This window comes from Caloramator sp. CAR-1 (assembly GCF_030546345.1).
In the GTDB taxonomy this organism is placed as follows: Bacteria; Bacillota; Clostridia; order Clostridiales; family Caloramatoraceae; genus Caloramator; species Caloramator australicus.
The window spans coordinates 1-57671 of the sequence record NZ_JAUONW010000046.1 but is presented as its reverse complement, the minus strand read 5'-3'; the positions used below and the strand labels follow the sequence as shown (position 1 = coordinate 57671).

General features: G+C 34.2%; 43 protein-coding genes (1 of these 43 running past the window's edge). 19 read left to right on the top strand and 24 right to left on the bottom strand.

The annotated features are described in order from the left end of the window. The 5 genes from Q3V94_RS12930 to Q3V94_RS12910 form a co-directional block, all read left to right on the top strand. Nucleotides 1-280 carry the 3' end of a phosphate butyryltransferase gene (locus Q3V94_RS12930; protein WP_008907624.1) on the top strand. The gene continues 623 nt to the left of window position 1, outside the view, so 280 of the gene's 903 nt are visible here — the last part of the coding sequence; the start codon falls outside the window, past its left edge; the stop codon is at nucleotides 278-280. Nucleotides 281-296: 16 nt separating this feature from the next. Next, nucleotides 297-2066, top strand: coding sequence for an indolepyruvate ferredoxin oxidoreductase subunit alpha (gene iorA / locus Q3V94_RS12925; RefSeq protein WP_303528330.1), 1770 nt, complete (start codon nucleotides 297-299; stop codon nucleotides 2064-2066). Beyond that, complete coding sequence (locus Q3V94_RS12920) at nucleotides 2059-2625, top strand: indolepyruvate oxidoreductase subunit beta (protein WP_303528328.1); 567 nt, start codon at nucleotides 2059-2061, stop codon at nucleotides 2623-2625. Before iorA ends, Q3V94_RS12920 begins: the two co-directional genes overlap by 8 nt. Before the next feature lie 145 nt (nucleotides 2626-2770). Then, nucleotides 2771-3424, top strand: coding sequence for an MgtC/SapB family protein (locus Q3V94_RS12915; RefSeq protein ID WP_303528326.1), 654 nt, complete (start codon nucleotides 2771-2773; stop codon nucleotides 3422-3424). Nucleotides 3425-3449: 25 nt separating this feature from the next. Continuing rightward, a complete protein-coding gene (locus tag Q3V94_RS12910; RefSeq protein ID WP_303528323.1) occupies nucleotides 3450-4274 on the top strand; it encodes a hypothetical protein in 825 nt (274 codons plus the stop codon). 16 nt (nucleotides 4275-4290) lie between these two features. On the opposite strand, the gene Q3V94_RS12905 is transcribed toward Q3V94_RS12910, so the two are convergent. Then, nucleotides 4291-5757, bottom strand: a complete 1467-nt coding sequence (locus Q3V94_RS12905) for an aminotransferase class I/II-fold pyridoxal phosphate-dependent enzyme (protein ID WP_303528320.1) — start codon at nucleotides 5755-5757, stop codon at nucleotides 4291-4293. A gap of 215 nt (nucleotides 5758-5972) precedes the next feature. Between Q3V94_RS12905 and Q3V94_RS12900 the strand changes: the two genes are divergently transcribed. The 12 genes from Q3V94_RS12900 to Q3V94_RS12845 all read left to right on the top strand — a co-directional run bounded on the left by Q3V94_RS12900 (nucleotide 5973) and on the right by Q3V94_RS12845 (nucleotide 20320). After that, on the top strand, nucleotides 5973-6578 hold the full coding sequence (locus tag Q3V94_RS12900) for a 50S ribosomal protein L25 (protein ID WP_008907618.1): 606 nt from the start codon (nucleotides 5973-5975) through the stop codon (nucleotides 6576-6578). A gap of 129 nt (nucleotides 6579-6707) precedes the next feature. After that, nucleotides 6708-8195: a TIGR02677 family protein gene (locus Q3V94_RS12895; RefSeq protein WP_008907617.1), complete on the top strand. Its 1488-nt coding sequence runs from the start codon at nucleotides 6708-6710 to the stop codon at nucleotides 8193-8195. A 26-nt stretch (nucleotides 8196-8221) separates the two neighbouring features. Continuing rightward, the gene (locus Q3V94_RS12890; protein ID WP_008907616.1) at nucleotides 8222-9382 is read left to right on the top strand and encodes a TIGR02678 family protein; all 1161 of its coding nucleotides are present in this window, start codon (nucleotides 8222-8224) and stop codon (nucleotides 9380-9382) included. Next, the gene (locus Q3V94_RS12885) at nucleotides 9369-13442 is read left to right on the top strand and encodes a TIGR02680 family protein (RefSeq protein ID WP_303528311.1); all 4074 of its coding nucleotides are present in this window, start codon (nucleotides 9369-9371) and stop codon (nucleotides 13440-13442) included. Before Q3V94_RS12890 ends, Q3V94_RS12885 begins: the two co-directional genes overlap by 14 nt. 9 nt (nucleotides 13443-13451) lie before the next feature. Continuing rightward, nucleotides 13452-14732, top strand: coding sequence for a TIGR02679 family protein (locus Q3V94_RS12880; RefSeq protein ID WP_303528308.1), 1281 nt, complete (start codon nucleotides 13452-13454; stop codon nucleotides 14730-14732). Between the two features lie 63 nt (nucleotides 14733-14795). After that, a complete protein-coding gene (locus Q3V94_RS12875; protein WP_303528307.1) occupies nucleotides 14796-15860 on the top strand; it encodes a lipopolysaccharide assembly protein LapB in 1065 nt (354 codons plus the stop codon). A gap of 179 nt (nucleotides 15861-16039) precedes the next feature. After that, nucleotides 16040-16726, top strand: a complete 687-nt coding sequence (locus Q3V94_RS12870; RefSeq protein ID WP_303528305.1) for a YveK family protein — start codon at nucleotides 16040-16042, stop codon at nucleotides 16724-16726. A gap of 12 nt (nucleotides 16727-16738) precedes the next feature. Beyond that, nucleotides 16739-17509 carry a tyrosine-protein phosphatase gene (locus tag Q3V94_RS12865; protein ID WP_303528303.1) on the top strand — a complete coding sequence of 257 codons (771 nt, stop codon included), beginning with the start codon at nucleotides 16739-16741 and terminating at the stop codon, nucleotides 17507-17509. A gap of 4 nt (nucleotides 17510-17513) precedes the next feature. After that, entirely contained in the window at nucleotides 17514-18404 is an 891-nt protein-coding gene (gene galU / locus Q3V94_RS12860) for a UTP--glucose-1-phosphate uridylyltransferase GalU (RefSeq protein WP_303528300.1), read from the top strand. Next, a complete protein-coding gene (locus Q3V94_RS12855) occupies nucleotides 18404-19123 on the top strand; it encodes a CpsD/CapB family tyrosine-protein kinase (RefSeq protein WP_303528298.1) in 720 nt (239 codons plus the stop codon). The genes galU and Q3V94_RS12855 overlap by 1 nt, the downstream gene beginning before the upstream one ends. 5 nt (nucleotides 19124-19128) lie before the next feature. Further along, nucleotides 19129-20052 carry an NAD-dependent epimerase/dehydratase family protein gene (locus tag Q3V94_RS12850; RefSeq protein ID WP_303528297.1) on the top strand — a complete coding sequence of 308 codons (924 nt, stop codon included), beginning with the start codon at nucleotides 19129-19131 and terminating at the stop codon, nucleotides 20050-20052. A gap of 127 nt (nucleotides 20053-20179) precedes the next feature. Beyond that, nucleotides 20180-20320: a hypothetical protein gene (locus Q3V94_RS12845; RefSeq protein WP_303528295.1), complete on the top strand. Its 141-nt coding sequence runs from the start codon at nucleotides 20180-20182 to the stop codon at nucleotides 20318-20320. 11 nt (nucleotides 20321-20331) lie between these two features. Here the strand turns inward: Q3V94_RS12845 and Q3V94_RS12840 are convergent, their stop codons facing one another. The 7 genes from Q3V94_RS12840 to nuoE form a co-directional block, all read right to left on the bottom strand. Further along, the gene (locus tag Q3V94_RS12840; RefSeq protein WP_303528294.1) at nucleotides 20332-21720 is read right to left on the bottom strand and encodes an ISLre2 family transposase; all 1389 of its coding nucleotides are present in this window, start codon (nucleotides 21718-21720) and stop codon (nucleotides 20332-20334) included. A 103-nt stretch (nucleotides 21721-21823) separates the two neighbouring features. Next, a complete protein-coding gene (locus Q3V94_RS12835) occupies nucleotides 21824-22222 on the bottom strand; it encodes a sigma factor-like helix-turn-helix DNA-binding protein (RefSeq protein ID WP_303528293.1) in 399 nt (132 codons plus the stop codon). 132 nt (nucleotides 22223-22354) lie between these two features. Next, entirely contained in the window at nucleotides 22355-22699 is a 345-nt protein-coding gene (locus tag Q3V94_RS12830) for a transposase (protein ID WP_303528292.1), read from the bottom strand. Nucleotides 22700-22778: 79 nt separating this feature from the next. Continuing rightward, nucleotides 22779-24518, bottom strand: coding sequence for an NADH-dependent [FeFe] hydrogenase, group A6 (locus Q3V94_RS12825; RefSeq protein ID WP_303528291.1), 1740 nt, complete (start codon nucleotides 24516-24518; stop codon nucleotides 22779-22781). 68 nt (nucleotides 24519-24586) lie between these two features. Then, nucleotides 24587-26377, bottom strand: coding sequence for an NADH-quinone oxidoreductase subunit NuoF (nuoF, locus tag Q3V94_RS12820; RefSeq protein WP_303528289.1), 1791 nt, complete (start codon nucleotides 26375-26377; stop codon nucleotides 24587-24589). A gap of 10 nt (nucleotides 26378-26387) precedes the next feature. Continuing rightward, complete coding sequence (locus Q3V94_RS12815) at nucleotides 26388-26753, bottom strand: ferredoxin (RefSeq protein ID WP_008909763.1); 366 nt, start codon at nucleotides 26751-26753, stop codon at nucleotides 26388-26390. 12 nt (nucleotides 26754-26765) lie between these two features. Continuing rightward, a complete protein-coding gene (gene nuoE, locus Q3V94_RS12810; protein ID WP_008909762.1) occupies nucleotides 26766-27245 on the bottom strand; it encodes an NADH-quinone oxidoreductase subunit NuoE in 480 nt (159 codons plus the stop codon). Nucleotides 27246-27392: 147 nt separating this feature from the next. On the opposite strand from nuoE, the gene Q3V94_RS12805 reads away from it, so the two are divergent. After that, on the top strand, nucleotides 27393-28271 hold the full coding sequence (locus tag Q3V94_RS12805; protein ID WP_303528281.1) for a transposase: 879 nt from the start codon (nucleotides 27393-27395) through the stop codon (nucleotides 28269-28271). Between the two features lie 321 nt (nucleotides 28272-28592). On the opposite strand, the gene Q3V94_RS12800 is transcribed toward Q3V94_RS12805, so the two are convergent. The 3 genes from Q3V94_RS12800 to Q3V94_RS12790 form a co-directional block, all read right to left on the bottom strand. After that, nucleotides 28593-29780, bottom strand: a complete 1188-nt coding sequence (locus Q3V94_RS12800; protein WP_303528278.1) for a hypothetical protein — start codon at nucleotides 29778-29780, stop codon at nucleotides 28593-28595. Nucleotides 29781-29932: 152 nt separating this feature from the next. After that, nucleotides 29933-30373, bottom strand: coding sequence for a type II secretion system protein (locus Q3V94_RS12795; RefSeq protein WP_008909759.1), 441 nt, complete (start codon nucleotides 30371-30373; stop codon nucleotides 29933-29935). 222 nt (nucleotides 30374-30595) lie between these two features. After that, nucleotides 30596-34309, bottom strand: coding sequence for a DUF5050 domain-containing protein (locus Q3V94_RS12790; RefSeq protein ID WP_008909758.1), 3714 nt, complete (start codon nucleotides 34307-34309; stop codon nucleotides 30596-30598). Between the two features lie 96 nt (nucleotides 34310-34405). Here Q3V94_RS12790 and Q3V94_RS12785 point away from each other — a divergent pair, with 96 nt between their 5' ends. Beyond that, on the top strand, nucleotides 34406-35026 hold the full coding sequence (locus tag Q3V94_RS12785; protein ID WP_008909757.1) for an Ig-like domain-containing protein: 621 nt from the start codon (nucleotides 34406-34408) through the stop codon (nucleotides 35024-35026). 20 nt (nucleotides 35027-35046) lie between these two features. Here Q3V94_RS12785 and Q3V94_RS12780 read toward each other — a convergent pair whose 3' ends face one another. From Q3V94_RS12780 to Q3V94_RS12720, 13 genes are all read right to left on the bottom strand, one after another. Then, entirely contained in the window at nucleotides 35047-36363 is a 1317-nt protein-coding gene (locus Q3V94_RS12780) for a D-glucuronyl C5-epimerase family protein (protein WP_008909756.1), read from the bottom strand. Nucleotides 36364-36508: 145 nt separating this feature from the next. Beyond that, nucleotides 36509-40852 (bottom strand): CehA/McbA family metallohydrolase, encoded by a 4344-nt coding sequence (locus Q3V94_RS12775; RefSeq protein WP_008909755.1) that lies wholly within the window; start codon nucleotides 40850-40852, stop codon nucleotides 36509-36511. 125 nt (nucleotides 40853-40977) lie between these two features. Then, the gene (locus Q3V94_RS12770; protein WP_008909754.1) at nucleotides 40978-42915 is read right to left on the bottom strand and encodes an Ig-like domain-containing protein; all 1938 of its coding nucleotides are present in this window, start codon (nucleotides 42913-42915) and stop codon (nucleotides 40978-40980) included. Between the two features lie 50 nt (nucleotides 42916-42965). Next, nucleotides 42966-48482 (bottom strand): S8 family serine peptidase, encoded by a 5517-nt coding sequence (locus Q3V94_RS12765; RefSeq protein ID WP_303528274.1) that lies wholly within the window; start codon nucleotides 48480-48482, stop codon nucleotides 42966-42968. Between the two features lie 299 nt (nucleotides 48483-48781). Next, nucleotides 48782-49330, bottom strand: a complete 549-nt coding sequence (locus Q3V94_RS12760; protein WP_303528272.1) for a sigma-70 family RNA polymerase sigma factor — start codon at nucleotides 49328-49330, stop codon at nucleotides 48782-48784. Between the two features lie 309 nt (nucleotides 49331-49639). Continuing rightward, nucleotides 49640-52525: a hypothetical protein gene (locus Q3V94_RS12755; protein WP_303528271.1), complete on the bottom strand. Its 2886-nt coding sequence runs from the start codon at nucleotides 52523-52525 to the stop codon at nucleotides 49640-49642. Between the two features lie 456 nt (nucleotides 52526-52981). Then, entirely contained in the window at nucleotides 52982-53170 is a 189-nt protein-coding gene (locus Q3V94_RS12750) for a ferredoxin (protein ID WP_008909750.1), read from the bottom strand. Nucleotides 53171-53236: 66 nt separating this feature from the next. Continuing rightward, nucleotides 53237-53986, bottom strand: coding sequence for a hypothetical protein (locus Q3V94_RS12745; protein ID WP_008909749.1), 750 nt, complete (start codon nucleotides 53984-53986; stop codon nucleotides 53237-53239). A 22-nt stretch (nucleotides 53987-54008) separates the two neighbouring features. Beyond that, nucleotides 54009-54770 carry a prolipoprotein diacylglyceryl transferase gene (gene lgt / locus Q3V94_RS12740; RefSeq protein WP_303528269.1) on the bottom strand — a complete coding sequence of 254 codons (762 nt, stop codon included), beginning with the start codon at nucleotides 54768-54770 and terminating at the stop codon, nucleotides 54009-54011. Between the two features lie 11 nt (nucleotides 54771-54781). Then, nucleotides 54782-55180 carry a hypothetical protein gene (locus tag Q3V94_RS12735; protein ID WP_303528268.1) on the bottom strand — a complete coding sequence of 133 codons (399 nt, stop codon included), beginning with the start codon at nucleotides 55178-55180 and terminating at the stop codon, nucleotides 54782-54784. Nucleotides 55181-55351: 171 nt separating this feature from the next. Beyond that, nucleotides 55352-56335 (bottom strand): hypothetical protein, encoded by a 984-nt coding sequence (locus Q3V94_RS12730; RefSeq protein WP_303528266.1) that lies wholly within the window; start codon nucleotides 56333-56335, stop codon nucleotides 55352-55354. Nucleotides 56336-56423: 88 nt separating this feature from the next. Next, nucleotides 56424-57269 carry a 16S rRNA (adenine(1518)-N(6)/adenine(1519)-N(6))-dimethyltransferase RsmA gene (gene rsmA / locus Q3V94_RS12725; RefSeq protein WP_008909744.1) on the bottom strand — a complete coding sequence of 282 codons (846 nt, stop codon included), beginning with the start codon at nucleotides 57267-57269 and terminating at the stop codon, nucleotides 56424-56426. 124 nt (nucleotides 57270-57393) lie between these two features. After that, a partial coding sequence (locus Q3V94_RS12720; protein ID WP_303528264.1) for an RNA-guided endonuclease TnpB family protein occupies nucleotides 57394-57671 on the bottom strand: 278 nt, incomplete at its 5' end.

Below are 57671 nucleotides of genomic sequence, written 5' to 3'. Positions count from 1 at the left end.
TATAATCGATGGCCCACTTGCCTTAGATAACGCAATATCAAAGGAAGCAGCACAGCATAAGGGGATAAAAAGTCCGGTTGCAGGAGAGGCAGATATACTTTTAGTTCCAAATATCGAGGCAGGAAATATGCTCGGAAAGAGTTTGACATATTTTGCAAGGGCAAAGTCAGCAGGAATAATAGTTGGTGCAAAGTGCCCAATTGTTTTAGTATCAAGAGCTGATACCCATGAATCAAAGTTATATTCAATAGCACTTGGAAGCTTAATCGCCAATTCATAATCAAGGGGGAGTTAAGATGAAAAAAATAATGACGGGCAACGAAGCCATTGCAAGGGGCGCCTATGAAGCAGGCTGCACCGTTGCTGCGGCATATCCAGGAACGCCCAGCACAGAAATTTTAGAAAACATTGCACAGTATGAAGAAATCTACGCAGAATGGGCACCAAACGAAAAGGTAGCTGTTGAAGTTGCAGCAGGTGCATCAATTGCAGGTGCAAGAGCATTATCTGCAATGAAACATGTTGGACTTAACGTTGCAGCAGACCCTCTTTTTACAATGGCTTATGAAGGGGTTAATGGCGGCTTTGTAATAGTTACAGCAGACGATCCAGGCATGCACAGCTCACAAAACGAACAGGACAACAGACTCTATGCACAGCACGCTAAGGTTGCCATGATCGAACCTTCCGACAGCCAAGAATGTAAAGACTTTATTAAGGCAGCCTTTGAAATTAGCGAACAGTTTGATACGCTTGTTTTATTTAGAATCACAACAAGAATCGCCCATTCAAAATCCATAGTAGAGCTTTCCGAAAGACAGGAAGTTGGAGTTAAGGAATATAAAAAGGATGTCAAAAAATACGTTATGATTCCAGCCCATGCAAGGGTAAAGCATGTTGAGGTTGAAGAAAGATTAAAAAGGCTTCAAGAATATTCAAATACTACTCCATTAAATAGGATTGAGTGGGGAGACACTAAGATTGGAATCATAACAAGCGGTGTATCATACCAATATGCAAAGGAAGTGTTTGGAGATAATGCATCATACCTAAAACTTGGATTTACATTCCCACTTCCAGATAAATTAATAAAAGAATTTGCAAGCAAAGTAGACAAGCTCTATATTATTGAAGAAAACGAGCCATACATTGAAACCTTTGTTAAGGCTTTAGGAATAAACTGCATAGGAAAAGAATTGATTCCAATTTGTGGTGAGCTAAATCCAGATATAATAAGAAGGGCACTTTTAGGTGAAAAGGAAAGGGAAACTTATTCAGTTGATGTAAAAGTGCCAAATAGACCTCCAGTTCTTTGTCCAGGCTGCCCACATAGAGGAATATTCTATGCTATGAGTAAATATAAAGATATTATAGCTACAGGTGATATAGGCTGCTATACATTGGGAATGATGCCACCATTAAACGTTACTGATACGGTTATAGATATGGGGGCAGGAATTTCAGCAGCAATTGGTTTTGAAAAGGCTGCCATGATGGCAAAGAGGAAAAATAAAATATTCGGTATAGTTGGAGATTCAACCTTCTTCCATTCAGGAATTACAGGGCTTATTGATGCAGTTTACAACAACAGCCCGATAGTTGCAGTGATCCTTGACAATAGCATAACTGCCATGACAGGACACCAAGAAAATCCAGGAACAGGAAAGACACTTAAGGGAGATATATCGCCGGTTATAGATATAAAGGGAATAGTTAAGGCATGCGGAGTTAAGGAAGAAAATATAAGGGTTGTTGATCCATATAAACTTGATGAAACAGAAAAGGCTGTAAAGGATGCATATAATGCAACTGAGCCATTTGTAATAATAACAAAACAGCCATGTGCTCTATTAAAGGATGTATTGAAAAAGAGGGCAGGAAGATATGTTAAAGTAAATCAAGATAAATGTAGAAAGTGTAAGTTATGCTTAAAGGTTGGCTGCCCAGCAGTTGCATTCAAGAATGGAAATATAGTAATAGATAAGGATATGTGCAACGGCTGCACAGTATGTCTACAAGTTTGTCCATTTAATGCGATAGAAAAGGTTGGTGAATGGAATGACTAAGAGCTTATTGTTTGTTGGAGTTGGTGGACAAGGGATTATACTTGCATCAAAAATTTTAACAGAGGGGCTTGTAAAGTTTGGATTTGATGTTAAAATGAGCGAAGTTCATGGTATGGCCCAAAGAGGAGGAAGCGTAACAACTCAAGTTAGATTTGGAGAAAAGGTGTATTCACCCTTAATTGGAGAAGGCGAAGCAGATGTTATTGTTGCCTTTGAAAAGGTTGAAGCTGCAAGATGGATAAAATACCTAAAAAAGGGTGGAACTTTAGTTGTTAACGATTATGAAATATATCCACAATCTGTATTAGTTGGACAAGAGGTTTATCCAGACGATGTTATCCAAAAGCTAAAGGAAAATGTAGAAAACGTAGTTGTATTTAACGCAGCTGAAGTTGCTGAAAAACTTGGAAATATAAAGGCACAAAACATCGTTCTACTCGGTGCCCTAATAAAGGCATTAGGAGTTGAAAACCTTGATTGGGAAAGCGTAATAAAAGAAAATCTTCCTGAAAAAATGCATGACATAAATATCAAAGCAATAAAAGAAGGCATGAAATAATATATGGGGACGGTTCTTAATTTTTTAAAATTTAAAAAAATTAAGAACCGTCCCCTATTTTATTCTTCTTGGACAAGTTGTATAATTACTATATAACTGCATAAATTAAAAGTAAATATTAATGAACCGTCCCTGAGGTGATTAAATGTATTTAGAAACTTTTTTAAGGCTTTTACTAGCCCTTATACTCGGTGGAATAGTTGGCTATGAAAGGGAGCATAAAAACAGGCCAGCTGGACTTAGAACTCATATTTTGGTTTGCATTGGGGCTGCTCTTGTCCAAATAATCTCTTTTAACTATATTCGTCAAAAGGGCTTAGCTTCGATTGATCCTTTTCGTCTTGGTGCCCAGGTAATAAGCGGCATAGGCTTTTTAGGTGCAGGAACCATACTTAAAGAGGGGGTAAACGTTAAAGGGCTAACCACTGCAGCAAGCCTTTGGACTGTTGCTTGCATTGGCCTTGCTATAGGTGCAGGGCTTTACTTTGAATCGCTTTTTGCAACCCTTTTTGTATTTTTATCCCTCAGGGGACTAAAGATAGTAGAACAAAAGATTTCAAAGGAGGCAAAATATTTTAACCTACAGCTTGTAACAGAAAATATCCCAGGAGTTATAGGGAATATTGGCAAGGAGCTTGAAAAATTAAGCGTTAACATAATTGGAATTGAAATATCAGGAGGAGAAGATGAAGAAGCGATAATCTTTTTAAACCTTAAAGCTCCTAATTATATTAACGCTAATCAAATAATAGAGATGCTAACAAAAATAAAAAGCGTAAAAGAAATAAAATTAATATAACTAACGAACCGTCCCGGAGGTGCTTATGAGAGTATATACTAATGAACTTGGAAGATACAAAGCTATAGCAGAAAAGTATAAAAAATCCAAAGAGGATGTAAAATTATCACTGCCTATCGAATTTGAAGGAGAATTGTATAGGGTTTTAGAATTCTTTAAATCCTCATTTTTTGAAAAAAGTCCAACAGGCATATTGGTCCTTACAAATGATGGTTTTAAGGTTAGCGATAAAAGGGTCCAAAGGGAAGTTGTAAAGCTTTCCTATTATTTGGATATCCTTTTAGATGATGACAGCATCGAAAGGCTCAAAAAGGCTATAACGCCTGAAAAAGAAATCAAAAAAGAAACGATAAATTACAACGATGCTATTGATGTGTTAACTTTGCTAAATTCTGAAAACATAAAGGGAATCGATACAGTGATTAATGTTCTAAAAAAACTACCAGAAAGCAAAATAGAAAACAACAGGGCCCTTGAGGAATATATAAAAATTACAAAAAAATATGAGGATGTAGATTTTGCTGTTAATTCAGAGATGATAGAGGAGCTTTTAGAATGCTATAGGGACATGCTCCTTGTGAACTTTAGAAGAGTTAAGGAAATAAACAAAGGAAGGGCATATTACGATTCACTAAAGGATTTATCCAGTAAAAACAAAAAGAAAATTTCAAATAAGTTTAATGGAATGTCACAAAGATATACAAGGCTTGAAGTGATTTTGGACAAGCTTAAAAATATATTAATAATTTACGACAGAATACTTGATATGAACGAAGAAAGATACATTGAATTTTTAAAGACTCAAGATAACGTAAATATAAACAATAAATTAAAGCTTATAAGAGAATAAGGCTGCTCGTGCAGCCTTATTCCATATCTACAACCTTTATAAAGTTAACATCTGGATCCTCAGTTCCTTGAACATAAAGATTCGCATCCTTAAGAGCCTGAACATAGTCAACAATCTCTTGAGTTATTATTTCACCTGGACAAACAATTGGAATTCCAGGAGGATAAGCAAGCAAGAACTCCCCTGAAACCTTTCCAATGCTGTCATGAAGTGGTAGCGACCATTTCTTTGCATTAAAGGCTTGCCTTGGGGTTAAAACCTGCTTTGGAATTGCAGGAATATCTAAAACTTCACCCTTAACTTCCCTTGTTCCATAGTATCTATCGCTGATATCCTTAAGAGCATCAATAAACTTATCCATCTTTTCCTTTGTATCTCCAAAGGATCCGACAGCAAGGATATTGTAAAGGTCGCTAAGTTCCATTTGAATATGATATTCATCTGCTAAAATCTGGTCAACTTCATATCCAGTAAGTCCAAGGCCCCTTACAGTAACAGTTATCTTCGTAGGATCAAGGGCATATACACCTGGCTGACCTAATATTTCCTTTCCAAAGCAATAAAGGCCAGGAATTTGGTTTATCTTTTCCCTTGTATACTCAGCAAGTTCAATGGCTCTGTCTAAAAGCTCCTTACCCTTTGTTGCAATCTGCATTCTAGCAACGTCTAAGGATGCCATAAGAGGATAAGATGGACTAGTTGTTTGCAAAAGATTCATAACCTGTTGAACTCTATTTATATCAACCCTTCCAGCTCTAACCTGCAAAAATGAACTTTGAGTCATTGAACCGATTATTTTATGGGTGCTTTGGGCACATATATCTGCACCAGCTTGCATACTTGAAATAGGTAATTTATCATTAAATCCTAAATGGGGTCCATGGGCTTCATCGACAATCAAAATTTTGTCATAAGAATGGACAATCTCAGCAATTCTTTTAATATCAGTAGCAACTCCATAGTAAGTAGGATTGATTATCAAAACAGCTTTGGCATCAGGATTTTCCTTTATTGTCCTTTCAACAGTTTCAGGAGTAACGCCATGGGCGATTCCTATGTTTTTATCGATCTCTGGCTGCATATAAACAGGAACAGCACCGCTAAGGATTATACCAGCTGTAACTGACTTGTGAACATTTCTTGGGATTATAATCTTATCGCCTTCTTTAACAACGCTCATTATCATTGCTTGAATAGCGCCGGATGTTCCATGGATTGAAATAAACGCCATGTCAGAGCCGTATGCATCCGCTGCAAGCTGCATAGCCTTTTTTATAGGACCTGTTGGATGGTGCAGGCTGTCAACAAGCTTAAAAACAGTAACATCGATTGAAAGTATGTTTGAACCAACAAAGTCCTTGAACTTGTTGTCCATTCCGTCTCCCCTTTTGTGCCCGGGAACATGGAAGGGAACAGTATCTCTATTATGGTATTCCATTAAAGCATCAAAAATAGGAGTCTGTGTTTGATCCATCTTATACAATGTGATATGCACCCTCTTTCATAAAAAATTTAAACGAATTATATTATAGTTCAATGTTTTATAGAATGCAATTGTTTTATATTAAGTTTGCGTTAAATTTTAAAATTTATGATAGGGACGGTTCATTATTTATAAAACTAAAGAACCGTCCCCAAGAATAAAACATCAAAAAATGGAAATACTCCTTAAAGGATAAAACTTTAAGGAGGGATAGGATGATTTTACATGCGCATCTTAGGGAACATAATACAAAGGGTGATACCCATAAATTAAGAAGAACAGGTCATGTTCCTGCTAACCTTTACGGAAGGGATATAAACAATATGTTGGTTGAGTTTGGTGAGCTTGAGGTCTGTAGCGTCCTTAGAAAAGTAGGCGAACACGGCATTGTAGATGTTGATGTTGATGGTAAAAACTATAAAGCCATGATAAAGGAAGTCCAAAAGGATCCAGTAAGCCAAAAAGTTCTACATATAGACCTTTACAAAGTAAACGAAAAGGAAAAAGTTCATGCAAGGGTTCCGATAGTTATAAAGGGAGAAGAATACTTAAGAAACATGAACGCTGTTATTCAAAAGGTTCAAGACGAAGTTGAAGTGGAGTGCAGCGTAGATAAAGTTCCTAAATATCTTTCTGTAGATATAACCAATCTTAACAAGGATAAAATCACAGTTGCTGACCTTGAGGTTTCTGAGGAGATTTCCATAATTGCACCGCCTAACATGCTCCTTGCAACCCTTGTAAAAGCAGGCGAGACTGTAAGGGAAGCTGAAGAAGTTGAAAAGGAAATAGTAGTTCATGCTGATGGCAGCATCGAATAGCTGCCTGCTTAAAAAGGGACGGTTCATTAAAATTATCACTTTTTAACCAGCAAAATTTATAAAACTAATGAACCGTCCCTAAACTTGTGATAAAATTTAAAGGGAAACCTTCAAATAGGCGGTGATACTTTGGAAATCAATGCTAAACTTCAAAAACAGATAGATGAAGTAAGATATTTAACGGCAGAAAATGCCTCGCGATATAGGGTTATTATGCGTTTTTTCTACCTTCAATATGAAAGAATGAAGTATTGGCTATACAAGGAGGATGTATTTGAAGAGCTCAAAAAACATAGCCAATTTGAGGATTACACGATGGAGCAGCTAAAGCAGGACCTTGACAACCTTGTTCAATGGAAAAATTTAATTCCTGTTCAAGATACCTCAAAAGTTTCATCGGTTGAAGAGTTTAAAAACAAACAATTTAGATACCAAATTTCTGATTATTCCATTGAAATCGAAAGAATGATTATCAAGCTTGAAACCTTGCATGTTGAGACAGCCTCCCTTGAACCGTCACTACTTGAAAGAATAAAAGAAGCCTTTATAAAAATCCCGCAAATAATAAATTCCGATGAAAAAGTGGCTAACCAGTGGTGGAAGGACTTAAACAGCGACTTTGAGAGGCTTAATAAAAACTACAAAGATTATCTTGGCTCCTTTTATAGTCTAAAGGCTGAGGAGATGATGAAGACAAGCGCCTTTCTACTATACAAGGATAAATTCATAGAATACCTTAGAAACTTCATAAAGGAGCTTCAACAGCACATAATTTCAATTGAAGGCATACTAAAACAAATAAATGAACATACGGAAAATGCTTTGCTTTTAAAGATTTTTTTACATGAAAAGTCAATACCCAAAATAAACAACGAGGCAACAGAAGAGGAAATAAAGGAAAACATCGAATCAAAATGGAGAAACATTAAAAATTGGTTTTTGCCTTCAAATGCCAAAGAAAGTGAAGCCACAAGGCTTCTTGACATCACCAATGAAATAATACGAAAAATAACCCGATATGCGGCACAAATTTCAGAGAGCCGAAACAGTGCAGCAAACCGCAAAGAGGAATACAAAAAACTTGCCCAGCTATTTACAACCTGCAAGGATATTAACGAAGCCCACAAACTTTCGGCCCTTTGCTTTGGCATATTTAACCCTTACCATATAAAAACAAATGCCCCAAGAAGCACCGAAAGTATAAACTCAAGCCCCTATGATGAAATACCAAGCCTTTACATTATAAAGCCTAAGATTAGAAACTACAAAGAAAAGTCCGAAAGAAGCCCAATAAAAAGCAACCTTGAAAAAAAGGAGATTACTCTACAAAATATACTAAAATCAAGACAGCAGGAACAGGAATTAATACAAAACTACATAAAAAACGGGATTATTGACTTTTCAAACCTTCCTAAAATTCCACAAAGTATTAGAATATCCCTTTTAAGGTGGCTATCAAAGGGGCTGAATTCTCCCGATTTTACATCAAAAACTGAGACTGGAATAAAATACAAAATAGTCCCACCAGACCTACCAAACCAAAAATGCACAATAGTTTGCGATGATGGTGAATTTACAATGCCAGCCTTTAAAATAATTTTTAGGGACGGTTCATAAGAAACGTCCCCAAAGGAGAGTTAAGGATGAAGGAACTTGAGTTACTTCTCGATAATTTTTGGATAATAAAAGATGAAGATAAGGAGCTTTTTTATCAAATTAAAGATGCCATTCCTGAATTTAAAAACTTTTTAGCTGAAAAACTTGGATACCATATCATCCAAAATACACAGCTTATTAAACTTGAAAAAATTCCAGGGAAGGCAGAAGCCTGGATGGGAATACAGGAGTTTGATAGTCCTATGGAATATGCTTTTTTATGCCTTCTTTTAATGTTTTTAGAGGACAAGGGCAAAGAGGAGCAGTTTGTTTTATCAAGTATAACAGAGTTTATCGAGGCAAATTATCCAGGTGAAAAGATAGATTGGACCCTATTTAGACATAGAAAAAGCCTTGTTAAAGTGTTGCGTTTTGCAACAAAAATGGGGATGCTTAAGGTGGACGATGGTGATGAATCAAAATTTACAAACGATGCATCAACCGAAGTTCTATACGAAAATACAGGCCTTTCAAGATATTTTACAAGGAGCTTTTCAATGAATATATTAAACTACACTTCATATAAGGACTTTGAAAAGGAAGAGGAATTAGATATAGATAAAGACAAAGGCGTCATAAGGCGCCAAAGAGCCTATAGAAAACTTTTAATGTCGCCTGTCGTCTATAAAGAAGGGGATTTTGATCCTGATTTTGACTACATCAAAAAGCAAAGAAGCTCAATAGAGAACGACCTTGAAAAATATTTAGGCCTAGAGCTTCATGTTCACAAAAATTGTGCAATGGTTGTGCTACCCCAAAACAAAACATATAAAAGCATATTTCCAGATGGGACAACCCTTAATGATATAATACTTCAAATGAATTATATGATAACCAATATGGTTAAAACAGGAAAGCTAAAGCCGGACAACGATGATATAATAACCATTTCAAAGCCTTTTTTTGAAACGATGGTCAAAGAACTAAAGGCCTTAAACTCAGCAGGCTGGAGCAAAGAGTATAGGGAAATGGATTTTGAAAAATTGTATAACGAAATAATACACTTTATGGAGATGCTTAACATGATAAAAGTAAGCGAAAAGGAAATAAAAATTTTACCTCTGTGCGGTAAGGTTGTAGGACGTTATCCCGATGATTTTTATTCAAAGGAAATGGAAAGGGAGGTGGCTTTAGATGAAGCAAAATAGATGGATAATAGAAAGGGCAGGCCTTATAAACTTCTGGTATTACGATGAAGAGGAATTTAATTTTTCTGACGGAAGGCTACTTTTAAGAGGGGCAAACGGCTCTGGAAAATCCGTAACAATGCAAAGCTTTATCCCCCTTTTGCTTGACGGGAACAAGAGCCCCGAAAGGCTTGATCCCTTTGGCTCAAAGGCAAGAAGGATTGAAAACTATCTTTTAGGAGATGAGGGGTCAGAACTCGAAGAAAGGACTTCGTATCTTTATATGGAATTTAAAAAGAAGGAGAGCGGAAATTATATTACAATAGGAATGGGTTTTAAAGCCCAAAGGGGAAAACCCATCCAATCATGGGGCTTTGCCATAACCGATGGAAGAAGGATAGGCCATAATTTTTTCCTTTATAAAGACATCGGAGATAAGGTCCCACTTAGCAAAAAAGAGCTGGAAAATAGAATAGGAGGCGGTGGAAGGGTAGTAGAAGCGCAAAAGGATTACATGAAAATGGTCAACGATCTATTATTCGGCTACGAAGACATCGACGACTACGACGAACTTATAAAACTCTTAGTTCAGCTTCGTTCACCCAAGCTTTCAAAGGAGTTTAGACCTACAGTTATATACGAAATACTTGAAAATTCTCTTCAGCCCCTATCAGACGACGATTTAAGGCCTATGTCGGAGGCCATTGAAAATATGGATAACATAAAAATAAGGCTGGATGAGCTTAAGGAAAGCAAAAAAGCTGCAGAGAAGATAAAGGATGTTTACGATAAATACAACCGCTTTATGCTTCTTGATAAGGCTAAAAATCTAATCAACATATACAATGAATATCAGAAACTTCTAAAAAATAAACAAGAGCTTGAAGGGTCAAAGGAAAACTCAAAAAAAGAATTTGAAACGGCTTCTAAAAATATTGAGGAACTTAAAATAAAACAAGCCTTCTATGAAAACAAAAAAAGGCAGCTTGAGGTCCATGACAGCCTCAAAATTAAAGAAAAAATAAAAGAAGTTGAGGACTTTATAGAAAGCCTTAAAAAACAAAAGCATGAGAAGATTTCCCAAGAAGAAACCAAAAGACAAAGGGAAAGACAGCTACAATTTGAGTTAAACAAATTAAAGGATAATAAGGAAATTCTATTAAAAAAGGTAGAGGATATAATCCTTCAAATGGACGATTTATACCCTGAATTTGACTTTGATGAGCAGGCATTTTTAAAGGATGAGCTAAAAAACAATATAGAAGTAGAATACAATTTTAGCTTTGTTAAGGAAAAATTATCGAAACACATAAAAAACTTAGAGGAGGCAAAAGAAGGAATAGAGGAACTTGAAAGGATAAATAAACTTTATGATGAAGCTCTAAAGGTATTAGAAAGGGCAAAACAGGAAAAAGATTATAAGGAAAAGAAGCTAAATGAAGCAAAGCTTTTATTGGAGGAAATTAAAGAGGAACTTATAGAAAAAATCTACAAATGGCATAAAGAAAACAACGAACTAAGATTATCCGATGAATCATTAATAAAAATTTCACAGGTTATAAATAATTTTAACAAAGACAGCAGCTTTGATGAAGTTATTGTTCTTTTAAGGGAGGAGTTTAATAAAATAGAAACCATTTTAAACAGCCAAATCTTAAAGTTAAAATTCAAAAAAGAAAATTTAGAAGGAAACATTAAAGAGCTTAACGATAAAATCGGCGAGTGGAAAAACAAAAAAGATCCTGAACCTGAAAGAAAAGAGGCGGTTATAAAAAACAGAGAAAGGTTAAAGAAGGAAAACATACCCTTTATCCCATTTTATAAAGCTGTAGATTTTGTCGACGGCCTTTCGGGGGAAGTAAAATCTTTTATAGAATCTGCCCTTTGCGATATGGGAATCCTTGATGCTCTTATAGTTCCAAGACAATACAAAGAAAAGATTTTTGAAATGGACAAATACATGGCAGATAAATATATTTTCCCATCACCGGCATATCTTATGCATGATTTAACTCAATTTTTAAAGGTTGACAAGATCGATGTTGATGGTATTAAAGAGGAGGATATTGTAAACAGCCTTAAAAGCATAATGATAGATGAAGGAAGTGCAACTTACCTTAACGAAAAGGGAGAATATTCTATTGGAATTTTAAAAGGGAAAACTAACATGACTGAAGGTGTTAAATTCATCGGCGCTTCAGCAAGAAAAAGATATAGAGAAATAATAATCAAGGATCTTGAAGAACAAAAAAGCCAACTTGAAAGGGAAATCCAAACAATAAAAGAAGAATTAGAAATGATATATCAAAAATTAGAAACATTAAAAAAAGAGCTAAATTCCTGCCCAAGGCCAGATGACTTAAAAATAGCCATAAACACTGTTACAGCCGCAGAATTTGAACTTGAAAGGGCAATAGAGGATATTTCAATAAAAGAAAAGGAAGAAATCAAAATATTTGAAAGGCTCAAGGAAATCAAGCAAAGGGTATATGAACTTACCAATAAAATAAACCTAAAGGCTGATCTTGATACATTCAAAAGCGCCTTAGAAGCTTCAAGGGAATATAGAGAACTTTTATATGAACTTGAAAATTCCCATAGAAAATTTCTCCAAAACATAGAAAACTTAAAGGCAGCAGAAGAAAATCTAAAACTCATCCAAGAGGACATTGAAATAATAATTTACGATCTTAACAGCATAAAGATAAAACTAAAGGAGCAGGAGCTCCTATTAGACTCCTTAAAGGAACAGCTAAAAATCTCAAATTATGAAGAAATAAAAAACGAAATAGAGGACTGCATTAAAAACCTTAGGGAAATCCCTTCCCTTATAGAAAAAGAAGTTGAAAAAAGAGCAAAGGAAGAGGAAAGATACACTAAAGCTATAAAGGAATTAGAAGAGATTGATAATAAAATAAAAAGAAAAGAGATATTGTTTAACCTTCATCAAGATGCCTTTAAAGAAGAATATGCATTAGGCTTTATAGAAACTCCAAAGGATGAAGATGCAATAAAACTTGCCCAAAGGATTATAAAAGAAATAAAGCAAGAGGATAAACAAAGGGAGGACTATATAAACAGCCTTTACTCCAAATTTAACGAGAACAGCCCCTACCTTAGGGAGTATATTTTAAAGATGGATACTATTTTTGAAAAAAATATCGATACAGAAGATGAAGATATAAAAGAAGCCCTGTCTAAAACAAAGCGCCTTGCAATTAGAGGAAAGGTAAGGGGAAGGGAAGTTGACCTTTATGACCTTTTAGAATTTATAGAAGAAGGGATAAATGAAAACGAAAGCCTTTTAAGGGAAAGCGATAGACAGCTCTTTGAGGATATATTGGTAAACAACATAAGCAAAAAAATAAGGTCTAAGATATATCATGCACAGGAATGGGTTAAAAAGATGAATAAACTAATGGAGTCGATGGATACCTCCAGTGGTCTTTCCTTTAGCTTAAGATGGAGCAGCAAAAAAGCCGAGGGAGAAAATCAGCTTGACACCAACGAGCTTGTTGAACTTTTGAGGCAGGAAGGCAGCATAATGAAAATCGAAGATTTAAATAAACTTTCCCAACATTTTAGAGCAAAAATAAACGATGCAAGAAGGATCCAAGAAGAACTCGGTAAAGCAAAATCCTTCCACAGCATAATAAAGGAAATTTTAGATTATAGGAAATGGTTTGAGTTTAAACTTTATTATAAACGCTCAGGACAAAATCCAAAGGAGCTAACAAACAATGCCTTTTACCAATTTAGCGGTGGAGAAAAGGCTATGGCGATGTATGTCCCATTATTTTCAGCCGTCTATGCAAGATATGAGGGGGCAAGGATGGACTGCCCAAGGATAATATCCCTTGATGAGGCCTTTGCTGGCGTCGATGAAAGAAATATTAGGGATATGTTTAGGCTCTTAACGGAACTTGAACTTGACTTTATTGTAAACTCACAGATACTTTGGGGAGATTATGATACAGTTCCTTCCCTTTCTATATGCGAACTTATAAGACAAGATAATGCAGACTTTGTTACCGTCATAAGATACCATTGGAACGGTAAAGTTAAGGAACTTGTTTGTTAGGGGGATTTTATGGAAAGGATAAAGCAGGAATGCTTAAAATATTTTAAGTCAAATAAAGGCTATAAAAGAATGTTTGAAAAAATAAGGGAAAAATATAGAATGCTTGGCTACTTAGGTGGCTCTATAAAACTTGATAATCTAACCCCTGAAGAGCAGGACGCTCTTTCAGGGTTTTTTAAAAGGGATTTTTACAGTAAAAAAAGCGTGACGATAAAAATAGAAAACTTTTTAAAAGCATTAGAAAACACAAGATTTAGCGGCGTTGATTTTGAAGGGGTTTTAATGGAGTATTTCGGTGAAAAAATAATTTCCAAAAAAGAGGAGCAAAATAGGCTTGAGAAGGAAAAGGAAAAATTCTTTTCAGAGATTTTAAGCTGTTTTAGTGGAACTAAAGCTAAGGAGTGGCTTGAATATGTTCTAGATAACAAGGAAAACGCCTACAAACTAATTATTCAAAAATACGAGAGGGATAAATTAGGTTTAAAAAATTCTTTATTGTTAACAGGTGAGGCGGTAAATAGGTTGAGTTTTGATATAAATAACACCGAAAGGCTTGCGATCTTTTCATCGAATATCAGCAAAAACCCCCATACATTTGATTTTGATAGGGATGAGGGAAAGCTTTTGCTTTATGGGATATCTTATTTTTTAAAGGAAGAATATCCTGAAAATGCTCAAAAAAGAGCAGAACTTTTGTATAGAGCAGGAATAATAGACGATGAGGTGTCAAACTATACGATAGTAAGCGGGCTTTTAGCCTATAAGGATGGGAAGCTCCACGAAGGATGGAAAGGATTTTATAAAAACTCTGAGCCTATGCAGCTTTCATTATATAATCTATCTAAAGTTGACAAAATCATCGCACCGAATAGAATAGTATATATCTTCGAAAATCCAACTGTGTTTAGTGAAATTTTAGAAAGGGCAAGGAATAAAAAGCCAGCTTTAATTTGCACCTATGGGCAAATAAAACTTGCCAGCATAGTTCTTCTAGATAAATTAATCGAAAACGTTGATAAAATATACTACTCTGGCGACTTTGATCCGGAGGGACTACTCATAGCCGACAAGTTAATACAAAGATATGGCGACAAAATAGCCCTTTGGCATTACGGAGTTGACGACTATAAATCTATTATTTCAAACAAAAAGATTAGCCCTCAAAGGCTCAAAAAACTTAAAAACTTAAAGACAAAAGAACTTATTATCCTTGCAGAGGAAATCCAAAAAACAGGCCTTGCCGCCTACCAAGAACTTTTAATCGATAAATATTTAGGGACGGTTCATTAATATTATCAATTTTTAACGCTGGAAACTAATAAAACTAATGAACCGTCCCTAAGGAGGTGCAGTATGAACTATAAAGAATACTTCAAAAAAGAAGCACAAAACTTAATATTCATAGAGCTCGAAAGGCCACTAACAATATCCCTAAACAAACCAACCATAACATTACCCAAAGGCGACTATCCCATAGACTCAAAATCCCTCATAAACATTGCTCAAAAGCAAAACAACCTTACCGCCCAAAACATAATCGACGGCATGATAATGATCCTTGGCTGTGACCCTGACTTTCCCCATGCCGAATTTTACCTTGCAACCCTCAAAAAAATCCCAAACATCGAAAGCTACATAATACATCAAATAGAAGAAAATAAAAACAATAACCTTAAAAGGGCCATAATCTACATAAATGCCCTTATAAAACTCAACCCCAAAAAAGAATTCCAAATGAACCGCATATATCTTCTTATGGACTACTACCAAAAAACTAACCTAAACCTTCTTCAAGATGAGATACTCGAAAGCTTAAAAAATCTTGCAGACCAATACACAGACTTTGCTGCACCTAACTTTTACCTTGGCGTATACTATCTTGACAAAGACTACGACATGGCAAAGCATTATCTAAGACGCTCTCTAAATGACCAAAGATTTTCTAAAAAAGCACAAGAATATCTAGCAAAAATAGAAACTATAGAAAATTACGATAAAGCCGTAGACCTTCTTAAAGACGGCTACCCTATGGAAGCCCTAAAACTTCTCATCCCCCACATAGAACAAAATCCAAACAATTTAGATGCCAAATACTATGCAGCGGTTGCCTACAGAAACCTTCAAAATTACCACAAGGCCTTTTTTTACCTCCAAGACCTTCTGCAAACCCTTGAAACGCCGGAAGTTCTGAACGAAATAGGCTTAAACCTTGCGTTTTTAGGCTACTTTAAAGAGGCCATAGAATATTTCCAAAAAGCCTTAAAATATAGACCCTCTGATTCAAGTATTTTATCCAACATCGGAGTTTGCTACCTTAACATTAATGACAACGAAAACGCAAAAAAATTTTTAAACTTAGCCCTTCAAAAAAATCCTGACGATGAAGTGGCAAAACAGTGGCTAAAAATGCTTAATTAAAATTTTTATAAGAAAATTTTTATAAGATAATCATGCTATTTGCAAATGACAAAATAATAATGCCCCCTTCCTAATAAAATTTTTTAAAAAATTTTTTATAAACGACATATTTCGATGGAATTTTTTAAATATTGTATTTACAATTATAAAGTGTCGGAAAAAAGTAAGGAGGAATTACTATGGAACAAGAAATGACACTAGATCTTCGGGAATTATTTGATATTTTACAAAAAAGGTGGAGGTTAATAATTAATATAACTGCAACTTTTGTTGTGATTAGTATTATATTGAGCTTTTTTGTTCTAACTCCTGTTTATGAGGCTAAAGTAACAGTTATAGTTGGTAAGGAAGAACAAAATACCGAAAAAAGAATAGACTATAACGACATTATGATGTATCAAAAGCTGGTTAAAACTTATGCTGGAATTGCAAAATCAAGAACTGTAGTTGAAAGGACAATAAAATCATTAAATATGGATATAGAGTATGAAAAATTTTTAGACAAGCTTAGTGTAACTCCTCAACCAGATACTCAAATAATGGATATAAAATTTCAAAGTAAAGACCCAAAGGAAGCGATGCTTACAGCAAATAAATTAACAGACGTATTTTTAGATGAGTCAAAAAGAATATATCCAACTAATACTATACAAGTTATGGACTATGCTGTTATGCCTGAAAAGCCTGTAAAACCAAAGAAACTATTAAATATTGCAATAGCATTTGTCCTTGGTATAATGGTATCCTTCGGAACAATATTTATATTGGAATATATGGATAATACTATAAAAACAGAAAATGACGTCGAAAAGATACTTGAACTTCCTGTGATAGGAATCATACCAAAACAGATTGAAGAAAAATAGGATGTGATATAAATGTTAGATATACATTCCCACATAATACCTGAAATCGATGATGGTGCAGATTCTTTTGAAATATTTTTTGAAATGGCTAAAATAGCACAGGAAGATGGAGTAGAAACAATTGTAGCAACTCCACATTTTATAGCAGGAAGATATGAAACTGATTACGAAACCGTAAAAAAGCACGTTAACGACTTAAATTTATATCTTAAAAATCAAAACATACAAATTAACATCCTAGCAGGACAAGAAATTTTAATTTCAAAGGACCTATTGTCATACTTACATCAAGGCTTAATCTCACCTATAAACGACACAAACTATATGCTTGTTGAACTTCCATTTGACGAAATACCAAAATATACTTTTGACATATTGTATGAGTTAAAAATAAAAAACATAACTCCAATAGTAGCTCATCCGGAAAGATATTTAGAGATTATAAAACAACCTGAAAAAATCAACGACTTTATAGATGAAGGTTGCCTATTTCAAATAAACTCATCTAGCCTCTTGGGTTATTTTGGCAAAGATGTTAAAAATACGGCGACTTTATTTTTAAAACACAATATAGTTGACTTTATAGGATCTGACTGCCACGATTCAATTAGGAGAAAGCCTAAGGTAAACGAGGCCCTCAACATTATAAAAAACACAAAAAGGGACGTTTATGAAAAAATACTTTTGAATTCAAAGAGTTTCTTACAGAACGAATCGATAACGACAAGTGCAGAAAAAATAAAGCCTAAAAAAAGTTTTTTTAGTTTCTTTTTAAGGGGGTGATCCTGTGAAGGTAAGAAAGGCCATAATACCAGCCGCGGGGCTTGGGACAAGGTTTTTGCCGGCGACAAAAGCTCAACCTAAAGAAATGCTTCCAATAGTTGATACACCAACTATTCAATATATTGTAGAAGAGGCTGTAAAATCCGGAATCGAAGAAATACTTATTATAACTGGACGCAACAAAAGAGCAATAGAAGACCATTTTGATAGATCAGTTGAACTAGAACTAGAACTAAAATCGAAAAACAAAAATGAATTACTCAATATGTTAGATAACATAACTAATATGGCTCAAATTCACTACATAAGGCAAAAGGAACCGAAGGGCCTTGGACATGCTATCCTATGCGCAAAATCATTTGTAGGGAATGAGCCCTTCGCCGTCCTTTTAGGAGATGATATTGTTGACAGCCAAGTTCCTTGTCTTAAACAACTGATTGATGCCTATAATATGTATAAAACTACCATATTAGGTGTTCAAGAGGTTTCATATGATGATGTTGACAAATACGGAATTGTAAGTGGAGTTAAAATTGAAGATAGGCTCTATAAAGTTTCAGATTTAGTTGAAAAACCAAAGAAGGAAGAAGCTCCAAGCAATATAGCAATCCTTGGAAGATATATTATAACTCCAGAAATATTCAAGATACTTGAAAAAACAAAGCCGGGTAAAAACGGTGAAATACAGTTAACCGATGCACTTAAGGAGCTTTTAAACAAAGAAGCAATGTATGCCTATAACTTTGAAGGAAAACGTTACGATGTAGGGGACAAGCTTGGATTTTTGCAAGCCACAATAGAATTTGCATTAAAGAGGGAAGACATTAGAGATGAATTTATAACCTACTTAAAAGAAATAGCTCTAGACTTAGATGACAAAAGGAGTTGTGTTTAATGGAATTAATAACAATAAAAGACCCTAAATCACCGATTTCAGAAGCATACAGAACATTAAGAACAAACATACAATTTTCCCTACCTGATACTAAGGTTAAAACTATTTTAGTTACAAGCAGTGGCCCTGGTGAAGGAAAATCAACTACATCTTCTAACATTGCAGTGACCTTTGCACAAAATGGCCATAAAACTATAATCATTGATTGTGATTTAAGAAAAAGCACGATACATAAAAAGTTTGGTGTATCTAATACGATTGGGCTTACAAATATTCTAATAGGGGAAGTAAATTTTAACGAAGAAAGCTTTAAATCACAAGTTGCAAATCTTTATATTCTTCCATCAGGGACAAGACCACCTAACCCAGCAGAACTTTTATCATCCAAAAAGATGGAAAAATTTATGGAAGAATTAAAAGAAAAATTTGAAGTAATAATAATAGACACGCCACCGGTTTTGATGGTTACAGACGCACAAATACTTTCAAATTATGCAGATGGAGTTATCCTTGTAGTCGCATCAGGCGAAGCAGACAAACATGCAGCCCAAAGGGCTAAAGAGCTTCTTGAAAAGGTAAATGCAAAAATACTTGGCGTTGTCTTAAACAAACTCGACACAACGAAAAAGGGATACTATGGATATTACAACTATTATTATTACGGCAGCGACGGACAAAAACAGAATAAGAAAAGAAAGATAAATTTTTTTAGTAGGTGATTTTAATGAAGGTTTTGGTTACAGGTGGGGCGGGGTTTATTGGTTCTCACATCGTGGACAAGTTAATTGAAAAAGGATATGAAACTATAATTGTTGATAACCTTTCTACAGGAAAAGAAGAAAATATTAATAAAAAAGCAAAATTTTATTTATGTGATATAACCGATAAAAATACATTAAACGAAATATTTAAAACTGAAAAACCTGAATTTGTAATACACCATGCGGCACAAATAGATGTTCAAAAATCAATAAAAATACCTGCATTTGATGCATTTGTAAACATAATTGGAACGGTAAATATACTAGAGTGCTGCAGAGATTATAATGTAAAAAAAATAGTATATGCATCTTCAGCAGCAGTTTATGGGAATCCAACAACATTACCAATTGAAATAGAACACAAGACGAATCCCATATCCTTTTACGGTATATCTAAATACACGCCAGAATTTTATATAAAAACCTTTTCAGATTTATTTGGTTTTAAATATACAATACTTCGCTATTCAAACGTATACGGCATACGTCAAGACCCAAAGGGCGAGGGCGGGGTAATTTCTATTTTCATCGATCGCCTAATAAAAAGTCAACCTCTAATAGTTTACGGCGATGGTGAGCAAACAAGAGATTTTATCTATGTTGAAGATGTAGCAGAGGCCAACATAAAAGCCCTTACAAATGGCGACAACAAAACATTAAATGTTTCAACAAATACAAGCATTTCATTAAACAAACTTATTGAAACCATGTTTAAAGTAGCAAAAAAGCAAGTTGAAGTAATCTATAAGGAAGAAAGAAAGGGAGATATAAAGCATAGTAAACTATCAAATGTATTGACTAAAAAGATATTAAATTGGAATTATAACCATTCTATTGAAGAGGGGATTTATAAAACATATTATCATTATTCCAATTTAGGGATGTGAAAAAATAAATATTTAAAAGCAATTGAAAATTAAATAACATATAAGAAAAACTAACACCAATTTGATTTATGAAATGAAAAAGATTGTTTTAACATTCTTAAAAAGTTTTATATGGGGGAGGTTGCCTGTGGAAAATATTAATATTGAAAAGTATTTTGAAGAATGTGCAGCTACGTCAAGTATAGATATAAAAAGGATAGTGTCAAGATATTGTAGGTTAATTTTTATAGACAACCCCCTAAAATGTTTAAAATCAAGACTTTCGTAAACTTTTAAACTTTAAATTATATTTTCATATTTAATTGATTTTAATATCTTATACATTGGCGTTACTTTTCCAATATTTAATATTGTTATATTATTTATTCCTTCTCGTGAAGAATTATTTATTCTTTTAATTGTTTCTTTTATCTTCTTTTTATTTAATCTAAATGTTTCAATATCTTCCTTGTATATACTTATTTCCCTTAAATTACCTCCATTCCTGCTAAATACCCTTAGCTTTGCCATTATCTTTAATCCCTCTTTACTCCATCCTAATGGCCTACTGCTTAATCTCACTGATAATACATGGCTTATATGCCCTTCTGCACTGCATCCTATTACATCCTCGTCCCCTTTATATATTACTATCCCTTCCCAGTTATTTAATATATATTTCCTTGCTTCTTTTGCTCTCTCCTTTTCTGTCTTAGTTTCTGCTATATTTATTAACTCCTTAAATATCTCCCTTAAAACCTTCTTATCCCCTTCATTTATCGCTCCCCATATCTTTTGCCTATATTCTTCTCGCTTTGCTGTCCCTCTTATTATGTATTTGTTCAAATGATATCTATCTAATACAAATTTCGCTTTCGGAATCCATTCCATTCCTTCCTTTATCCATCTTGCTCCATCTCCTGCTATGTATATCTTTTCTATGCTCTCTATTTCATAATTGTCATACACATAATTCGCTACATCTATCCATATTTCTTCAGCTTCTACACCAACGTATGCTTTGTAATATACATTCTTTAATTCGTTTCTCCCATTTTTGCTTTGCCTTCCTTCATGTATATATACAAGCCTTGGCATCTCCTTCTTCCCATCCTGCAATGCCACATGATCCTCATCTGCTTCTATGTATAGCACCCTTACTTTCCTCTTTTCTTTTACTTCCCTTTTTACTTCTACTTCTCCTACCTGTCTTATTGCATTAAATACTGTCTGTCTACTTAGTTTCTCCGGACATGTTATTTTACTACTCTCCTCATAGGACATATTAATTGCGTTCTCTACAAGCTTTATCTTTACTTCTTTATCTACCTTCTCATGTTTGCTTATCCCTATAATTTCATCAAGTAAATATCTATATTCCCCATTCTTCTTAGATTTGTAATACGTTCTTGCATATTCTATTTCGCCTAGCATTGTTACAATCTTTTTCTTGTCTTTCCTTTCTACTACCCATCCCTTTTTCCTTTTTTCATCTTCTTTAATCGTTTTATCTAATTCTTCTAAAAAGTCCTTTATTATGTTTGCTCCTAATTCATCAGTCATTTTTTTAACTACATCAACAAGTTTTGTTAAATCCCATTCTTTTGATATAGTTTCCTCAACATTTTTTATTAATTTAGTAGTGAAATTTATTAAATGTTGTTGTATAATATTATTCAAAAGAGACACCCCCTTATTGGTTTGTGTGTTTTTTTCACTTTTATTTTATCACAGGGGTTGTCTCTTTTAAATTTTTGTCTTTTTTCGTCCTACAATAATTTTACACTATGTTTTAAGTGCCAGGCACCTTATTTTTAAGTTGTGATACAGCTGAAGCAGATATCCCTAAATAATCAGCTATTTCTTTTAAAGTATATTTATTTTCTAAAGCAGCTTTAATAAACATTTTCTTAAATTCAATTGCGTCTTTACGTTTCGAAGTGTCTTTTATTTTATCCCAAGAATTTTTTAATTTTAGCTCAGCTAAAATATCATCCAAAGTTTTCCTTTGATTGCATTGTTTATTTTTCAAAATATCTTTTTCTAATATTTTAATCTTTGTTCCATTTATAAAATTCTTGAAATTATCCACAAAAATTGTAAAGTCATTTTCACTACTTGAATCATCACCTTTTTCTTGTGTTATATCAACTAAAAACCTTATGGCTTGCTTTTTATCATCTGATATCATATTTAGTAATGTATCTTTTGATATAAAACTTTCTATGTTATATTTGTATATTTTAAAGCTACTCCAAGGATAATCCTCAGCTTTTTCTACGATTCCTGCCCTTATAGGATTCCTGCTTATATACCTAAAAAGCTAATAAAGATATGTTTCATCTTCAACAATTTTAGCATTATATCTATTTTCAAATACATGACCTCGTCTTCCATGCTTGTCGTTATAATATTTGCTATATACATTATTAATGTTATACATTACTTTGCTTAGAGGGATTTCGTTACATTTTATCATCAAATGATAGTGATTGCTCATAATACAATATGCTAATACTTCATAATCAAACTTTATCAAATAATCCCTTAACTGAATAATAAAAAACTTTTTATCAGCGTCGTAAGCAAAAATATTTTCTTTATTATTTCCCCTATTATAAACATGATAAATAGCACCTTTGTATTCTATTCTCCTTGGTCTTGCCATATCAACACCTCCATCTCTGATTATTCCCAAAATAAAAAAACTTAAACTTAAGTGCCAGGCACTTAAGTTTAAGTTTTTTTTATATTCTTTCCCTCGGTGTATAGTGGGTATGTAAAAGTTTGTGGGCCTTTTCTCCGCCTATTTCACCCATATATTCCTTATACATCGCAATAACCGCTGGATTTTCATGGGATTTTCTTATTGGTTTATTTCTATCTTCTTCATATATTGCATTAAGCCTTGCCCTTACTATATCAAGATTTCCATGATGATATGGCTGTCCTCCTCCATCTATACATCCCCCGGGGCAGGCCATTATTTCAATGGCGTGGTAAAATCTTTTTCCGTCCCTAATATCCTCAAGAAGCCTTCTTGCATTGCCAAGTCCGTGGGCAACTCCTATTTTAAGTTCCATATCCTTTATCTTTACCGTTGCCTCCTTAAGCCCGTCCTCAAGTCCTCTTACTCCATGGAATTCAACCTTTTCTAGTGTTTCACCTGTTATCCACTCATAGGCCGTTCTTAATGCTGCCTCTATAACTCCTCCCGTTACGCCAAATATTACTGATGCTCCTGTAGATTCACCAAGTGGATCATCAAAATCCTCATTAGGAAGCTTCGTAAAATCTATTCCAGCCTCCCTTATCATCTTTGCAAACTCCCTTGTTGTAATTACATAATCAACATTTTTAATGCCGTTTTCCTCAAATTCCTTTCTTTGAATTTCATACTTTTTAGCAATACATGGCATTACTGAAACTACGACTATCTTTTCAGGTGGGATATTAAATTTTTCTGCAAAATACGTCTTTGCTATTGCCCCAAACATCATGTGGGGTGATTTACAGGTTGAAGGAATATCCAAAAGCTCAGGGAATTGATGCTCTATAAACTTAACCCAGCTGGGGCAGCAACTTGTTAATATAGGAAGCCTTCCCTTGCCCTTTAATCTTTCTATAAACTCCTTCGCCTCCTCAACAATAGTTACATCAGCAGCAAAATCAGTATCGAAAACCTTCCTAAATCCAAGCCTTCTTAATGCTGCAACCATCTTTCCTGTAACAATTGTCCCAGGCTCAAGTCCAAATTCCTCCCCAAGGGCAACTCTAATAGCCGGTGCCGTCTGGGCTATTACAAACTTGTCAGGATCGTGTAGTGCCTCCCAAACCTTTGCAACATAGCTAACCTCAGTTAAAGCAGCTGTAGGACATACCGATACGCACTGACCACAGAAGGTGCATTGGGTATCAATCATAGGAAGATTAAAGGCTGGTGCTACAACAGTTTCAAATCCTCTATCAACGGCAGAATAAATCCCACAGGTTTGAACTTCATTGCACATGGTCTCGCAGCGCCTACACATTATGCACTTATCAGGATTTCTATAGAGGGCACCGCTGGAGCTATCCTTTGTATATGTGGACTTTTCACCTTCAAATCTAATTTTTCTAATTCCAAGGTCTGCAGCGAGCTTTTGTAAATCGCAATTCCCGTTTTTCTCGCAAACAAGGCAATCGGTGGGGTGATCGGATAATAAAAGCTCCACCATTGTCCTTCTTGCCCTTATCGCCCTTTTTGTGTTTGTCTTTATAATCATCCCATTAAAGCATTCCGTCGCACAGGCTGGTGCAAGATTTCTTCTTCCTTCTATCTCAACAAGGCAAACTCTACATGATGCAGTTCTATTTACCATCTTTATGTCGTGTAAATCAAGATGGCAAAGGGTTGGAATGTTTATGTTAACCATCTTAGCAGCCTGCAGTATTGTCGTCCCTTCGGGAACTTGAAGCTTTATATCGTTTATCGTAACATTTACCATATTAAACCTCCTTTCAAGTGCCTGCCACTTGACTTTTTGACATTTGGACATTTCTATATTTTACCATACTATTTCCTTGTTATTGCACCAAATCTACATGTCCTGTAGCATTCTCCACACTTTATGCAGCCTTCCCTATCAATAACATGCACTTTCCTTGGCTCACCGTGTATTACATTGACAGGACAAACCTTGGCACAGGCAGTGCATCCTACGCATTTTTCTGGGATTATATAGTATTTAAGTAGCTCAGTGCATACCCCTGCCGGGCAGGACTTATCCTTAACATGGGCAAGGTATTCATCGTAAAAAAATTTCATCGTCGATAAAACCGGATTTGGAGATGTTTGACCAAGGCCGCAGAGGGATGAGTCTTTAACGGTTTCTGCAAGTTCTTTTAGCATCTCTAGATCCTCCATCTCTCCTTTCCCTTCGGTTATCTTGTTTAATATCTCAAGCATCCTCTTGTTTCCTACTCTGCAGGCTGTGCACCTTCCACAGGACTCATCGCAGCTAAACTCAAGATAAAACTTTGCGATATTAACCATGCAGTCATCCTCATCCATTACAATCATTCCACCAGAGCCCATCATTGAACCTAGGGCGTTTAATGTATCGTAATCTATTGGTGTATCAAGATGCTCTGCTGGGATGCATCCTCCTGATGGTCCACCAGTTTGAACGGCCTTAAATTTTTTACCTCCCTTTATTCCACCGCCAAGGTCGTATATGATCTCCCTTAATGTTATTCCCATGGGAACTTCAACAAGTCCAACGTTGTTTACCTTTCCAGCAAGGGCAAAAACCTTTGTTCCTTTGCTCTTTTCTGTTCCAATTGAGCTAAACCATTCGGCTCCGTTTAAAATGATAGGCGGAACGTTTGCAAAGGTTTCTACGTTGTTTATATTAGTCGGCTTTTTCCAAAGTCCAACCTGGGCAGGATACGGCGGCTTTACTGTAGGCTCGCCACGCCCACCTTCAATTGAATTTATAAGGGCAGTCTCTTCACCACAAATAAATGCACCTGCACCTATTTTTATCTCAACATCAAAGGAAAAGTTAGTACCTAAAATATTTTTCCCTAAAAGTCCCATCTCTCTAGCCTGGCTTATTGCAATCCTTAGTCTATGTATAGCAAGTGGGTATTCAGCTCTAACGTATATATATCCAAACTGGGCACCTATTGCATATCCTGCTATTGCCATACCCTCCAAAACTGAATGGGGATCACCCTCAAGTATACTTCTGTCCATAAATGCTCCCGGGTCCCCCTCATCGGCATTGCAGATTATATATTTTACATCACTCTTTGACTTTCTTGTTGCCTCCCACTTAAGGCCTGTTGGGAAACCTCCCCCACCTCTTCCCCTTAAGCCGCTTCTTTTAACAGCATCAATAACCTCCTCGGGTGTCATCTCCGTCAAAACCCTTGCAAGAGCCATGTATCCATCTGAAGCTATGTATTCGTTTATATTTTCAGGGTCTATCTTCCCACAGTTTCTAAGGGCAATTCTAATCTGCTTTTTATAAAAGGGGATGCTGCTCTGTTCTGGAAGCTTTTCTTCAGTCTTAGGCTCTTTGTATATTTTTTCTTCGACTATTCTTCCTTTTACAACGTGTTCTCTAACTATTTTTCTTGCCGATTCTTCATCTACCTCTACATAGAAAATATTGTCAGGCATAACTTTAACAATAGGTCCCTTTTCGCAAAATCCAAAACATCCCGTCATCAAAACCCTAACCTCCTCCTGGAGGTTAGCTTCCTGTATACCTTCCCTTAAAACCTCCAATACCCTTTTGCTGTTAGATGCTTGGCATCCTGTTCCACCGCACACCAAAAGCTCCATCCTAAGTGGCATATTATCCCTCCTATCCTTTTAATACCCATTCGCTAATAACTTCTCCATTTTTTACGTGCCTTCTTACTATCTCCCTACCCCTTTCTGCATCCACCTTGCCGTAAAGAACTGGAGATTTTCCTGGAAATCTTACCTCTACGGTGGGCTCAGCATAGCAAAACCCCATACAGCCCGTTTGAACAACAACAGCGTTGTTTATATTTTCCTTATGAACCTCATCAACTATTGCGTTTATAGTATCCCTTGCCCCAGCTGCAATTCCACAGGTTGCCATGCCAACCAAAATCCTTATTTTATTCTCCTCCGCCTCCCTGTTTTGCAAAACATCCTTATACTTATCCCTTATCTGCTTTAACTCTTCTATCGATTTTATCATCTAAAACCCTCCTTATTCTCTATACTCATCAAGTATCCCCTTAACTTCTTCTACCTTAACCCTTCCATAAACCTTACCATCCACCATAACAACCGGTGCAAGGCCGCAGGCACCAACGCATCTTAAGGTGTCAACTGTAAAAAGGCCATCCTTTGACATATTCCCATCTTTTATGTCCAGCTCCTTTTTAATCTCCTCCAAAATTTTATCTGCCCCCTTAACAAAGCAGGCCGTTCCCATACAAACGTTTATAACATGCTTTCCCCTAGGCTCCATAGTAAAGTAAGAATAAAAGGTTGCAACTCCATATACCTTTGCCGCAAAAATGCCAAGCTTTCTTGCGATAAAAAGCTGAACATCCTTAGGAAGATACCCGAAAATCTCCTGGGCCTTATAAAGAACTCCAATCAGTGCCCCTTCCTTTTGTTCTATAGAGTCTATATATTCCTCAAGCTGTCTTAACTTAACTTCATCAACATCATACTTTGCCATATAATCCCTCCTTAAATAACTACCTAAAAAATATTTTTAACCAAAGGCATTAAATTCATACAAATTTGTAAATAATTATAGGTGACAGGCACTTGACATTTTGACATTTTGACTTTTTCAATTTTTTCCATAAAAGGAGGTATCATTATGCCTAGGCCGCCAAGAATAATATATAGCGGTGCAATCTATCACATATACCAGCGCGGTAACAACAAAGAAGACATTTTCAAAGAAGAGGAATACAAAAAATTTTTCTTAAAACAGCTAAAAAATCTAAATATAAGATTCGATTTTAACATTTTAGCCTATGCAATCATGAGTAATCACTACCATTTTCTAATCAAAACAGGTGATACACCCATAAGTGATATTATTTTCAATTTAAACAATATCTATGCGAAATACTATAACGAAAAGCTCAATCGCAGCGGACATGTTTTTGAATCTAGGTTTAACAGCAAAGTCGTTTTAGATGACGCATATCTGATATGCCTTTTAAGATATATCCACAGGAATCCCGTTAGGGCGAACATAGTTAAAAGTGTTGATGAATATAGATGGACCAGTCATTACTTCTACAAAAACAATATTAATAATTTCGTATATCCTTCTTTTATTTTGAACATTTTGTCTAATAATCTAAAAGATTCCCTTAAAATTTATAATAATCTCATGATGGAAGAAGGAGATGATTCCAATTTTAAAAAGGATTTAGAGATAATTTGTAAAAAATTCAGCTTAAATCTTGAGTCAAGCTTATCATTTTTAAACCTACAAGATTTAGCTGAACCTGGCAAAAGACCGAGTTTAGATGAGATATGGTTAGAGGTTAATACAAATAAAGATGAATTGCATTTAATTAGACGAGGTTTTAAAAGAAGAAATTTTACCAATTACAAAGTAGAATTTATAAAAAAAGCATTAAAACAAAATTATACTATAACTGAAATAGCAAAGTTTTTAAATGTATCACCATCTGCAGTATCAAAAATAATAATAAGAAAAGATATAAACCCCACCTTCTAAATTTTTGGGTTCTTTAAGCTAACCTAAACTTTAAAGTAGCGGTTCAAAATCTATGCTCCTAAAATGTTAAATTCTCCACCTTCAAAAAATGTTCTATCCCCGCTTTAGAACAGTGTTTAAATTAGCTTGATTTTGATACCATTTTGTCAACACTTTAATAAGTCAAACGACATGCACTGCCAACTTACAAAAGTTAGCTATGCATGTCGTTAATTAGGTTAAAAAATATTTATACACATTTACAAAATTAATCAAATTCCGCTATCAAACAGATTTTATTAATTACAATATTTGTTGGTAAAATTATGTAATGTCAAAAAGTCAAAATGTCAAGAGGCAGGCACTCATTATTAAATTTGCGGCAATTCCCGCTACAAGACCTCCAATTGTGTGGGAAAGTATTGCTTTGTTTGTAAGGTCCCTTGCCTCAAGGGCATCCATCATTGCAACATGGGTTGAAAGGTAACCACTCCAGCACATTCCCATTGCGGTAAATACGGCAATTTCCCTTGCTCCAATAAGTCCCTGCTGTAAAAGCTTTGGGACAAGACCAATTGCAGCCCCAACCGCTCCAAGGGCAGTTATAGGAAAGGCTATTGATTCTGGACTTTTAAATCCCAAAAGGGGCTTTAAAATAAAGCTTAACTTTTCTCCAATCCAGGTTAAAACAGGCACTCCCTCATAGGCTGCACCTGTATATACTTCATTTTTAGGTCCATTTATTAGCATCATAACCAATGTGCATATTACTATAACCCCAGGGATTATAGAAAGGCCCATATCGACTCCAGATTTGCCTCCATCTAATATAGCCTCAAGGGCCCTTTGGAATGTGCTTCCGTTTCTTATTTCTCTAAATTTTGTGATATCAAATTCAGCATCTCCATCAAGGGCCATTTCCTCTTTTCCATACTTTTTCTTTGTAAAGTGCATCATAATTCTAACGCTTACTATACTTCCAATTATAGCACCGATGTTTCCAACAATTGCTGCTAAGACAAAACTTTGTCCCTCCGGTGCTTGGGCAATCATAAATGTAGTAACTATAAGCCCCATTCCAAAGGCTGTTCCAAGGTTTGTAAGGGCTGGAACTTGATATTTTTTGAAATATCTTCTAAATCCTTTATCCTTTGCAAGGGTTATAATCGCAGGGTTATCCGATAAATATGTAGTAATTACTCCTATGCTTGCAGCCCCAGGCATATCGTAAAGGGGTTTCATAAGGGGCGATAAAATTTTGTTTATAAGGGCTACAACACCAAATTCCGTTAAAAGTGCCCCAAAGGCGCCTGCCAAAACTGCAATGGCCATTATGAAAAATACGGTGTTTAAAAGTAGATCATGAGCCGTCTTCATCATAGTACTAAACATATTGGCAAGGCCCATTGTTTTTGCTAAAAAACCAAAAAATAATAGAATGATTCCAAGAAAAATAAAAGATTCTTTGTTAACAGCCTTTACAATTTTCTTATCCACAATATCCCTCCCATCCTTCCTTATATTTCCCATTTTAGCAAATTACAAAGATCTAAACAATAAGACAGAAAAAGTTAAAATATTAACTTTTTTGCAAAGATTTATTTTTGTATCATTAATATGAAAACACAAAAAATTGTCCCCCATATTAAAGTGAGGGACAAAATAAAAATCTTAACAAAATTTTACTTATATGCAGGATTAAGACTTGGATATAGGTTATAAGCCTCAGTCTGAATTATGTTATTATCAGCATCTTTTCTACCTGCTCCTATTTCTAATTTATTTTCAGCAGCATTGTATTTATAGCAGAATACATAGGATGAATTCATTTTAGGTTTTAGCTTATCAAAACCTTCTAAATACTTAGATAAATCAATAGTGTTATCAGTAAATACACCTGTTTGCGATATTTTAACCCAAATTCCTCCTGTATCCTTTATCTCTCCTCCTTCAAGTACAACTTCCTGTATCGTCGCTGCTATTGTATTTGCAGTCACCACATCCGCCATAGCCTTTGACTTTTTCATAGCCTTTGAAATCTGTGGGGTTGTAATGCCTACTAAAAGGGCGATGATAGAAATTACAATAATCATTTCAAGTAGTGTAAAACCTTTTTTCTTCATAGAATACCTCCTTTTAAGCATAAGGTTTAAATATATAAAAAATGCATATTTTTAAATGAAATCACTTTAACTTTACTCCTCACTCCCTTCAATCTATTTTCAGCTTGATTTTTTCCAATTTTTACTTGTTTTAAACATGGGCTTCAAAAATTTTTGTAAATTTAATCAAAAAAAATAGCACAGTGCATCCTAAAATGCACTGTGCTAAACATACGTTACATACTACTGATTGCTTATCTCAAATTCATATTCAAAATCTTCTTTATAACCGTTCTTAAAGTTAATTACTGTCACTTTTATTCTATATTTTTCAACTGTTCTGTTGTTTCTATAATTTATTCTTTCACCTTGCTTTATACTTGACCAAGTATTGTCGTCTATAAACCTATACTTTACATAGAAACCATACTGAGCATCTGGATCATTTATTGTTGTATCATTTTCATCGTCAAGCCATTCAAAACCTGTTATGCTTCTACCTTCTACCCCAAAGGAATACAAATCTGTATATCCTACAAAGGAGTATGTTGCATCTCCATAAGGATAAACCAATCCTTCAATAACATCTAAACCTATTTTTCTCAAATATCCATCATATAGATAAACCTTATAAACCTTTGAAGTATCTATGGTAAACCTAATTTCCTTTGATGCTGTAAATGTAGAAGGTTTCATAGCATAATTTTCATATCTTATACTTACCTCATATTCACCTTCAACGTTTGCTACTTCTTCTCCTTCCCAAACTCCATTGTTTAAAACAAAATTATATGGCTTGGAATTTCCATATTGTCCACTTATACTATCCTTTAATCTTATAGTTCCAACAGCAGAAACAGTTGAATCGGTAAATGGAACCATTACCTTAACCTTATATCCTGTTGTTACTCCATTTATAGTCTTTCCTAGAATACCTGCAAGATATGGTTGTGGTGGTGCTATATTTTCTCCAAATAGTCTAAACTTAATCGTTTGTTTTGCAATTTCAGTTCCACCTTGATTTAAGGTTACCACTAATTTATATTCACCTGTATTGTTTGAGTTCTTTTGGATTGTTGATTCAATAGCCGAATTATCAACACTTCCAGCTGAAACCTGAGTTGCACCCTTTGTTAAAACATAGCTTGCATTTATACCGCTTGGAACATCTTTTATATCAACAGTAATATCGGCATTGCCTATATATCTTGCAGTTAATGTGCCGGTTATATCATCGATTATGAAAGTCGTATAATCCTTACTATCAAGTATAATTTCTCCTCCTGCCTTTATAACCACCTGTGGCATTGGAACAAGGGCAACATATGCAATTTGTCCTGGCATTTTATTGGACATAGCCTTGTATCTTGCAAGGATATAGGTTTTTCCAGTAAGCATGCTTGCTTGGCTTAACATCTCATCGCTTGACATCCAATCTATTCCGTTTAATGAACATTCTATGAAACTGCTAAATCCTACAAATCTTCCAGATGTAAAATCGTATGATACATTTGGTTTTGCTTGGGCTATCATAATATATGGCTTTGATGGATCAAGGTAGCCCTTATTTGCGTCATAATAGGCAAGTTTTAACAATTTATCCGTCGCATAGCCTTCAAATACACTTCTTTCTATTTCAAAGGAGAATAAACCGCTTCCTTCTGGTGTTGCTGTTATTGGTGATGCAGTATAATCCTTAACAATGGAATTGTCTGCATTGTATAGTCTATAACCTATTTTATCATTTATTCCCTTATATGTTACCTTATAAACCTTCTTATTGTTATATTCCGTATATTCAACCTTAACTACAACCGGTGCCTCAGAGCTGTATGCAACATCCGTAAATTTACTTAACGCCCTTCCTGCTCTTTTAACTGCAACTTTAATTACTCCGCCTTCTTGATTTAGGTCTATCTTTGATATAACTGCCTGTCCTGTTTTGTCAGCCTTTGCCTTTCCAAGAGGCTTTGTCATATCATTTTCATCGTATACATAAACTTCATCTCCTAAAGCAAGTCCCTTTATAACTATACTATCTGCTTTACTTCCTTCATTGTTAGTTACAACAACATTATTCATATTAATTGGTGCAGAATACATAACAGCTTTACCACTTACTTTAGTTCCGTATCCTACAACCTTTCCACTGAAGGTATATACTCCATCCTTTACACTATATTTTGACATATCCCAATTAACTAAAAGTTCCCTTATATCTCCATCGCTCATAATAGCAGTAACCTTATCGGGCAGCTCTATATTCTTAAGGTCAGTAATTTCAACGGGATCTAAATCATCAATTTTTACAATCTTATCGGCATACTTAATCTTTGCTATTGCCTCTGGCTTTGTTCCTTCAGGAGAGCCTAACTTATATCTATAAAGTTTTCCAGATTTTAAATAAAATATATAATCCCCTGCTATGTTTATCGCCGTTGCTAAGTCATCTATTATCTTTGTTCCACTTGAAACACCGAGCTTATATATCTTTCTTCCATCTACATAGCTTGAATAGAATATGTCATTATTGGTTACTGCATTTATTACGCTCAATTTATCTTCAACACTTTTTGTAATAGTTCCACCTTTAGATTTTACCTGAACTTCAGTTGTAAAGTAAACCGGCGAAATTCTGTTATATGATATAGTTTTATAAAGTTTTCCATCAAGCCCTGTTGCATAAACTATTCCATCATTTGTTAAGCTTAAATATCTTACCCCTGGACTTGTTTGGGAGGAAACCGTTAAAAACTTTGTTCTATTGTTTCCGTTTAAATCGATGGAATAAAGTCTTCTTGCATCTGAGGTATTGCTATAATAAATCTTATTTCTATCCCCATCAACTACTATATATGCAGCTGAATCATAGGTAAGCCTTTGTCCAGAATAACTTGCATTTGTATTGAATTTGCTAAGTTTATATATCCTGTTTTTATCCTTGCTATTTGAATAATATATATAATCCCCCACCACATTTACATAGGAAGACAAAACATCATTTATCTTCTTTCTTCCCGTTCCATCAACATTTACCTTATAGATCTTACCACCATCGGATATATTACTATAATAAATCCAATCGTCTACAACATTTATATACCTTGCATTATCTTCAACTATTGGATACTCCTCAACTCCATATATATTCTTTTTATAAATCTTTCCTCCATCTGCTAAATTAACATAATATAAAAATTCTCCATCAGTTGCTGCAAGCCCAAGATTACTTATATTCCCTGCAACCCTTGTTGGAATATTACCTAAGGAATAAGTTTTTAAATTAATTAAAACAGGAAGTCCTGTAACGGAAGAAGAAACATCCTTTATCTCCCCTTGTCCAACAAGATCTCCGCTTGCAGAATATAAATTTATATAAAAATCATCCCTGTTTGTTATTAATGTAAAGGACTCATTAGTAGCTCTTTTAACTGAAGGATCTATTGTTGAACTATCTGATACAACAAAATAATAGCTGTTTGGAACACCAACTATCTCTTTGATTACAACGCTGACAAGATTGTATCCCGAACCTGCTGCACTAAAGGATGTGTTTATTGTTATATATCCATATTTTGTGCTTCCAGGTTTATACTCTCTAAATATCCCACTTCCATCTGCAATATAGACCTTACCTTGATCATCTGGACTATCTGAATAAAGGGTTAGTTTTCTTCCACATATAAGCATTATTTGTTCTTCAGTTGCAGCCCTTCCATCTTTATCTGTTATATTGCCTTGTGCATCTATAGAAAATATCTTGTTTTCATTTCCCTGAAGGCTTTGAAATTGATTTACCTCTTGAGGAAATTTACTCACATAGGAACTTGTATATATTCTGTCGGCTATTATTATGCTATTTTTAGGCAAATTAACTGCTTTTGCAGCAAAGGCCATCTTAGGCAGCATCCCTATTATCATAATCACTGTTAAAATAAAAGCTACAAATCGCCTCATGACAACACCCCCTATGTTAGTTATCGGATAATTTTAAAAAAAATTTACACTTTATTTATAATAAAATTTAAGCTAAAATTAAACTGAGGTGGTTTTATGAAAAAGGTTCTTTTCTTTTTTCTGTTTTTTTCGTTATCAACAAATGTCCTTGCATTTAACAAAGTAATGACAAATATCTCACCTTACAAAACCTTTAATATTAAATTTAACCAAAAGCTTGATCCTAAAAACGATCTTTTAAATTCAATCAAAATAGTAGACTCTAAAGGCAGCAAAATCAACGTTGATGTTAAAATAGGCAGCAATCAAAAGTCTTTACTTATTAATCCTCCAGATGGCGGCTACACTTATGGAGAAACATATTATCTAACCGTTGAAAACTTAAAATCATCTTTAGGTAAAACTTTGAAAAATCCCTATAGCTTAAAATTTACAATATCTGATTTAATTATAACAGGGACATACGATGTAACAGTTGGAGGATTTACCGCATATAAAAAAATAACTATAAATGGATTAAAAAACTATAATGGAAATGTAAAATATAAATACGATGTTGATGCAAAGTTCTATAAAATAGGCGAAACTGCAAGCCTTATAATTCCAAAGGAAACTGTTATCGTATATTTTTATGATGAAAAGAACAACCTTTTAGGAAAAGCAACATTAAACGTTGGAAAAAGTGCAACATCCAAAAGTTTTGTCATAACAAAATAGGCATCCTGCGATGCCTATTTTCATTCTATATCAATAACTTCAAAGTCATCTAGGTATTCATCAATACTATCAACATTCAAAATTGAGCAGAGGGCTCTTATTTGTGCATCATGAATTGATTTATAAAACTTATCCGTCGTCCCATAGAACTTTGGCATCAAGTATCTTAATATTTCAACTCCTTCATAAAACATTTCCTTTGCAGAATCATCATATCCTGAAATATCATACAGTCCAAACAAAACAAACATAAAGCTGCTAAAGGTATATTTTGTTCTTACACTAAACATATCGAACATCGGAAAACCATTTAAGCTATCCTTTAACTCTCCCCTTAACGGTGCTAGGGCAAGCTTTGCAGCATTCAAATATTTTTCATCTAAAGTTTCATTATACATTCTAACTAGAAGAGATATACCTAACCCTTGAGTTAATGAGGATGACCAGCCTCTTTTCATTGATATATTTGATTCCTTGTAGTCAAAATCGTTTATCCAAAGACCACTATCATTTATGTTATAAACCAAAAAGTCTGCTGCATCCTTTGCCCTTTTTAGATATTCACCATTTTGGCTTCTTTTATAATAGCTATAGTTTTGAAGCCCCCACTCTGCTATTAAAAGAGGATTATATTTATATCCACTATAATTTACCATAGGGATATTATTCTCATCAAACTTTATCCCACTTACTCTACTTATATTCTTTATATCTGCAAAAAAAAGATATTCGCCATTGGTTTTATATAAATAATTTTTTACAATATTCTTTCCATCATCAAATATATAACTAAAATAACTCGTAAAATTGCTGGCATTATTCTTATCGTTTTCTGCAAGCTTTATTTCCTCCGTTCTAAATCTTAAAACAAAAGCTTTACTTGAATTTCCTGCAAAGTCTTTAAATGAACCATTTGGAAGACTCAAAACATAGTTTGTCCCATAGGATAACAAAGTATTAGGCCTTATCGTTGCCTTATTGCCGCTTAACTTTATACTAAACCCTACCCTTTTCCCATTGCCAATTAGTGATATGCTCTTTAAATTATTTAGTTTTACACCTTCATTAAAATTCAATGTAATGCTACTTCCAACTTTAACATTTTGAAGGCCATTCTTAGGATTAGAACTTACAACATAGGGCGCTACTGTATCCTTTTTTGCGTATAAAACCTTCTTATTTTTAGAAATTTTAGAACCGTTCCCTAATAAATCATATATGGAAATAGTTTTAACATTTTCAGGATAAGCATATTTTAATATATATTCCCTTCCTGCATATGCAATTGTATTAAAAGCCAGGATCATTAACAAAATCAAAGCTAAAGCCCTTTTCACAAAAACGCCCCCTAAATAGTGGTATATATATTATATCGGATTTTCGTTAAATAAATAAAGTTTTCTTGTTATAATTATAATTTAGTATTCTAAGATCTCTCTAAATATCAAAACAGGCCAAATGGCCTGTTTTGATTATATCTAATTATTCGGCTATTTCATACATATTAGATAAAGGCATCATATTTTCAATGCTGTCCCAAACAAAATACCTTATTCTAAGATTTCTTTGATTTGCAGGAATTTTCATCATAACTGTTAATATAGCATCTTTATTTGATTCAACACTCTGCTTTGCTGCACCGTAAATTATAAACCTGTTATCATCATCATATAATGCTACAATCAATGTTGCATCTTTTGTATTTTTAGTTCTATTTATTGCTTTTATGGTCACTTTAATATCTTGGCCTTGTATTACCTTTTCTGGTTTCTCTATCGATATTATTTCAAAGCTCTCATTTTCAGGCATTTCTATTAATACTATCTCTGCCGTATTTCTTACCCTTATTCTGTGTCCCTCTGCATCCTCTGATGCTAATCCAACAGCGCTTATCTTGCTTCCAATTTTAATCCTCTCATCCCATTTTCCTGCTTCGCTTCCTACATCTCCTGCAATATATCCTTCTACATATACCCTTGCTTCTCCTGAACCATCATCCAAGAATATATTTTGTCCTACTATTCTTGTAACCGTTCCTTCTACCTTCACTAGCCATCCTTCGTTTTCCTCGAGCATAGCCTCCTTAGTTGACATTAACTTAGGTTCAACATTTATTGGATTTGGGTCTATTATTTCTATATCCTTCAATTCATTTGAAATCTGAAGTTCTGTATCTCCCATATATTGATCAACTTTTCCAGTAACTCTAACCTTTACCCCAAGAGGTATTTGCCTTGTTGAAACTCCAAATACAGTTATTCCTCCCGTTTCGTCTTGAACATATATAACATCAAAGAAGGAGTGTCTATTGCCCATCGAAGCCGATTCTGCTGTTACATAGCCTTCTACAGTAAATATCTTGCCTAAATTGTCTGGAATATTATCATTATTTATGTCTTTTCTTACTTCTAATATAGGTGTAATTACTTTCTCACCAGCAAGAATCCAATCCAAAATATTTTCAGTTATTGGAACATTAGCATATTGATTATCTCCTGTCATTTCAAAATCAGAGAAGAAGGTTGAACCTGCAACTATCAACTTTGCACCTGAGTTTAGTTTTTCTACTGCAAGAACATAAACCTCTCCCTTTTGAACTGGTTTTGCATCGTTTTGTTTGTCTGAATCCAAAATCTCTGTCGTGTCATGGCCCTTTACAACAAAATCAACATTTGTAAGGTCAGCGTTATCCTTCGGTATTACTGAACATCCACTAAAGAAGCTATAAAGCTGATCTTGGGATACATTCTTTGTTAAATTAAACTTATCTGATACATACCTATTAAATAACAACCTGTAGTTTTGACCATTGTTGTTTACATTGTCTATTACTTCATCATCATTAAATCTCAAGTTAGAGCCTATTGCCTCAAGGACTCTATTGCCCTGGTTTGCATTTTGATAAGATGGGTCAGTAACTCCTATGTCATTATAGTCTGCCCTTGATGTAATAATTACTGATCCTCCATTTTGAACAAATCTTTTAATAACCTCTATCTCTGCATCCGTATAATTTGACTTGTAAAGATTATAACTTGCGTTATCCTTGCTTTGAGGATCTGTCAATACTAATAACCTAACTCCTTCTAAGTCAGAATCAGTTAGTCCATCATAATCTTCGTAAACTATTACCTTTCTATCCTCTAACATAGACTTAAACTTCGTAACTTTTCCTTTGTAATCTCCACTTACATATTGATTATAATGTCCTGCATCAATTACTACCTTTACAGCATTTTCTGGTGCAATAAACTCAACTACAGTGCTAGATGTGAATGTTTTATCTACTCCACCATAATTTATCGTGGCTTTTGCATAAATTGTGTATTTGCCTTCCTGGCTAGATGTCCAATTAATGCTTGCTAATCCTGTTGAGCCAGCATTTAAATTTGTAATAATCCTTTCATCAATTTTATTTTCGTCCTTTATCTCATCCCTATAAAATTCAACTTTAACATTTGAAATTGATGTAGTTGAATTATTGTAAACTACCGCATCAATTGTCACAGGTTTATTAGTTTCAGCAAGTTTTAAATTTGATTTAACTGATGATAAGCCAACAGGAACAACATCTGAAGTCCAAACCGGTGCCGTAACAGCAATATCTAAATCCTCTTGATCTACTCTAACATAGTAATAACTGTATTTTGGATTTAAAGTAAAATTCCACTCTGCAGTGTTTGAATCAAAATATTTTGATGTAACTACTATTCCACCGTTCGCTATAATTGATACCTTGCCAATTTTATCATTTAAATCAGGGTCCTGAATGCTAATGTTAAAATTTAGCTTATCGGGATTGTTTAAAATTGTCCCCATATATTTATTATTTACCTTATAAACTATCCTTAAATTATTGTCTTCCGTTGCATAAACGCGCATATTTCTAAAGGCATCATAGATATCATCCCTTGTTAAATTCTTTGCTAGAGCTACTGTTCTTGCTGTATTAGCTAATATCCAATTTCCTTTATGGTTATCCTGATTGTTTGTAGGTGCAAGATGCCACCCCTTATCAAGGGCTCTTGTATAGAATTCATAGCTTGGGAAATAACCGCTTGATCTTACTGCTCCTTCCCCGTTTCCGACTTCAATCAAGGTTATTAATTTATCTATATCCGGATCATAATATCCAAAATCTGCAAAATCACCATAAGTTGGGCCAGGATGATTAAATTGAGATATAGATTGAGGAACCTTTTTAAGTTCATCGTAATACATCTTAAGGTCAACTGCCTTGTTGTTTATTCTGCTGTTTCTTGATAAAAAACCTGGAGTATTAAAGGTGTTAATATGTCCCCAACCACCTGTCGAACCGCTCCAGGTCATTTCATATGCAGCTATTGCTACAAATTTCCCATCCTCATTATACTGGTCTGCTATTTGATGGAGCTGTCTCCATTCACTGCTTGCTGAACCATCAAGTATAGTAGCTTGCGTATCATTATCAAATGAATTAGAGTGATCAGTTATTGCAAAAAAGTCTGCCTTTGCAACATTTTTGGCATAATCATATGCCTCTTCTGGAGTGCCTAACCCGTCTGAATAGTTCGTATGGGCATGAATTTGACCGAAGTATAAATTATAGGTTTCTTGACCAATATAAAAATTCCAAGTAAAATCAGCAGCATTTTTTAAAGAAGACAAATCCCTTATAAATATTCTTACTACATGTTCTCCTTCAGCTAAATCTTCCGCTGGATTATATTCTAATTTAATAAATTTTTTAGGCTCAACGTCCTCATAGGTTAAATTTGTCTTATCAGTAACGTCTACGTTATCTATATATATTTTTAAAGTAGTTAAATCTAATCCACTGCTATCCTCAATTGTTGCGCTTATTTGTGGCCTTTTATTTTCAATCCACTCACCACTTTGCGGTGATATAATGGATACCTTAGGCTGAACATTATCAACTTCTTTAATAACTACCTTTAAAGGATTATTTATATCGCTTGGATAAGTTACAGTATTTATTCCATCACTTGCCTCTATATAATACTCAATACCTTGCGTTGAAAGCTCTGATTTTGGAATAACAGCAGTGTATAAATCGTTATTCTTTTGCATGCTTATACTCTTATATGCAGTGTCTCCAACTTTTCTGTAGTATACCTTTGCATTTGATATTTGAACATCATCTGTAATATTCGCACTTATTATTAGGTCATTCGTGTTATCCGCCTCTGTAATAGGCGTGTGTGTAATTGTTGGTGCCTGTATATCTGAATTTTGATCCAATGGAACTTGGTTTGGGAAAACAAAGCCTGGTGTCGGTTGTTGTTTTTGTCCAAGTAAAATCATGTCAATGCCTGTTTCTGGATATTTATATGTTGTGCTGAGTTTTATATCAAAATCTCCGGAATTATATGTTGCCCTACATACTTCTTCACCTGTATCCTTTGCAAGAACAATTGTTTTTGGTGGAGTATTACTTATTCCTGCTGTTATCTTAAAGTTTACAAATTGATCTTCTGTTAAATTTGTTCCGTAAAACGCATTGAAATCAGCCAGTGTAGTTGTGCTAGTTGAACAAATTACCAATACCTCTTTAGGTTGTATTATCTTTGAAACATCGATATCAGATGAAGGATAATTAAACTTATAATCCTTAATATCGATTGGGACATTTGTGTTGTTGTAAACTTCAATGAATTCATAGGGGTCTGTCCCTGATTGTGCCCTTACCATAATCTCTGTGATCAAAAGCTCTGGACCTGTTTGGGCAAAGACTTTATTCTTGAAAGCAAGATTGAAATTTGATAATACTAAAAGCATTACCATAAAAAGCGAAATTATATTTTTATGTGTTTTTCTAAAACTCATTTTCCCCCACCTTTCATGATTTTCAAAAAATTGAAAAAAGATTAATTTTACAATTTAAAAGGGAATAAAAAGGGTGGAATTTTTGCCACCCTTTTATCTTTTATTTGTCGATATAATATAAAATTTTAATATTCAAATTCAATTGAAATAATATCAGAGTTTAATCCCTTTACATAAACAATATATTTACCCTTATCTAACATTGTAGATACTTTACTGTAATTTTTACCTGTCTGAATCTGATCTATATATTTTATATTGCCATCCTGAAGAACTTTCATGGTAATAATATCGTTATCATAAGCACTTTTTACTAAGAAAGAAATTTTTCCTGATTCCTTCTTTACAATTAAAGATATGCCTGAATCTACAACCTTAATCTTTAGAGATTTTTTTACCTTTTGATCCAAAGTCTTTGCTGTAATTGTGGCCTCTCCGACTGCCTTTGCATTAACTTTACCATTTGAAACACTTATAACGTCAATATTATCAGAGTCCCATGTTATCCTTTTATCTGTAGCTGTTAATGGATGAACAATACAGTTAAGATTTAATTCATCATTTTTATTTAAAACAACTCCTATCTCATCAAAATCAATTGATGAAACTGGTATTATAACAGGAGTGCCCCCTGTTGTCCCTCCAGTAGATCCACCTGATGGACCTCCTGTTGTTCCTCCAGTTGAACCACCAGTTGTTCCGCCGCTTGATTGATTATCCTCCTTGCTGTCTTTGTCTTTACTTGCTAATTGTCCCTCTCCACTTACTTTGACTTCATCCTTTTTACTTCCTTCTATCTTTTCTATTTTTGTTTCTTTATTTGTCAAAACTTCACCCTTAGACGATGCAACTAATGTTTTAACTTCTACATTTACAAGTTCAATTTTAGATTCAGCCTTTATCTCTAATGTATCAACTTTTGCCTCTATTTTCACATTTTTGTTTGCACCAGTAATTTCAATTTTATTGATTTTTGCTTCTTTATCCGCCTTTATAGTTGCATTTGCCTCAACCTTTATAGCATCTTCTATGTTGCTATTTTTCTTTATTTCTAATGCTGAATCTTTAGATATAGTTAAATTCTTAATATTTGCTTCAAGTATAATATTTGATTTTGAATTTTCTGGAACTAATTTAATTTCTTTAATTAAGGAGTTTTCTGATGTTTTTATATAAGCACTACTTGTTACCTTTACTTCTGTATCAAAATTACCTCTAAATTCAACAATATTATCATCTATTGTATTAACTTCAACATTCCCTATATTGGCATCCTTATTTTCAAATATTAATGCACTTTGAATAAAAACTTTATTTAAATTTGTTTTTTGATCTGTCACAATTCTAACTTTATTTTCTGCTTCTACTTTAAGTTCATCAGCAAATACGTTGTTTAAATATATACTTTCACTAGCCCCTGATAAAACCTCAATTTCTTTTGCTGAAATGTTATTTAAATAAGCCTTTCCATATTTTCCCGGATCTAATACAAGTTTACCTTCGATTTTCACATTATTTAAAGTTACGTTATCTCCTTTTACAAATACATCTTTAAAAACTACTGCATTATTATAAATAACATTATTTCCAGTTATATTTATATTTCCCTTAACAGTTTGGAAATATTTTTCATTGTTTGAACCATAATTCCCAGTCTTAGATATGTTCATGTCTTTAACAAAAACCATAAATTGTTTATAAGCATAACCATCATATTTGGTCTTACTCTTTTCACCTTTTACATAGGCAAATACCCTATAATATCCATTGTCTAATTTTGGTAGTTTAACTGAATATTTTATATTGCTTTTTATAGGTTTTGAATATCCTTTCGTTAAATCGATCTTTTTCCCGGAAACTAAATCCACTAATAAAACATTATATCTAACATTACCTTTAACACCCGTAGTTGTTAAGTAAAGCGTAGGCGAAGATCCCTGGACATACTCCTGATTTAACCCTGTAATATTTACCTTAGTTTGTGCTGCAGCTGCACTTTTCAAAAATAAATTAGAAATTAAAAATGCAACCATTAGAAAAATGGGGAACAGCCTTCTTTTCATCCCAAAGCCTCCTTTTTAAATTATCAAATGATTGGAAGGAGACCTTCCAATCATTTGATTTTATATTCTAATACCTTTGATAGTGGGTTCATGTCATTTTCATTATCCCATACAAATACCTTTAATGTGTAATCCTTGTATTCTGCCTTTGTTGACAAGTTAGCACCCATGTCTATTGTTTCATCTGGTTTTACATTATAGTTTCCAAATACAAGATGAACAAGTTTTCCGTTCTTATCATATACTCCTACTATTAATGTAACTGTCTTAATATTAACACCATTATTTTTTGCTTTTACAATAACCTTTGCATCTTCTCCTGCTTTGAATTCTTTATCCTCTACAGTAAGCTGTATTGGAATGATGAACTTGATCTTGTAAACTGCTTCTGTTTCATCTTCTGCTATTACCTTAATTATAGCTTCGCCTTCTATAGAAACTGCTTGCGTAATTTCAACTTTTGCTTTTTCGTCTGCAGCTTGAGCTGCTACTGTATAAGTCTTAAACGGATTTACTTCATAAACATATTCAAATTTTTCTGGATTGAATCCTTCTAATGCTTTTCCATTAATGGATATAGAACTTAAGTTAGTATTATTTGATCTAGCATCAACTACAACGACTTTATATGATAATTCATAATCGTTGTTAAATATTAACTTAAATTCGTTTTCTCCCTTTGTCATTTGTTTTAAAAATTCCTTCTTTAAAATTATTTGACCATTATCAACAACATAATCCTTGTCTTTTTCAAGTTGTAATTCACCATATTTAATATTTTGTAATTCAAATGTGTTTTCCTTTGGATATACTACAGCAACTACAACATCCTCTGCCAAAGCCCTATCAAAATACCCATCCTCAAGTATAACTGGCTTTTGGATATTCTTATAGGTTGTAATTTCTTTAACCGCTACATTTCCTGCATAGTCAACAACGCTTATTATAACTTTTCCTTCTCCATCTATAGCATTAACATTTATTGTATGCTCCTTAGCTGCGCCATCTCCAACTTCGCTTTCTACTGTATCAACTTGGTTTCCATTTACATATACTCTATATCCATAAACATTGTCTATTGCTTTAAACTTAAGTTCTAATGTATCATCAACTAATACCTTATCCTTTGTTGAACTAATCATTTCAATGATCGGCTTTTGAGTGTCGCAGTAAACCCTGTATGCATATTCATTCTTGTTTCCTGCAAGATCCTCTAATGTAAAGGCTATTTTATTCAATCCTTCATTTAAGGTCAATATCTTTTCAAAGGATTCATCCTTTAATTCAACTTTTTCACCGTTTATCTTCAAATACTTAACCTCTTCTGCTACAAAGCCCATAATCTTTACTGTATTTGTGTTGTAAAGCGGAACATTCTTAAGGGCGTTACCAAACTCATCAAATACTGTAACTGATGGTGCATCTTTATCTACTAATATATCTATATAGTCTGCAACAACTCCATTCTTCATAGTAATTATGATATCTAATCTGTTTAATCCCTTAAACAAATCCTTCAAGGAAATATTCAAGGCATTATCTTCCATGCTCATCACGTCATATTCTTCAAGTTTTCTTCCATCCATGAAGGTTTCTATTTTAGTAATTTGTTCTTTATCTAATATATTAGCCTTTAATTCTAAATTTGAAGCATTAGATAAAACATATCTTTCACAATTAATGGGTGAAGCATTTACGTTTATATATTCCACAGTATTTACATTCTTTACCTTTGCAAATATTTCTACCTGATTTACACCATAATTAGACAATGTAATTTCCTTTGCAAAGTTACCTTCGTCGTCTACTGTAGCTACTTCATCATTAATTAAAACTGCCACCTTTTCCCCTTGTTTATAAATAACCTTTCCTGTAATCAATACAGTCTTTCCTGAAACAGGATATCCTCCATTAACTTGATTAACTATTATCGTAGGTCTTTCAATTACTTTAGTTATAACTACCTCTTTTGTTTCTACATTACCAAGCTCATCAACTACTTTGATTTCAACCCTATTATCTCCTTCATTTAGTTTGACTGAATATACATGAACATTTTCTCTTAATTCATATCCTGTATAATTATCATCAAATAGCTGTCCGTTTACGTAAACCTTATATGGTGTTAGCTCTTTTACTTTAAATTCAAGATCATAATATTCTCTTGTATCGTTAACAACAACGTTTCCTTCTGCATTTGTTATTGTTACAACTGGCTTTGTTGTATCGATAACAAAGCTCGTTTCATTTTGTCCTATTACCTTTCCTGTTGCATCATAAGCATAAACCTTTAATGTGTAGTTTCCATCCTGCAACTCAACTGTATATTCTGTGCTAGTTTCTATTGACTTCTTTTCAACAATAGCTTGGCCTATTAAATTGTCTATTACTTCAACCTCAAAATGATCAACTAAGTTACTGATCATCTCATTTACTTCAAACTTAACTGTAGGGCTTGGATTATTTGAAACAAAGTTTGGAACTTCAGTAAATCTTATAACATCGTTATCTATCTTTACTAAAGAGCCTGTTACATTTCCTGCAAAGTCTATTGCAAAAACTAAACAATCGTTTTTAATTCCTGGTAATTCAAGTTGAACTTTACTTTGACTTCCTTCTACAAACACAGGATTTTGATCATATTCATTTCTAAATACAACATACTGGTATATTCCAACATTATCTTGGCTTCCTGTAAAGTCGAATTCAAATAAATTACCATCTATCTTCTTTGCCTTTACACTTAATGCTGGATAAGTATTATCTATCTTAAATGGGATCAAAAGCTCCTGCCACTTAGCATCCATGTAGTCAACCTTAGCCATTGCCCTTAAGATATAATTTCCTTCCTTTGCTGGATAGAAATTGCCCTTTCCATCATAGAGCATTCCATCCCAGAGCCAGTTTGCGTAAATCTTTCTTGTTGAAGATGATGCATAGTTCTTTCTAATGAAAATGTCCGTTGCAATTTCCCTTAAAAGATTTTTATTTTCATCTAATATCTGGAGTTTAAATTCCTTTGCATTTCTTAAGAATGAAAGGACAGGAAGCAGGCTTCTAAACATAGCATCTTCATTAGTTGAGATTGAAATCTTTTCTGGGTCAATTATTGGGTGTCCATAGTTATCTACTCCAACTTGCCCGAGGTAATAACCTTCTCCATCTATTAGAGCAGCTTCACCATAATAAGTATCTGCTTCCCACATAGGTGAGTCTAATATTCTTGGCTCATCCCACTTTCCGTAGAATCCAACATAAGGAATTGTAAGGGTTGGGTTATTTGCACTCTCTAGAGTAATAAATCCTTCTACAAATATATTCTTTGATGTAGTTTCTGGAATTTTAACAGTAACTTCAATTTCCTTTGTCTCACCCGGGTCTACTGTAATTTCATTTTGGCTAAATGTTAATGCAGCACCAGTTAAAGGCATTGCATAAGGATAGATATATGAATTCGACTTAAAGTTTGTCATTACTCCATATTTATCGCTAACATTAAAGGTCAAAGCTTCAGTTCCAAAATTAGTTACTTTTATCTTAAATGTCCTATTACCTTCAAAGTCCTTAAGGGATATTACAGCCTTTCCATCTTCTCCAACAACGTATGCCTTTGTGCTAAGAGCCTTATCTATTTGGATAAGTCCTGCACCCTGTTTTCTTGGAAGATATGGAAGCTTTGGTGTAGTTTTTGTTGATGGGTCTAAAAGCTGGATAGCTGAGTTTGTTAAAAGGATCTTTGCCCTTTCAACAAGTTCTCGTCCTGATAAATTCGGACTATTTTGCTTTAGATATTGAACAACCAAAGCAACTGCACCTGATGCATGGGGAGCCGCCATTGAAGTTCCACTCATCGTTTCATAAGAATTATCATTGACAGTTGAGTAAATTTGTCCTCCTGGCGCAGTAATATCTGGTTTAAATGTAAGGTCTGGTGCAAGTCCCCATGATGAGAAGTCAGACATTCTTCCAGCGTTTACATTTGGCGTGCTTGCAATCTTACCCTTAAATGAAACCTTAACTCCATTTTGAATAAGATTAAGTAGCTTTAATCCATCGCTTCTTTTTATAAATATTGCAGGAATAACTACTCTTGGGTCAGTTGCCATGTTTATATAAGTGTCTCCACCAGATACGCTGTTATATACAATTACTCCAATAGCACCTCTTGCCTGTGCGTTTAACTTCTTTTCTATAAATGTTATTGCTCCTCTTTCTATTAAAGCTATTTTTCCAGTTAAATCAAGATTTGCAACATCTGTAGTTCTCCCAAGTCCGCAGTAAACTAATTCATATTCTCCTTTTAAGACGCCGTATGGGTCTATTTCAGAAGTTGTATAACCTATTACACCCTGCTCTTCTCCTGCCTTATAGTCCATTGCAGGAAGTGTTTGTGTTGTATTTTCTGATGATGCAACCTGAAGTGTATCTGGGAAAAGCCCTGGGGAACCAACAAGACCGATGTCTGGGTCCTGTGCATATGCTGGATAACTATATGTTGAATAGTATGAGTTTCCTGCTGAAACTACTACAACAACACCTGCATCTGTAGCATTTTTAATTGCCCTTTGTTCTGGGTCATCAGGCATTATATATCCTGCAGTTGAACCTAAGCTCATGTTTATAACATCAGCACCATGTTTTACGGAATCATCTATTGCTGCTGCAATGTCATCGGTATATGCACCCCTAAGTTCTGGGTTATTTGAAAAAACCTTCATTGCAAGTAGCTGTGCTTCAGGTGCAACACCTTTAACGTCACCATTTGCAGCGACTATTCCACCAACGTGCATTCCATGCATGCTTGAGGTTGTATCAATAACTTCATCGTTTAAATCAGCAAAGTTATAACCATAAGGAACCTTATCAGTATAGAACTTTCCTGGACCACCTAATGATTCAACTAACTCCTTATTAAGTTTTGCCTTACTTGGATCTGTAAGCTTCATATCCTTGTGCCTGTAATCTATTCCTGTATCAACTATTGCAACTACCATGCCTTCGCCTTTAAGGCCAAATTGTTGCCAAACTTGAGTTGCCTTTGTTATATCCCTTGCATAGTTTATGTCTGGATAATAGATATTTGCAACTGTAACCTTTTTAACCCCTGGTATTTTCTTTAGCTCATCAATTTCACCATAGGCAACTGTCATGCTAAATCCGTTAATAACATTCCTGTAAACATGTCTTATCTTACCATAGGCTTTTGCCTTTTCAATTACAGCAGCTTGGCTCTTTTCTACGTTCTTTTCAACCTTTGAAAGCTCCTTCATTGATAGCTTTTGATTTTTAATTATTTCAACTGCTGAAGGATCTTGAAGCTCTACTATAACTCTAACAAGATCTTTATCGTCAATTTTATTTTCTGTTATATTGTCATTGAATTCCCCGCCAAACTTCTGATAAAGTGCCCTTTGCTCATCAACATCCTTAACATTTACAAGGTTTTGCTTTACAAATTTCTTTACGTCGATATTTAGCTTCCCATTTTGTGCTTTTACATTAAAATTAAATAGGCTAAAAATAAGCAAGAAGGATAAAACATAGCTTAGTAATCTTTTAAATTTCATGAAACCCCTCCCTTTATTTTGATTAAAGATTGAATTAATTTTAAACACCCCCTTTATATTAAGTTAAAGCCATTTAGAGGAATCTAAATGGCATAACATTCTAATTTTAATTTAGTTAATTTTACTATCGTTATGGTAACAAAATGGTAACAATTATGTTAATTTCTATTAATATCCATAATTACCTTTATGAATAATAATATTCCAAACTAACAAAAAAATAAAGCATAATTTATCGCAAAATTTTCCAATAAGAAACTAAAAAAATTTTATTTCAAAGCAAAAGTTATTGAAGTTTTTTAGGCCTTGTTAAATTCCCTTTTTAGTTTTTCAATTGCCCTATCCTTTAGTCTTACAACAGCCATGTAATGGCATCTTCTGTTATTTGCAATTTCCACCATAGATTTTCCGTTGAAAAAATGCTCTAAAATAACCTCTCTTTGCTTAGGGCTTAAATTATTTATAGCGTTGTATAATCTTTTTATGTCTTCCCTTTTTATCCTTTCATTTTCTATGTCAACTTCGCTTGGAATTATTTCATAAAGATCATCTCCATCTTCAGTTAGATCTTCATCTAAGCTAATATACTCTTTTATTTTCCTTGCATATTCCCTTATAGAATTTAAAACTGCCCTTTTCACATAAGCCTCAAAGGGAACATTAGAATCTTCATCGTAATTTTTTATGCACTTTAATATGGCAATCCTTCCCTCCTGTATTGCATCATCAAAATCTGAAGAATTTTTCACATACAAACTGCAGCACTTTTTCAAAAGTGGTTCAAAACTCTTTAAAATCTTTTCTTTTGCAGCCCCATCATATCTTGCCTTTATCACTAAATCCTTCATCCTATCCCCTCCCTTGCACTTTATTTTACGGGAGGATGTGCAAAAAATTAAAAACGGAAAAATTGCATCACTGCAGCTTTTCCGTTTTGAAATTGATGAAAAATAATTTTTTTTGAGTATAAAAATGTTTTTCGGTGGAGAAATAGATACAATACAAGATTCTCTAAAACTAACCTTAGCTTGGCCTTTTTGTCATGCCCAATTTTAATAATTTTTCTTAACATAATCTCAATCTCGCAAAAATGACCTAAAAATTAGCAAGGGTGGGCATCTGAATATTTTGCCCACCCCAACTATTGACATAGAGCCCTATTCTACAACTACATCAACTGTTACTGAAAGACCATTAGATGTTACTGCTGTTATCTTGTATGTTCCAGCAGTTGCATCCCATTGTTGTGCATTATCTAACTTTTGCACATTGCCATTATTATCTCTTACAAATACTGTTACATAATCATTGCTTGTTAAATATGACGATACTCCGTATTGGTCAGTCACCTTGAATTTTAAGTTATTATTGTTAAATAGATCGATTTGTCCTTCACTTAATTTAACCTTAGTTACAGGTGTATCTCCTTCTAATGCTTCAATCTTTTGAGCTACTGGTGCAGCTTTTGAGAATGTCACTGTGCCTGGTATTACAGCTACTCCCTTATTAGTATTTACTACTAATGAGAAGTTTGCAACACCATCTGCATCATTTGTAGCAGCTTTTATTTTATAGCTATTTATATCTTTATATATAACTAGCTTACTATCTATAGTTGATGCTGATTGGATTACTCCTGTGCTTGGTAGAGCTACTTTATTTCCATTAGCATCTTTTGCATATACTTTTATTGTCTTTTCATATGCAGCTTGTTCTTTTGAGATTGCTGCAACTGTTCCTAAGTCTTCAATAGCATATACTAAGTCTGCATCTGCATTAACAGCTGTTAATACAACTTCTTTAGTATCGATAACTTTTTGCCCTGTAGTATCATACAATTTTACTGTAACTTTTGTAACCTTACCATAATCAGTAGCTGTAAATGTTACTCCTGTATTAACCATATCTGTTACCGTACTATCACTTGGAGCATTTCCAAAGCTATTATTATCAACTTCGAAAGTTATTTTGCTGTTTCCAGACTTTATTTCATCGCCATATTGATCTTTAAATGTGGCTTTTAATGTTATTGAAGCACCTTTGACAGCATAAACGTAATTTGGTGTAAGAGTCATTGATGCAGCATATTTAGCTTCTACTACAGTAATTGGTAATGTAGTAGATTTTCCTGTTGCATTAACAGTAACTGTAAGGTTGGCAGTTCCTGTTCCTTTGCCAGTTAATGAAACATAAACTTTATCTCCTTCTTTTACAAGTGGATTGGCATTTATGTCAAATACTCCCTTGTTTCCACTTGTTATTGTTAATCCGTTTACTGCTGCTAATATTTCATCAGCTTTCATTTCTTCGCCGAACTGGTTCTTCATTGTTAGTTGAACTCTAAAATCTGTATCATTTACACCAAATCTTGTAGAAGGAGCTACTAAAGTTGGTGCATCTGCTGTTGCTGTTCCGTATACTGTAAATGTTGCCTTTGATGATTTGCCTGTAGCATTAACTATAGCTGTTAGGGTTATTTCCTTTAATCCCTCAAATGCACCAATATCAACTGTTAATTCCTTCTTTCCATCACCATCTACATCTTTAACTTCAAAAGCAGAAGAAGGATTGATAATGGTTGTATTAGAAGAAACAAATGTTATCTTTTCTAAATCTTGAGTATCTAAAACATAATCATTGCCATATTGATCCTTTGCAGTATATTTAATTATATAATCATTTCCAGGTGTTAATCTTGTTTGATCCTTTTTGAGCGATGGAGCATTAATTGTTATTTCTGATAAAACTTTTGCAGCCTTTATGTTAACTGTTGTATAAGCTGTTTTAGCAAATGTTTTATCTACTAATGATACTGTAACAGATGTTACATCAGCTGCAATATCATTAATCGTTATTTTACCTTTAACTGATACTGTAGCTGAACCTTTGCTTGCTGAAACCGCAAAATTATTAGGTTCAAACTTACTTGTAATATCTTCTCCATACTGATTTACAAGTTTATATGAAAGTTCTATTGTTGTAGCTACATCTGCTTTTCTATATGCATCAGCATCTATAACTATATTATCTATCCTTTCAGGCGCAACTGTAAACTTTGCAACATCTTTGTCCTTTGCTGTCTCAATGCCAGTTACGCTAACAGTATAATCTCCAACTTCCAATGCAACACTAGTTGCTAATGTTACTTCAGTTTTTGTTTCATTCCAAGTTGGTGTTACATTTATTATACTATTCCCCTTCTTTACAGTAACTATTGCCTTTGTTGTATCTACAGGTTTATTGAATACAACATTTATTTTTTTAGTTCCTGTAACCACTGCTTCCTTAATTTCTATTGGTGCTAATTCAGCTTCTTTAGCTGCAACCTTCTTGTCTTGTTCAACTATTCTTGTATTCAAAGCTGCCTTCTTAGCTTCATCAGTTACCTTTGCTACCGCATCTGCAGCTACCTTTGCTAATTCCTTAGCCTTAGCAACTTCTTCATACTTTGTGATTTGGAAATCTTCATAAGCCTTAACTGCATCTTCTGCAGCCTTTAATGTAGCTGCTACGTTTTCAAAGCCTTTCTTTGCAGCATCAAGCTTTGCCTTCTTGTCGTTGATTCTGTTCATTAAAGCCACTCTAACTGTTCTGTCAGCTATATCTTGAACCTTGTCTAATGCATCTGCATAAAGCGCTTCTGCTGCAGCGATTTCTTCTTGAGTTGTAAGAGCTGCAAGTTCGAATGCTTCAACAGCATCTGCAGCTGCTACTTGTGCCTTAACTTGTGCTGTTACAGCAACGATTTCTTGGCTTAATTCCATAAGCTGCTTTGAAATAGCTGCCTTCTGCCTTGGATTTGTAATTCTGCTCATGTGGATCTTTAGTGATCTGTAGTAGCTTTGTAAAAGCTTAAGATCCTCTTCGCTTTGTGATTGCTTAGTGATTGTTAATTGTGGCTTTAGATATTTGTTGATGTTTGTGAGTGCGATTTGGTAGTAGTCTACCTTCTTAGTAGCCGCACTCGCTGGTGCTAAGCCCATTGAGCCAAATGTTACAAGAGCTGCAAGGGCTAAGCTTAGAATCTTCTTGGCTTTTGCCATATTTTCTCCTCCTCTCGAGAATTAAAATTTTATATATGATGAATAAAATCATCGACTAAGTTAAATTTTCCTTTATTGGATTTAAGTGTGACTATTTAATATAATATACCAAAAAGTCAAAATTTTCAAGGATAAAATTTACATCACACTTAATAATATATTCTTCCTTTGTTTAAAAATTCCTGCTAAAGTTAGGTAAATTTTTCAATGATTTTTCTGTTTTTCAACTTATTCACTAATATTGACTTTGTTTTCTATGGAAAAGTTCCGCTAAATTAGAAAAAAGTTTTATATTTTTATATCATTTCCTTTTTGGCCATATCTTAATCAGCTTTCATTTATATAGACTCTTTTTTTATAAAAGTGTTCCAAATTTCAATGCAAAACTTTCCAACAAATAACGACAAAAAAAGACATTCGCAAGGATAAAAAAATTGCTCGGCATTTGCCGAGCAATTATTCAACCTCTATTGCGTTTACTGGACAGGAGCCTTCTGCCTCCTTTGCTGCATCCTCGCTGCCTGCTGGAACTGGATTTGCTATAACATGGGCCTTGCCGTCATCCTTCATTTCAAATACATCTGGTGCAATGGATGGGCAAAGACCGCAGCCTATACAGGTATCTTGATCTACTTTTGCCTTCATGGTAAAACCTCCTTTTTAGTTTTCTAAGGATTAGTTTTGCCCTTGAAGGCAATTTTATACCTTGCTTTATTTATATGCTATAAAAAATTCCCATTTTCCATTATAATTTCCTTCAATAACATAAACTGTTTTTAATCCTTTAGGATCTGTTACGGCTATTTCTGCCTCCACCCTGTTTCCTGAATATTTTTTTGTGTTTATTGCTATCAAATAATCATACTCCTTTGCCTGCTGAAGAAGAACTATGTTGATGCCATTTCTGTTGATTCCTTCAAATATGTTTTTTATATCCATTGATGTCAAATACTTTAAAGTCATTATCTCCTTTTTAAGGTCGATGGCAACGGTTATGTCCTTTTTGCCTATTTTGTCTAGGATAAGGTTTATAACTGAAACATAGTAATCTGGAACGTTTTGGTTTCTGTTGGTTTTTAAAAGGCGTTTTATAAATTCATCTTCAATTGATGTTGAAATGTTAAAAAGCTTTCCTTCTTCATCATAAAGATTTGCAGTATTCTCGTCGTTTATCTTTGCGATGTATTTAAAGGTTGCTACCCTTTTGTTTTCGGAGTAAAAGTCGAATATAAAGTCGGGCTCTAAGTTTGAATCCCTTTGAACCTCCTTTGCCCTTAAAACCTTATTTTTAAACCTTGTAATTGCTTTTTTGTCTATTATCGTGTATCTTCCTGCATATCTTGTGTTGGTTACGACTATCCTTTCTATATCCTGATTTGAAAATTTATCCTTTAAAGCAGGATTTACCCTGGTGCAGGAGGTTAAAAAGAACAAGGATAAAATTATTAAAAATTTTTTCAATATATCACCTCCTAAGAGGCCCTTAGTTTGAGTTTTGTTTCTTTATCTTATCAAGGTTTAAAAATATAAGGGCAATTACAAAGGTTATTATGCTTATAAACTGGGAAGTTGAAAGGGGGCCTACATTCCCTCTAAAGTCACCCCTGAAAAATTCTATGATAAATCTTCCTACGCTGTATAAAAGAATATAAAGTCCTGCAACCTTTCCGTCACTTCTTCCTTTTTTAGAGTAATTAAGAAGGATTAGAAAAATTATAAGGTTTCCAAGACTTGATATTTCCTGTGTTGGAATTAGCTTAACTCCGTTTGGTGCAAAGGGCGACTCTTTAAAGATTACGCCAAAGGGAGAGTCCGTTGGCCTTCCGTAGCAGCAACCAGCAAAGTGGCAACCTTGTCTTCCTATGCTCTGGGCAAGGGCCATCGAAGGCGCTGCAAGGTCAAACATCTTTAGAAAGTTTAAACCCTTCTTTTTGCAATATATATATCCTGCTAAAACCCCTCCAATTAGTGCACCGTATACAACAAAACCTGAGGTTAGCATATATACGATTGATTTTGGATTTTTAAAAACCGTTGGGGCTTCGGCTATTATATAAAGAAGCTTTGCACCAAGGATACCTCCTATTACTCCATAAAAGGCAAGGTCGTAAATTATGTTTTTATCATATCCTCTTTTTTCTGCCCTATAGGCGGTTAAAAGGATTGCCAAAGTTATTGCAACTGCCATTAAAAAGCCGTAGGTGTAAATTGTAATTGACCCTAATTTAAAAAGTATTGGATGCATAAAAATCCCCCTTAGTAATAGATTCTTTCAATAATTGCAGCTATAATAAGAATGGTTATGGAATAGAGGATTATAAAAATTCCCCTCCAAAAGCCTTCCCCTTTAAACTCCTCAATTGATTCAAGTTCTGCCCTTTCGGCATAGGGGTTATAAAAAATGTTGTGAAATCCAAATAAAGGATTTTTTCTCCTATACATTGCAATTTTAGGATCCTCATCCCGTTTAAAAAGCTGCGGGATTGAAAAAATAGAAGCAAAAATTCCAACAGCGTAAAGGGATATATATATGGATTTTAAAGGATTCATGCCTTTTATAAGGGAAAAAATAACAGCCAAAAGCGAAACAATAGCCGACGTTATAAAACTATAAATTAAACTTTCCTTTATCCCCTTTAAAATGTATTTTTTCATACTTCACCTCCAGTGCCTGCCACTTGACATTTTGACTTTTTGACATTTCCACAAAATTCCACAAAGCCGACATTTTATTATACTTAATTATTATACCCTAATTCATGTGATAAGTTAAGTAGCAAATAAAAAGGCACGATATATTGCCAATGCAATACATCGTGCTTTATATTACGGAACCATTACCATTCCAGTCCATGGGTTGTAGATCATAATCCACATTCCCCTGCCATCGACTTCTATCCATTTTTTAAATCCTGTTGCCCCAAAGAAGGGCTGATCTTTTTTGGTGTTTTCTCCTATAATTCCGTAAACTACGTATTCAATCTCACCTTCATCGTCATATTTTAATCCAAAGTAATAATAGCCCGTCCTTCTCATCCAGATAAAGTAGTTTATATATGGATAGGCAAATATTAGATGATAAATAATGCAGTAGTAGGGCATTAACTTAGGTTCGAAATCCGGCCTTTCAAGGGGCACCTTCCACCATCTTGTATTCTTAAACTCGGTGCTGAGTTTAACCTCCTCAAGATCCTTTAATATTCTATGGAATACCTTTGCAAAGGCACCTCCCTTTAATTGCCTTGGGTTTTCTTCCTCCTCTACTTTTACTTCATCTTTTTCTTCTACTTTTTCCCCTTCCTTTATCTTTTCAATTTCATTTTTTATTCTCTCTTCATATTCTATGAATTTTTTAGCCTCCTCATCGAGCTCCTCTTCCTTATCCTCCTGCCTTACAGGATTTTTTAGTCTTTCCTTCCACTCGATTCTCTCTTTACCGATCTGTCCTGATAAGGGGTATTGATCCTCTGCCATTATGCAGGCAACGTTGAACCTGTCGATGTGGATACCTGTGTCGGCAATGTCATCCTCCCTATATTCCCACCAAACTTCCCCTCTTCCTGTTTCGTCCACATTTATTTCCCCAAGCTTTGCAAGGACAGGGGGATTTTTAGTAGCATCGATAAGGCAGGCAGTGTAGGGGCCCTTTTCTTGTAAAAGATTTTGAACATAAAAGTTAATCTTTGCCCTTCCGTTTTTATTTTCAATCTTTGCATAGCCCGTCGGTGGTCTGTCAATGGCAATCCCAAATCCCCTATCATCCTCTTGGAAGATTATAAAATATCTTGAATATGACCTTTTATTAGTCACCCTTTCCCCTCCCAAAAAAATTCATCAATATATTATATGCAAAAGGGTGACTTGAATTTACTTAATATTAAGTGCCTGGCACTTTAATTTAAGATTTTTGTTTACTAAGGATGTTAGAAAGTTTTGCAAATTCTTCTATGCTCAAAGTCTCTCCCCTTCTTTTGGGGTCTATACTTAACTCTTCAAGGGCCTTTAAAAGGATATCCTCATTTGCAATGGATTTAAGTGAATTTGAAAGGGTTTTTCTTCTCATGTTAAAGGCGCTTTTTATTATGTTAAAGAATAATTCTTCATCTAAAACCTCAACCCTTTTTTGATCCCTAATATCAAGCCTTATAACCATAGACTCCACCCTTGGAGGTGGAACAAAGCAATTGGGGGATACTTTGCATATCTTTTTTATATCGCAGTGGTATTGGCAAAGGAGGGATAATGTTCCGTATTCGTCGGTGTTTGGCTTTGCAAGGATCCTGTCTGCAACTTCCTTTTGGATCATAATAATCATTGAGCTAATTTTAACCCTCTCGTTTAAAAGCTTTGCAATTATTGGCGTTGTAACATAATAGGGAAGGTTTGCAACAACCTTTACGTTTTCTAAGTTTTCCTCTTTAATTATTTTATTAAAATCAACCTTTAGGGCATCGGAGTGGATTATCTTTATGTTCTTAAAATTACCTAACGTTTCTTCAAGGATTGGAATTAGGTTTTTATCTATTTCAACAGCAACAACTTTTTTGCACCTTTTTGCCATCTCCTGAGTCAATGTTCCAATCCCAGGTCCTATTTCTATTACCGTTGAGTTTTCATCAAGCTCAGCAGCGTCGATAATCTTTTTTAATATATTTTCATCTATCAAAAAGTTTTGCCCAAGGTTTTTGTTGAATTTAAACTCAAAATATTTAACTATCTCCATGGTTTTACTCTTTAGTCCCATCTAATTTCACCTCTATTTTTTGTGAACTACCCCCACTTATAGAAGTGGTGGCTTCGTGGTCAAGGTAACTTCTGTTACCAGATTACCCACGCTCAAAGGGCTGTTCCTTCCCCATATATACCAATCACATGGCTAATTTTAGCAAATTCTTGCTTGCATTTATATCTCTATCATGAACTGCACCACACTTTGGACATTTCCATTCTCTCAATGCTAAATTCTTTACATCAGAATTTTTATATCCACATTCACTACATGTTTGACTTGATGCATAATTTTGTGGTGCTATTATTATTTCTCTGCCATACCATCTTGCTTTATATTCTAACATCCTTCTAAATTCTGCCCATGATACTTCTGTTATTGCTTTGGCTAATTTATGATTTTGTTGCATATTCTTTA

Excerpts from the sequence above, each read along its gene's own strand:
- iorA (WP_303528330.1), top strand. The coding sequence starts at position 297 with ATGAAAAAAATAATGACGGGCAACGAAGCCATTGCAAGGGGCGCCTAT.
- Q3V94_RS12920 (WP_303528328.1), top strand. The coding sequence starts at position 2,059 with ATGACTAAGAGCTTATTGTTTGTTGGAGTTGGTGGACAAGGGATTATA.
- Q3V94_RS12915 (WP_303528326.1), top strand. The coding sequence starts at position 2,771 with ATGTATTTAGAAACTTTTTTAAGGCTTTTACTAGCCCTTATACTCGGT.
- Q3V94_RS12910 (WP_303528323.1), top strand. The coding sequence starts at position 3,450 with ATGAGAGTATATACTAATGAACTTGGAAGATACAAAGCTATAGCAGAA.
- Q3V94_RS12900 (WP_008907618.1), top strand. The coding sequence starts at position 5,973 with ATGATTTTACATGCGCATCTTAGGGAACATAATACAAAGGGTGATACC.
- Q3V94_RS12890 (WP_008907616.1), top strand. The coding sequence starts at position 8,222 with ATGAAGGAACTTGAGTTACTTCTCGATAATTTTTGGATAATAAAAGAT.
- Q3V94_RS12885 (WP_303528311.1), top strand. The coding sequence starts at position 9,369 with ATGAAGCAAAATAGATGGATAATAGAAAGGGCAGGCCTTATAAACTTC.
- Q3V94_RS12880 (WP_303528308.1), top strand. The coding sequence starts at position 13,452 with ATGGAAAGGATAAAGCAGGAATGCTTAAAATATTTTAAGTCAAATAAA.
- Q3V94_RS12875 (WP_303528307.1), top strand. The coding sequence starts at position 14,796 with ATGAACTATAAAGAATACTTCAAAAAAGAAGCACAAAACTTAATATTC.
- Q3V94_RS12870 (WP_303528305.1), top strand. The coding sequence starts at position 16,040 with ATGGAACAAGAAATGACACTAGATCTTCGGGAATTATTTGATATTTTA.
- Q3V94_RS12865 (WP_303528303.1), top strand. The coding sequence starts at position 16,739 with ATGTTAGATATACATTCCCACATAATACCTGAAATCGATGATGGTGCA.
- Q3V94_RS12855 (WP_303528298.1), top strand. The coding sequence starts at position 18,404 with ATGGAATTAATAACAATAAAAGACCCTAAATCACCGATTTCAGAAGCA.
- Q3V94_RS12850 (WP_303528297.1), top strand. The coding sequence starts at position 19,129 with ATGAAGGTTTTGGTTACAGGTGGGGCGGGGTTTATTGGTTCTCACATC.
- Q3V94_RS12835 (WP_303528293.1), bottom strand. The coding sequence starts at position 22,222 with ATGATATCAGATGATAAAAAGCAAGCCATAAGGTTTTTAGTTGATATA.
- Q3V94_RS12830 (WP_303528292.1), bottom strand. The coding sequence starts at position 22,699 with ATGGCAAGACCAAGGAGAATAGAATACAAAGGTGCTATTTATCATGTT.
- Q3V94_RS12825 (WP_303528291.1), bottom strand. The coding sequence starts at position 24,518 with ATGGTAAATGTTACGATAAACGATATAAAGCTTCAAGTTCCCGAAGGG.
- nuoF (WP_303528289.1), bottom strand. The coding sequence starts at position 26,377 with ATGCCACTTAGGATGGAGCTTTTGGTGTGCGGTGGAACAGGATGCCAA.
- Q3V94_RS12815 (WP_008909763.1), bottom strand. The coding sequence starts at position 26,753 with ATGATAAAATCGATAGAAGAGTTAAAGCAGATAAGGGATAAGTATAAG.
- nuoE (WP_008909762.1), bottom strand. The coding sequence starts at position 27,245 with ATGGCAAAGTATGATGTTGATGAAGTTAAGTTAAGACAGCTTGAGGAA.
- Q3V94_RS12805 (WP_303528281.1), top strand. The coding sequence starts at position 27,393 with ATGCCTAGGCCGCCAAGAATAATATATAGCGGTGCAATCTATCACATA.
- Q3V94_RS12800 (WP_303528278.1), bottom strand. The coding sequence starts at position 29,780 with ATGGGAAATATAAGGAAGGATGGGAGGGATATTGTGGATAAGAAAATT.
- Q3V94_RS12795 (WP_008909759.1), bottom strand. The coding sequence starts at position 30,373 with ATGAAGAAAAAAGGTTTTACACTACTTGAAATGATTATTGTAATTTCT.
- Q3V94_RS12790 (WP_008909758.1), bottom strand. The coding sequence starts at position 34,309 with ATGAGGCGATTTGTAGCTTTTATTTTAACAGTGATTATGATAATAGGG.
- Q3V94_RS12785 (WP_008909757.1), top strand. The coding sequence starts at position 34,406 with ATGAAAAAGGTTCTTTTCTTTTTTCTGTTTTTTTCGTTATCAACAAAT.
- Q3V94_RS12775 (WP_008909755.1), bottom strand. The coding sequence starts at position 40,852 with ATGAGTTTTAGAAAAACACATAAAAATATAATTTCGCTTTTTATGGTA.
- Q3V94_RS12770 (WP_008909754.1), bottom strand. The coding sequence starts at position 42,915 with ATGAAAAGAAGGCTGTTCCCCATTTTTCTAATGGTTGCATTTTTAATT.
- Q3V94_RS12765 (WP_303528274.1), bottom strand. The coding sequence starts at position 48,482 with ATGAAATTTAAAAGATTACTAAGCTATGTTTTATCCTTCTTGCTTATT.
- Q3V94_RS12760 (WP_303528272.1), bottom strand. The coding sequence starts at position 49,330 with ATGAAGGATTTAGTGATAAAGGCAAGATATGATGGGGCTGCAAAAGAA.
- Q3V94_RS12755 (WP_303528271.1), bottom strand. The coding sequence starts at position 52,525 with ATGGCAAAAGCCAAGAAGATTCTAAGCTTAGCCCTTGCAGCTCTTGTA.
- Q3V94_RS12750 (WP_008909750.1), bottom strand. The coding sequence starts at position 53,170 with ATGAAGGCAAAAGTAGATCAAGATACCTGTATAGGCTGCGGTCTTTGC.
- lgt (WP_303528269.1), bottom strand. The coding sequence starts at position 54,770 with ATGCATCCAATACTTTTTAAATTAGGGTCAATTACAATTTACACCTAC.
- Q3V94_RS12735 (WP_303528268.1), bottom strand. The coding sequence starts at position 55,180 with ATGAAAAAATACATTTTAAAGGGGATAAAGGAAAGTTTAATTTATAGT.
- rsmA (WP_008909744.1), bottom strand. The coding sequence starts at position 57,269 with ATGGGACTAAAGAGTAAAACCATGGAGATAGTTAAATATTTTGAGTTT.